Genomic DNA, 54,867 nt, shown 5'->3' on the forward strand with positions numbered 1-54,867 from the left:
GCGTCAACTTTCAGGAGACGGCTGGTGCCCGCTGCGGCGGCACGCCGGTTTTCGCCATTTAGGCCGGCGGCGTGTAAGTTGCCGACATCCGGGCCGCCTCGGTGCCTTTCGATCCACGTTTGTAGATCAGGCCGACAACCAGACCGATGTATCCAACCTGAAGAATGACCAGCGCAAGAATGGCCCAGCCGAGCGCCTTCCAGACCGAGCCGGTTTCTATTTCGGCCCAGATTGCCGTGATGAACGACGTTGCGAGCATGCCTACTAGAAACTGAGGAAAATACATGGCTGCAGCACTCTCGTCTTGGCGATTCAGGCGGCTTTCAAACTCAGTTGTTAAAGAGCCCGCCGCTCCATTGCTGGAGCGGCGGGGCCCCCCGAATTTGCCCCCCGGCTGCCGGGGTAATTAACGACCCCGGGCATTGCTGACAGTGCAATTGCGATGCCAGAAATGATGACCCATTACGGGACACTCGGGACAAAGGCGCAAGACCGGATTGCCGATAAACATTACCTGTGGCTAATATGTCACCTTGGCCGGAAGGGACCCAGGTGGAGAGGGTTTTGGCAGGTTTGCTGGCCGCGATGCTGGTGGCGTCGGCAGGTCGGTGCTGGTCCAAGGGCACCGACAAACAGATTTCCGAAACCGCCCTGAGAACGCTCAGCGCCCAGATGTATTCCGGCATTCTGAGCCATGAATGCCTGTATGGACGACGCTATCCGCAAAGCCGAATCGAGAACGGCTTCAAAAGGCACTTCGAGGAGATGAAGCTGCAGTTGATCGCCGATGGGTACACCATCGTGCCAGGCGCGGAAGGGCGCAACTCACAGTGGCCCCTTTCGGAGATGGCATTTGACGCCAAACGCCGGCTCGGCCTCCCGCGTCAATTCGGTTGCCTTGAAGCGTATTGGCTCGACGACAATCCCGACTGGTGAGGCAGCTAGGCCCGCTGTCGACCTCAAGTCCGCGCCAGCAGCGCATCGACCTCCTGCAGCGTCGGCATCGACGGCGCAGTGCCGGGGCGAGTCACCGAAATGCCGGCGACGGCGCAGGCGAAGTTCACCGCCTGCAGCGGCTCGACGCCTTTCGCCAGGGCCGCCGCGAGGCCGCCATTGAAGGCGTCGCCGGCGCCGGTCGTTTCCACAACCGGCCCGGCATTGACGGCGCCGACATGGTCGGAACGATCCTTTGTGTGCAGCAGCGCGCCCTTCTCGCCAAGCGTGACGATGACCGCGCCGACACCTTTCTCGAGCAGGCTGTCGGCGGCGCGGCGGGCGTCGTCGATGGACGACACCTTGATGCCGGTCAGTTCCTCGGCCTCGGTCTCGTTGGGCGTGACATAGTCGCAAAGCGTATAGATGCGGTCGGGCAGCCTGGCGGCCGGGGCCGGGTTGAGGATGGTCGTCACCCCTGCCCCGCGCGCGATCTCAAGCGCCCTCAGCGCGGCCTCGATCGGCTGCTCGAGCTGGGTGACGAAGACGCCGGCCGAGCGGATGAGGCCGGCATGGGCATCGATGTCGGCGGGCGAGATCAGCATCGCCGCGCCCGGACTGACGATGATGGCGTTGTTGCCGGTCGTCTCCTCGACGAAGATATAGGCAGCGCCGGTGTAGCTCTCCGGCGTGTCGATGACCGCCGCCTTCACGCCGGCCGCCTGCCAGGTGTGCCTGGCCATGTCGGCGAAGGCGTCGACGCCGAGCCGGGTCAGGAAGGTGGTGTCGGCGCCCAGCTTGCCGGCGGCGACCGCCTGGTTAGAACCCTTGCCGCCCGGGCCCAGCTTGAACGAGTTGCCGAGGATGGTCTCGCCCATGCGCGGCTGGCGGTCTGCGCGGTAGGCTGTGTCGGCGACGAAGACACCCAGGATGACGACAGGCTTGCCGGCGGCCATCGCCCTACTCCGCATCCGGCGGAATGACGCCCTTGCGGAAGGCGAAGCAGCCATAGAAGCGGCGCTCGCCGGTCTGGATGACGCAATAGGCCTTCTTGGCGCGCTCGTAGAAGGCGTAGCGCTCGATCGAGATCATCGGCCAGGCCTTGCCCTCGGCCTTGTCGATCTCCTTCTGCACCTCCTTCTGCACCGGCGGGATCTCGTCAGGATTGCCGACGATCTCCATGCGGGCGGCCGCGTCGTCGACGAAGCTGTCCAGCGGATAGAGCGACAGCACCGCCTTCACCACCTCCGCCGCCGGCGCGTCGATGCGCAGCAGATAGCCTAGCTCCGTCTGGCGGGCGACCGAATCGGCCGGGAAATTGGTGTCGCAGATGATCAGGTCGTCGCCGTGGCCCATCGCCCGCAGTGCCTGGAGCACGTCGGCATTGAGCAGCGGATTGATCCCTTTGAGCATGGCAGTCCTCGCGAAAAATCTGTTGGAGATCAGAGCCGGTTGCCGGTCTCTGCGTCGAAAAGGTGAAGCTGGTCGAGCCGTGGCCGAAGATGCAGCGTGTCGCCCGGTTTGAAGTCGTGGCGCTCGCGGAACAGCGCCACCATCTCGCTTTCGCCGAAGCGCACGAAGACCAGGGTCTCGGAACCGGTCGGCTCGACCACGGAAATCCTGGCGGCGACGCCGTCGGGATGGATTTCGAGATGTTCGGGCCGTACGCCGTAGACGACGTTCTGCCCATCCTTGGCGGTGCTGCCGGGGGCAAGCGGAAACGCCGTGCCGGATATGTCGACGATCGGCTTGTCGCCCTTGCGCACGACGCCCTTCAGAAGGTTCATCGCCGGCGAGCCGATGAAGCCGGCGACGAAGAGGTTGGCCGGACGGTCGAACAGCTCCAGCGGCGCGCCGACCTGCTCGATTCGGCCGTCGCGCATCACCACGATCTTGTCGGCCATGGTCATGGCCTCGATCTGGTCGTGCGTGACGTAGATGGTCGTTGTCTTCAGCCGCTGATGCAGTTCCTTGATCTCGGTGCGCATCTGCACGCGCAGCTTGGCGTCGAGATTCGACAGCGGCTCGTCGAACAGGAACACCTGCGGGTTGCGCACGATGGCGCGGCCCATGGCGACGCGCTGGCGCTGGCCGCCCGAGAGCTGGCGCGGATAGCGCTTGAGATAGGGCGCGAGGTCGAGGATGTCGGCGGCGCGCTTGACCCGCTCGGCGACGATCGCCGGATCGGTCTTGCGCAGCTTCAGCGCGAAGGCCATGTTCTGCTCCACCGTCTTGTGCGGGTAGAGCGCGTAGTTCTGGAACACCATGGCGATGTCGCGCTTCGCCGGCGGCAGATTGTTGACGACGCGCTCGCCGATCGCGATCGTGCCGCCGGAGACCGTTTCCAGCCCGGCCACCATCCGCAAGAGCGTGGACTTGCCACAGCCGGAAGGACCGACCAGCACGACGAACTGGCCGTCGGCGATATCGACGCTGACATCGTGCAGGACCTTGACGGGTCCGAACGCCTTGGCCACATTGGTGATCGCGACTTGAGCCATCATCTCCCCTATCGTTTTCGGTGAAGCTAGCCATTGCCAACGGCAAGGGCAAGTCAGTATATTATAGATAAAAAGCCATTCCTGTTGACAAGGTAATCGATTACGCGAATAGTGGCGAGCGCAAAATCCGATGATCGGTGCTTTGCCGGAAATCGGATCTCCACGCGACGCAGGGTGGGGTCCCACGTCCCCATATGGTATAGGAGAAACGCAGACGTTTCGGCGTCCGATAGGTTGGCACGTCAAATTCACGGCTTTTGTTCTGGGAGGAATGTAGATGAGAGTCGGTCTTTACGAAAAACTGGTCCGCGCGGGTGCCACCCGGCGTGACATTCTCAAGGGCGCGGCCAGCATGGCCGCGATCGCCGCGGCTTCAGGCGCCGGCCTCGGCGCGCTAACCCGGCCGGCCGCCGCGGCCGACGATCTGCGCGCGAAGATCCTGCAGATTCCCGGCGTCGGCAAGGGTCAGCCGACCGATGCCGATTTCCAGAAGGTCGGCGAGCTCTGCCTCGAAGCGACCAAGGCCAATGTCAAGGAAGGCGAGTTCGCCGGCGTCGAACTCACCTTCATGGGCCTCAACAACCAGAACCTGCACAATGTTCTGTTCCGCGGCTTCCTGAAGCCGTGGGAGGCTTATACGGGCGCCAAGATCAGCTGGATCGACCTGGCGCAGGCCGACTACAACGCCCGCCTGCAGCAATCGATCGCCACCGGCACCGTCGACTTCGACATCATCGAGATGGGCGCGCCCTTCGAAGGCGATGTCTGCGGCAAGGGCCTGACCTCCGAAATGCCCGACTGGGTCAAGAAGCAGATCGATTTCGACGACCTAGTCAACTACCTGAAGCCGCCGGTCGGCACCTGGAACGGCAAGCAGTACCGCGTCACCATCGACGGCGACGCGCACAACTTCAACTACCGCACCGACGTGTTCGCCGATGCCGATCTCGCCAAGGCGTGGAAGGAAAGCGGCGCGACGACAGAATGGGGCGTGCCGAAGACTTGGCAGGAAGTGCAGGCCGTCACCAAGTTCCTCAAGGGCAAGCAGTTCAAGGGCCAGGACGTCTATGGCTATCTCGATGCGCCCAAGCCCTGGGGCGGCTTCGGCTTCTACTTCCTCGGCAGCCGCGCCAGCGCCTATGCCAAGCATCCCGACGACAAGGCCTGGCTGTTCGATGCCGACACGATGAAGCCGCGCATCAACAATCCGGCGTGGGTGCGGGCGATCCAGGACGTCATCGACGCCCTGCCCTCGGAGCCACCAGACCAGATCAACGCCGATCCGAACACCACCGGCTTCCAGCAGTTCCTGGCCGGCACCGGCTCGATGATCCCGTGGTGGGGCGACATCGGCTCCAACGTCAAGACGAACGACTCGTCGGTCATCGGCGACGTCACCGGCTTCTCGATCCTGCCCGGCTCGGACGACGTCTACAATTCGAAGACCGGCCAGTGGGACAAGCTTGCCAGCGGGCCGAACTACTCGCCGAACTGCGCCTATCTCGGCTGGGGCGTCTATGTCATGGCCCGCGTCGACAGCGACGAGAAGAAACAGAAGGCGGCCTGGTCGGCGGCGGCCCATCTCGGCGGCAAGGACCTGTCGCTCTGGTGCGCGGCCTATCCGTCGGGCTTCCAGCCGTACCGCAACAGCCATTTCAACATTCCGGAATGGGTGGCGGCGGGCTACGACGAGGCGTTCATCAGTTCCTACCTCAAGTCCGAGGGTGACAGCTACAACCATCCGAACGCGGCGATCGAGCCACGCATCCCCGGCATCTTCCAGTACTACAGCGCCGCCGAGGACATCCTGGCCAACACCTTCGCCGGCAAGATGAAGGCACAGGAAGGCGCCGATGCCATCGCCGCCGCCTGGGAGAAGCTCACCGACCAGATCGGCCGCGAAAACCAGATCAAGCTCTACAAAGCCTCGCTCGGCGTGTAGCCTGATCGTATGATGAACCGGGGTCCGGCGACGCGTAGCCGCCGGACCTCGTTTTGACCGGCCAGCCGGTCGCTAGCTTTTGTATCGACGGACGGGACGCGTGGCTGACCAGACCTTGCCCACCAATGCATGGCCGGCTAACGGCGTTCCAGCCGATCTGATCCCACCCGGCCGCAAGCGGCTCGGTTTCGCTTTGATGGCCGCGGCGACGCTCGGCCTGCTCGCCGTCATCGCGCTGCAGATCCTCTACAAGACGGAAGTCACCACGCTCGGCTTCGATACCTGGCGGCCGATCGTCTATGCCTATGTGCTGTGGGGCGTGGCGCTGGGCGTCGGTCAGGTGCTGACGCGCGGCGAGGACGGTCAGCGCGCGCTGTTCCTGCTTCCCGCGCTATTGTTCACCATCGCCATGGTGGTGTTCCCGACGTTGTTCGGCTTCTACATCGCGCTGACGGACTGGAACCTCAGCTCCTTCTCCGGCCGCAAATTCAACGGGCTCGACAATTTCTGGCAGATGCTGGCCGACCCATACTACCGCAACGCGCTGTTCAACATGGTGCTCTATGTGCTCGCGGTGTTCGTCGAATACATCATCGCCTTCGGCCTGGCGCTGCTCCTCAACGCGCAGATCCGCGCGCGCAAATTCTTCCGGGTCGTCTTCCTGATGCCCTTGATGCTGTCGCCGGTCGCGGTGTCATGGATGATCGGCAAGTCGCTGATGGAGTATCGCTTCGGTCCGGCCGCGACGCTGGCGCGACATCTCGGCTGGGACAATCCAGCCTTCTTCTCCAACCCGATCACCGCGCGCATCTCGATCATGGTGCTGGACGCCTGGACCTTCATCCCGTTCATGATGATCATGCTGCTGGCCGGCCTGCAGGCGATGTCGCGCGAGGTGCTGGAGGCGGCCCGCGTCGACGGCGCCACCACCTGGCAGACGTTCTGGCAGGTCACCTTCCCGCTGATGCTGCCGGTGTCGGTGACGGCGGTGATCCTGCGTATCATCTTCAAGCTGAAGCTGGCCGACATCATCATCACCGTGACGTCAGGCGGCCCCGGCGGCGCCACGGATTCGGTGTCGAGCTTCATCTACCGCGAGTACCGCGACCGCTCGAATGTCGGCTACGGCACGATGCTGGCCATGGCCTATCTCGTCATCATCATCGTGTTCGTGACCTGGCTGCTGAAATTCGCCAGCCGTTTCGTGCGCAACGTCAACTGAGCGGCCGGCAACATGAGCGTCCAGACCACCGACTATTCCGTCTCCGAAATCAGCTCGCCGGCGAGCTTCCTGACCAGCCGCGTCTTCATCTATGGCGCGCTGGTGTTCTGGTCCTTCATCTGCCTTTTCCCGATCTACTGGACGATCACGACGTCATTCAAATCGGCGGTCGACGTCACCCAGGGCCATCTGATCCCGTTCGTCGACTTCCAGCCTGACTGGAAGGGCTGGCGCTCGCTCGGCCTGTCGCCGGACTCGATCACGCAGACCTCGACTGTGCGGGACGAGTTCTTCAAGCGCTTCATGAATTCGGTCATCGCCTCGGTCGGCGCATCCGGCCTCGCCATCATCATCGGCAGCCTCGCCGCCTACGGCCTGACCCGCTACCGCTACCACTTCGCCTGGTTCAAGAACGAGGACATCTCCTTCTTCTTCCTGTCGCAGCTGATCCTGCCGCCGGTGGTGCTGGCGCTGCCCTTCCTGGTGCTCTACCGCGAGGTCGGCCTGCTCGACACGCGCGTCGGGCTGATCCTGCTCTACACGCTGATGGTGCTGCCGATCGTCATCTGGATCATGCGCGACCAGTTCAACTCGATCCCGGTCGAGCTCGAGGAAGCTGCGCTCGTCGACGGGCTGTCGATCTGGGGAGCCTTCTTCCGCATCGTCATGCCGATCGCGCTGCCCGGCATGGTCGCCGCCTTCATCCTGGCGATGGTGCTGTGCTGGAACGAGTATTTCTTCGCCGCGCTTTTGACCTCGACCGACGCCAAGACCATTCCCGTCATGGTGGCGAGCCAGACCGGATCGCAAGGCATCAACTGGTGGTCGATGGCCGCACTCGCCACCGCCGCCATCACGCCGCTTGCCGTCATCGGCATCCTTCTGGAGCGCTACCTGATCATGGGCATGACGGCCGGCGCGGTGAAGTAGCGCTTCAGCTCGCCGCTTTCCCCAGGAAGACGGAGCTTATCCGGTCGCGAAACATCTCGGCGGTTGCCGCCGTGCCGAAATCGCGCGTCTCAAAACGCTCGCCTTTCAGCGTCGTCAGGACCACCGAGAAGGTCGGGCCGCCGCTGTCCCATTCGATCCTGCGCAGACGGAAATCGGCAATGTCGCCCGGGCCGAGACGATAGCGGCGCAGGAAGAACGGATTGCGCGTCACGATATCGATGCGGCCCGTGCCAACGATCCAGCGCACCGCCGGACTGAAGAGCGCGGCGAGCGCAAGCGGGATGCCGACCGCATAGGCGCCGAGGATGATGAACAGGAAAAAGGGGCTGGCAAAGTTCGGTGGCCAGACACCGCGATAGAGCTCCCATGTCGGGACGATGATGCAGAAGAGGCCGGCAAGGCCGATGAACAGGCGCTTGGCGACGTGCATCGGAACGTCGTGCCGCAACCGTCCATCGCTACCGATCTCGTCCATTCCGGCCCCCTTAGCCCGGCGATCATGGCGGCGGATGGTGAAAATAGGCGTAACGATTGAGAAGTCGCGTTTCTGTCGGGCGTGGCCAGGCGCTGCTCGCCGCGTCAGGCCGACAGAGGAGGGCGCGCAGATGCTCAAGGATCATGGCGACGCCCTTCCTGCCCAGCTCTGCCGAAGCTTCCGGCGCGCTCGCCGTGTACCAGCTTGTATTGTCGGCGAAGCGGCCGGCGTCGACCGCTTCGGGGCACAGCGCCAGCATCAGCGAGGTTTCGCCGATGCCGGCATGGTCGAACGGGTACTGGCCGTTCATGGCGGCCGACATCAGCGGATGCACCTGAACCCAATTGAAGAAGTTCTCGCCCTTGGCATGGCCTGCATAGTAGTCGGCCATCGCCTCGGAACCCCACCAGCCCTCGCCGCGCTGCTTTTCCAGGAAGCGGAAGATCGCCTGCCGGCCGGCGGCCTTGAAAGCGAGGTCGGTCGGCATGCCGGCGGTGAAATTCTCGGTCTGGTGGTGGATGATGGCGTGGATGTTGCGAAAGCCGATGCGCAGCAGGCTGAAGAACAGCTCCTCGGCGAACGGCGCCAGCTGATTGCCGCCGACCTGCACCGAGCCGCTGCCTTCAGGCGGCGCCACCGCGTAGCTCGCGGCGCCATAGTAGAAGGCCGGCAGGATGACGATGTCGGCCTCCTTCTCGAACAATTCCAGTGTCTTGACGACGGCCAGCGTGTCCATCCCGACGGCCATGTGCTCGCCATGATATTCGAGCACGCCGAGCGGCAGCACGACCGGCCAGTTTTCGGCGATCGCCTTGCGGATCTGGTGCGGCAGCATCAATTCGTAACGCATCGCCCCTACTCCATATTGGTGTGGCGGGCGCGCATCGCCTCCGGCGAGGCGCCGGTCAGGGCCTTGAGCTTCAGCACCATCACTTCGAACAGCAGGAACAGCGCGCCCTCGAACAGCGACCCCATCGGCAAGACGGAGGTCTTTGCCGCGCCCTGGTCGCTGGCCATGGTCTGCGCCGGGATCAGCAAGGAGAAATCGGCGAGCCTGGCCGCGCTGCTTCCGCTTTCAGCGGTGACGAGCAGCACCTTTGCGCCCGCATCCCGCGCGACCTGCATCAGGGTCAGCACCGTCGTGGTCTCGCCCGGCCCGGAGCTTACCAGGAAGACGTCGCCCTTGCCCAGCGGCGGCGTGGTCATGTCGCCGACCACCGACACCGGCAGGCCGAGATGGTAGAGCCGCATGGCGAAACCCTTGACCTGCAGCGCCTCGCGGCCGCAGCCATAGACGGCGATCCTGCCGGCCCCGACGAGCACTTCGCAGGCGGCGTCGATGCTGGCCCCGTCCACCTTGGCCAGCACGCCGCAGAGTTCCTCCAGCGCGATCGCGAACAGATCCGTACCGGCCTTGGTCATGATGGCTTCACCAGTCTGCCCAGGGGTTGAAAAGGTGGAAGCTTCTGGTCACGCCTTCCCGGGAAAGGCTTGTTTTTGTTCATGCTATCACCGCGAAAATGCCTGTCCAACGGCCGTCGGCGCTTTTGCTGTGCCACGGGCGTGATAGTGTCATGTCAGACAAATCAGCTCCAGGAAAACTCCACGACATGAAGACACGGCATTTCGACCGCATCGGCAATGGCGGCATCGACTTCACCGAACTCGGCTTCGGCACGGCGCCGCTCGGCAACCTCTATCGCGCCGTCTCCGACGAGGACGCCCATGCCACGCTGGAAGCGGCTTGGAACATCGGCTGCCGCTACTTCGACACAGCGCCGCTTTACGGTCTCGGCCTCTCGGAAACCCGGCTCAACCCGTTCCTGCGCGGCAAGAAGCGCGACGACTATGTGCTGTCGAGCAAGGTCGGGCGCCTGATGCGCGCCTGTCCGCCGGCTGAGCGCACCGGCATCGGCAAGTTCTTCGACACGCCGTCGCGCCGGGAGGTCTACGACTACAGCTATGACGGCGTCATGCGCTCCTTCGAGGCCTCGCTGGAGCGCCTCGGCGTCGACCGCATCGACATCCTGTTCGTCCACGACGTCGACATCTTCACCCACGGCAGCAAGGAGGCCTCCGACCGGCGCATCGAGGAGTTCATGACCTCCGGCTATTACGGCCTGCTTTCGCTGCGCGACCAGGGCGCGATCAGGGCCTTCGGCGGCGGCATCAATGAATGGCAGGTGTGTCAGACATTGGCCGAGCGCGGCGATTTCGACCTTTTCCTGCTGGCAGGACGCTACACGCTGCTGGAGCAGGAGGCTTTGCAGTCCTTCCTGCCGCTCTGCCAGAAACGCGGCATCGGCATCGTGCTCGGCGGCCCCTACAATTCCGGCATCCTGGCCACGGGGCCGAAGCCGGGAGCCTTCTACAACTATTCCGAGGCGCCGAAGGACGTGCTCGATCGCGTGGCGCGCATCGAGGCGGTTTGCAAACGCCACGGCGTGCGCCTCATCGAGGCGGCGTTGCAGTTCCCGCTGCAGCATCCGTCTGTCGTGTCGGTGATCCCCGGCGGCCAGCGGCCGGGCGAGGTCGAAAGCAACCGCGCGCTGCTCGACGTCAAGCTGCCCGAAGCTCTCTGGAGCGATCTGAAGCAGGAAGGACTGCTGCGCGCGGACGCGCCGACGGGCTGATCTGCCCTGCTGGCGATGGGCAAAAGAAAAGCCGGGCAAGCCCGGCTTTTCTGATCTTTAAAGAAAAAGGTCTTAGTTGACCGCGTCCTTGAGGCCCTTGCCGGCCGAGAATTTCGGCACGGTGCGCGCCGGAATCTTCACCTCGGCGCCGGTCTGCGGGTTGCGGCCGGTCGAAGCAGCGCGTTTTGACACGGTGAAATTTCCGAAGCCGACAAGCCGGACATCGCCGCCCTTCTTCAGTTCGCCAGTGATCACGGAAAACACCGCATCGACGGCTGACTGCGCGTCACCCTTCGAAATGCTCGCGGCATCGGCGACAGCGGACACCAGTTCGTTCTTGTTCATCAAAATTCCCTTCCATGAGAAAACCGGAACTTTCGACTCATCCGGCAGGAAACGGACTTTAGAAAGAAGCGTTCCTGCAACCAAGTCGAAAAAGCGGAAAAAATCCGAAAAAAGCCCGGAATTCCGGGGTTTTTCACATTAAAAAGCCGGGCGCGAGGCCCGGCTTTCGTTTTGTGCGCTGCAACTTTAGCCAAATCTAATGCGCAAGCGACTTTCCGGCATCGTCGCCGCTGTCGGCCGCGGCCGGGGCGTTGACCGGCTCGACCCACTCGATCGCCTCCGGCATCCGCACCAGCGCGTGGCGCAGCACCTCGCCGACCCGCGAGACCGGAATGATCTCCATGCCGTTCTTCACGTTGTCCGGGATCTCCGCCAGGTCCTTGGCGTTGTCTTCCGGGATCAGCACCTTCTTGATGCCGCCGCGCAGCGCGGCCAGCAGCTTCTCCTTGAGACCGCCGATCGGCAGCACCCTGCCGCGCAGCGTGATCTCGCCGGTCATCGCCACATCGGCCTTGATCGGAATACCGGTCAGCACCGAAATGATGGCGGTCGCCATTGCCACGCCGGCCGACGGGCCGTCCTTCGGGGTTGCCCCCTCCGGCACGTGGACGTGGATGTCACGCTTGTCGAACAGCGGCGGCTCGATGCCGAAATCGAGAGCGCGCGAGCGGACATAGGAGGCCGCCGCCGAGATCGATTCCTTCATCACGTCGCGCAGGTTGCCGGTCACGGTCATGCGGCCCTTGCCGGGCATCATGACGCCTTCGACCGTCAGCAGTTCGCCGCCGACTTCCGTCCAGGCAAGCCCGGTGACGACACCGACCTGATCGTCAGCCTCGACCTGGCCGAAGCGGTAGCGCGGCACACCGAGATAGTCGGCGAGATTGTCGGCGGTGATGGTGACCGACTTCTTCTTCGTCTTCAGGATCTCGGTCACCGCCTTGCGCCCGAGCTTCATCAGCTCGCGCTCCAGGCTGCGCACGCCCGCCTCGCGGGTGTAGGTCTGGATGATGCCGCGGATCGCGTCCTCGCCGACGGAGAACTCCTTCGGCTGCAGCGCGTGGTCGCGGATCACCTTCGGCATCAGGTGCCGCTTGGCGATCTCGATCTTCTCGTCCTCGGTGTAGCCGGCGATACGGATGATCTCCATGCGGTCCATCAAGGGCGCAGGGATATTCAGCGTGTTCGCCGTCGTCACGAACATCACGCTCGACAGGTCGTATTCGACCTCGAGGTAATGGTCCATGAACGTCGAGTTCTGCTCGGGATCGAGCACCTCGAGCAGGGCCGATGACGGGTCGCCGCGGAAGTCCTGGCCCATCTTGTCGATCTCGTCGAGCAGGAAGAGCGGATTGGACTTCTTGGCCTTCTTCATCGACTGGATGACCTTGCCGGGCATCGAGCCGATATAGGTGCGCCGGTGGCCGCGGATCTCGGCCTCGTCGCGCACGCCGCCAAGCGCCATGCGGATGAACTCGCGGCCGGTCGCCTTGGCGATCGACTTGCCGAGCGAAGTCTTGCCGACGCCGGGAGGACCGACGAGGCACAGGATCGGCCCCTTGATCTTCTTCTGGCGGCTCTGCACAGCGAGATACTCGACGATGCGGTCCTTGACCTTGTCGAGGCCGAAATGGTCGGTGTCGAGCACGTTCTGGGCGAAGGCCAGGTCGTGCCTGACCTTGGAGTTCTTGCCCCACGGGATCGACAGGATCCAGTCCAGATAGTTGCGCACGACGGTCGATTCAGCCGACATCGGCGACATCGTCCTGAGCTTCTTCAACTCGGCTTCCGCCTTCTCGCGGGCCTCCTTGGAGAGCTTGGTCTTCTTGATGCGCGCCTCGATCTCGGCGGCCTCGTCGCGGCCGTCCTCGCCTTCGCCGAGCTCCTTCTGGATCGCCTTCATCTGCTCGTTGAGGTAGTACTCGCGCTGCGTCTTCTCCATCTGGCGCTTGACGCGCGAGCGGATGCGCTTCTCCACCTGGAGCACGGAGATTTCGGCTTCCATGAAGCCCATCGCCTTTTCCAGCCGTTCCTTGACGGAAAGCGTGGCCAGCATCTCCTGCTTCTCGGGGATTTTGATGGCAAGGTGCGAGGCAACCGTGTCGGCGAGCTTGGAATAGTCGTCGATCTGGCTGGCTGCGCCCACCACTTCGGGCGAGATCTTCTTGTTCAGCTTGACGTAGTTCTCGAAGTCGGTGACGACCGAGCGGGCCAGAGCCTCGATCTCGACCTCTTCCTCCTCCGGCTCGACCAGCGCCGAAGCACGGGCCTCGTGGAAATCGGGACGGTCGGTGAACGAGACGATCTTGGCGCGCGAGGCGCCTTCGACCAGCACCTTCACGGTGCCGTCGGGAAGCTTCAGCAATTGCAGCACATTGGCGAGCGTGCCGATGTCGAAGATCGCATCGGGCTCGGGATCGTCGTCGGCTGCGTTCATCTGGGTCGCAAGCAGGATCTGCTTTTCCTGACCCATCACCTCTTCCAGCGCCTTGATCGACTTTTCGCGCCCGACAAAGAGCGGAACGATCATGTGCGGAAACACAACGATGTCGCGCAGCGGGAGGACCGCGAAGACGCCGTCGCCGGGAGCCCTGGATGTTTTGGCCATTGTCCAACCTTTCATGTCGCGGCCGCCAGTCGGCCAACCGCGAATCTCATATTAACGACCGAGGATCGTTCCGCCTACCACCGTTTGTGACGGGAGTTTTACAGCACAGAATTCGGCACCTCGGCCTTCTGCTGTTAGTTGGATGTGTAAGCGGCAAAGATCAAGGGCAAACACGGTCCGTTCATCCTACTCCATCGGCCAGGCGGCACACCGTTTCACAGCAAAACGGCGCCCGTCGGGCGCCGTTCCACAAAAACTATGGGCCAGGTGCCATCTCAGGCGCTGACGTTGCCCTTCTTTTCCTTCTGCTCGGAATAGATGTAGAGCGGCCGGGCGTTGCCGGAGACCACCTCTTCCGAAATTACCACCTCGCGCACGCCTTCCAGCGCCGGCAGTTCGAACATGGTGTCGAGCAGGATCGCTTCCATGATCGAACGCAGGCCGCGCGCGCCGGTCTTGCGCTCGATGGCGCGCTTGGCGATCGCCGACAGCGCGTTCTCGTGGAAGGTCAGATCGACATTCTCCATCTCGAACAGCCGCTGGTACTGCTTGACCAGCGCGTTCTTCGGCTCGGTCAGGATCTGGATCAGCGCCGGCTCGTCGAGGTCTTCCAACGTCGCCAGCACCGGCAGACGGCCGACGAATTCGGGGATCAGGCCGAACTTCAACAGATCCTCGGGCTCGACCTGGCGGAAGATGTCACCGGTGCGGCGATCCTCGGGCGAAGCGACCGTGGCGCCGAAGCCGATCGAGGTCTTGCGGCCGCGATCCGAGATGATCTTGTCCAGCCCGGCGAAGGCGCCGCCGCAGATGAACAGGATGTTGGCGGTGTCGACCTGCAGGAACTCCTGCTGCGGGTGCTTCCTGCCGCCCTGCGGCGGCACCGAGGCGACCGTGCCTTCCATGATCTTCAGGAGCGCCTGCTGCACGCCCTCGCCCGACACGTCGCGGGTGATCGAGGGGTTGTCGGACTTGCGCGAAATCTTGTCGATCTCGTCGATGTAGACGATGCCGCGCTGGGCGCGCTCGACATTGTAGTCGGCCGACTGCAACAGCTTGAGGATGATGTTCTCGACGTCCTCGCCGACATAACCGGCCTCGGTCAACGTCGTGGCGTCGGCCATGGTGAAGGGCACGTCGATGATGCGGGCCAGCGTCTGCGCCAGCAGCGTCTTGCCGCAACCGGTCGGGCCGATGAGCAGGATGTTCGACTTGGCCAGCTCGACGTCGTTGTTCTTGCCGGCGTGCGCGAGGCGCTTGTAGTGGTTGTGGACGGCCACCGACAGCACGCGCTTGGCGTAGGGCTGGCCGATGACATAGTCGTCGAGGACCTTGAGGATCTCCTGCGGGGTCGGCACGCCCTCGCGCGACTTCACCATCGAGGTCTTGTTCTCCTCGCGGATGATGTCCATGCAGAGCTCGACGCATTCATCGCAGATGAAGACCGTCGGGCCGGCAATCAGCTTGCGCACCTCGTGCTGGCTTTTGCCGCAAAACGAGCAGTAGAGGGTGTTCTTTGAATCACCGCCGTTGTTGCCGACCTTGCTCATTTTCCTGTCCTTTCACCGCCCGCCCGCCGATGGTCTGGCCAAGGGCGTCTCATCAATCTATCGCGAGAATGCGCCACCGCCAGTGTCCCAGCTCACACAGCGTATTCCGTACGAAACACAAATCAGAAGACGCGGCAACGATTCGCAGCAACCCCACACAAAGCTAAGCCGTCGAAAATCAACATAGCCTTAACGTAGGCAATCCCACCCGTCGAGGGAACAGCCAATTGTGGCCGAAATGCCGCAAGCCGCGCCAAAAGCGCGTTTTCCCGCCACCCGCTGCCAATCGGCGCCTAGGCGGCGACGACTTCGGCGGCCTCGCGGGACGAAATGACCTTGTCGATCAGACCAAAGTCCTTGGCCTCGTCGGCGGTCATGAAATGGTCGCGGTCGAGCGTCTTTTCGATCTCGTCATAGCTCTTGCCGGTGTGCTTGACATAGACCTCGTTGAGGCGGCGCTTCAGCTTGATGATGTCCTGCGCATGACGTTCGATGTCCGAGGCCTGACCCTGGAAGCCGCCGGACGGCTGGTGGACCATGATGCGGGCGTTCGGCGTGGCGAAGCGCATGTCCTTGTGGCCGGCGCAAAGCAGCAACGAGCCCATCGAGGCGGCCTGACCGATGCAGAGCGTCGACACCGCCGGCTTGATGAACTGCATGGTGTCGTAGATCGCCATTCCCGACGTGACGACGCCGCCCGGGGAATTGATGTAGAGGTTGATTTCCTTCTTCGGGTTCTCGGCCTCGAGGAACAAAAGCTGTGCACAAACCAGCGTCGCCATGCCGTCCTCGACCGGACCGGTGATGAAGATGATGCGCTCTTTCAGCAGGCGCGAGAAAATGTCGTAGGCCCGCTCGCCGCGATTGGTCTGTTCGACCACCATCGGAACGAGGTTCATGTAGGTTTCGACGGGGTTCTTCATGGACTATCCCTTTTTGAAGATGGGATTCCGGCGCCGGGGAGTATGAGCAATCGGGCAGAATCGGTTCTGGATCGTTAGGATGTAAATAGGATGCCGGCTCACCCTAACGCAAGGCCGCCCCTCCTAGCCATCTGGTTAAGCCGAATCAAGCGCTACCAACCGACGAAAGGCGCGGGCGAAGCGTCTTTCGACCCAGTGTCTCCCGGGGCTCTTTGAAACGGTAGCACTTTCTTAACCGCGCCCCTTAACGAAAAGCTGCAAAACCGCTTTCGGGGAACGGAGCTTCCGGTACAACTTCCGCGTTGAACTGGCGTTCTTTTCTATGGGGCAATGTCATGATCTGCAAAAGCCCTGCACCCCTGGCCGTGGCGGGCCTCGCCATCCTTGCCACGATATCGGAAACGGCCGCCGGCGGCCGCGCGCTCGAATGCTACGAGCCGATCCGCAGGCCGGCGCTCTACGATACCGTCTACGAGGACGTGATGGTCAGCCCCGGCGGCCAGTTCGTCGACTACGATGCGCCGATCTACGGCACGCGCGCGAGCGTCGAGCAGATCGCGCCAGCCCGCGTCACTTACGAGGTGGTGCCGGCCATCACTCGCACCGTCTACCACACGGTCAAGGTGGACGACGGCGGCTATGCCTGGGAATGGCGCATCATCCACGGCCGCAATGTGCTGTGCAAGGTGTGGCGCAAGGCCCGCTATGCGCGGGTCGCCGAAACTGCGGTGGTCGAGCCCGAGCGTCTCAGGCGCGTGGTGCTCGCGGCGGAATATGAAAGTGTCGCCCGGGAGGTGCTGGTGCGGCCGGAACGGCGGCGCATCACCGAGATTGCGCCCTCGTACCAGAAGGTGGCGCGCCGGGTGCTGGTCAGGGAAGGCTCAACGCAATGGCGGCGCGTGCATATCGCGCGGCATTGCCGGGATTAGGCCACCTCCGCCCGCAGCCACGTCTTGAGACCCGCGATATCGCCGTCGCCAACGGCCTTGGCGACACGCCGGCCGACAGCCGCGCCGAATTTGTAGCCGTGGCCCGAGCAGGCAGAGACCACCAGGCACTTGTCGCTCTCATACGCCAGGAACTTCTCGTCGGCGGTGAAGGTGTAGGCGCAGGTGACGACCTCGGTCACCCTGTATTCAGCGATGCGGGCGATCGGCGGCGAGAACAGGTTGCGGATCACCTCACCCTCGCCCGGCACCGGCGCCCGGTTCCAATCCGCGTCGCTGGTCGGCACCTTGTGCAGGCCCGAACCGAATTTCATGCCGGCGCCGCGCGTCAGCGGGATCATGTAGCCGTCGGTGACGCCGCCGACATCGAGGATGACGGGCGCCGTTTCCCAGGCCACCCTAAGATCGGCTGGCGGTTCGACATAGGCAAGCGCGGTGCGATAGGTCTTCAATTCACCGCCGAGCTCCGGGAACAGCTTCAGCACCCACGCGCCGGCAGTGACCACGATGCGGTCGGCCTGCATCGTCTCGCCGCCGGCGAGCGTGATCCGACCGGCCTCGGCATCGACCTCGACCACCTTGCTGTGTTCGTAGACATTGGCGCCGTTGGCGCGCAGCCATGCAGCGAGGCCCGACGCGATCCTGCGGCAATGCAGGGCGCCACCCTCCGTCGAAAAATAGGCATAGCGGAACGTGTCGGGCTCGAGGAACGGCCAGCGCTCGACCGCGGCGGCCGGGTCGAGCAACTCGAAGGGAAAGTTCCCCTCCTCCAGGCCTTCGCGGTATTCCTCGGCCTCGTCGCCGGGCTCGCGCGAGATGCAGAGGAAACCCCTGGCATCGAGATGGTTCTCGCCGAGATCGGCCCACATCTCGTCCCAGGCGTCATACGCCTCCGTGATCAGCCTGCCATAGCCGGTGCCGGCGCGGTAGGCGCGACGGATGATGCGGTGATGGTCGCCCGACGCGGCCAGCGGGTTGGGGATCGGCCCCTGCTCGACGATCGAAACAGTGTGCCCGGCTTTGACCAGCGACCACGCCGTCGAAAGCCCGGCAATGCCGGCGCCGACCACGATCACATTCATCGAAACCATCCTTCCGCAGCCATCTTGCTGGCTCAATTCATTGGGTTGCCGGGCGCCAAGATACGGTCTGGCACAGGGCTGGCAAGGCGCGCTAATGATCCAGCATGACCGATTTGATGCCGCCACCCGCCTACCTTGCCTTCGATCCCGCCGGCCGTCGCCTGCGGCTCGACCCGCACGAGCCGGCCTTCTTCCTGAACCCGTACGAGGCCTATGCCTTCCTGCATGGCGCCGCGAACGTCTTCTTCTGGGAGGACTACGGCTTCTGGTGCTTTGGCGGCTTCGACGACGTCAACCGGCTCTTGCGCGACCGCCGCTTCGGCCGCCAGAATCCGGCCGGCATTCCCGACAGCCGTGGCGTCGGCCAGGACCGTTCGCATCTCGCCGCCTTCGACGGCATCGAGGCCAATTCGATGCTGGAATTGGAGCCGCCGGTGCACACCAGGCTGCGGACCCTGGTCAACCGCGCATTCGTCTCGCGCCAGGTCGAACGGCTGCGGCCGCGCGTCGAAGCGCTGGCCAACGAGCTGATCGACCGCTTCGAGCCCAACGGCGTCGACCTCTTGCCCGCCTTCGCCTCGCCGCTGCCGATCACCATCATCGCCGAAATGCTCGGCGTGCCGGTGGCGATGGCGCCGCAGCTGCTCGACTGGTCGCACCAGATCGTCGCCATGTACATGCATGGCCGCACGCGCGAGACCGAGGAGACCGCGAACCGCGCCGCGCGCGACTTTTCCGATTTCCTGCGCGGCTACGTCACCGAGCGGCGCAAGCAGCCGGGCGACGACCTGCTGTCGCTGCTGATCGCGGCGCAAGAAGATGGCCAGAGACTGTCCGAGGACGAGCTGGTGTCTTCAGCCATTCTGCTGCTCAATGCCGGCCACGAAGCGACCGTGCACCAGACCGGCAACGCGGTGCGCTCGATCCTGGCCCAGGGCGGCGACCCCAGCCGTTTCTTCACCACGCCGGAGGCGACCGCTGCGACGGTCGAGGAATGCCTGCGCTTCGACGCGCCGCTGCATATGTTCCTGCGCTATGCCTACGAGGAAATCGAGGTCCAGCCCGGCATCGTGCTCAAGCGCGGCGACAAGATCGCGCTGCTGCTCGGCATGGCCAACCGCGACCCCTCCGCCTTCGCCGCGCCGCAAGCATTCAATCCAGGCCGCGCCGACCAGAAGAACGTCTCCTTCGGCGCCGGCATCCATTTCTGCATCGGCGCGCCGCTGGCCAGGCTCGAGCTGCAGGTCTCGCTGAAGACCCTGTTCGAGCGCCGGCCAAAGCTCCGCCTCGCCGAAGAGCCGCGCTTCCGCGACAGCTATCATTTCCATGGGCTGGAACGGCTCGCGGTGGCCTTCTGACAGGCGACGAACGGATATCGGGACAATGAGATTCGCCTTCCTGCAGGAACCGCCCTTCTGCTTCACCGACGCATCGGGCGCCTTGCGCGGTTGCGACGCGGTGCTGGCGGAGAAGGTTTGCGAGACATTGGGGCTGGACGGGTTTTCGGCCATCGAGGCGGAGTTCGCCGAACTGTTGCCGGGACTGGTCGAGGACCGGTGGGACATGACCACGGGGCTGTTCATCTCGGACGAGCGCAAGAAGCTGGTCGATTTCACCCGGCCGATCTGGATGCTGGCGGACGGCCTTTTGGTCGCCAAGGGCAATCCGCGCGGTTTCGCAGGCTATCGCTCGGTCGCCATGGATCAGACCGGCATGATCGGTGTCATATCAGGCCAGATCCAGCACCCGACGGCGCTGCGCAACGGCATCCCGGCCGAGCGGATCAGGACCTTCGGCACCCAGGCAGAAGCCGCCGAGGCCGTCGCCGCCGGAGTAGTGCATGCCTATGCCAGCGTCGCCATGGCGCATCGCGGCTACCTGGCCAGACGGCCCAACGCGTCGCTTGCCGTCATCGATGTTCCGGCCGAGGAAAGGCAGCCGGCGGCCGGCGCCTTCGCGCTCGCCAAAGGCAATGCGTCCCTGCGCCAGCGCATCGATACCTGCCTAGACGAGTTGCTCGGCGGCTCCTGGCACCGGCATATGATGCGCGAGTACGGATTTTCCGACAGCGATGTCGACCGCCTGCTCTGATCCGGCGGCTGGCAGAGGTCAGAGCTTGATCACATATTCCTTGCGGTCATTTCAAGCATTCCGGTTGCCCCCTGAGGCTGCATCTTAGAGGACCTGCGCGTATTCCCGGCGAAGTAGCCAGGCCGGCGCCGCCTACAGGATTCTTGGCGCTTTATATGTTCCCCAAGATGCTAAGTACGAACAGGATCGTGGAGGCCAACATGACGATGGTCGCTGCCGGAAAGAATACTACCGCCAGCCAAAATCTCTTTGGGTGCATTTCTCGCAAGTAAACCCTACCACGCGCCGGGTAGATTCCTGCCCTAACGGCCGGCAATACAACATATATACAAAAATTTAAAAGCCACACGTTCGCGAGCACACAGGCAATGACGATCACTATTTTGTATATATCGATATCTGAGTGCATGGTAATCCCCAATAGGCGCTAGTTCTCCCTGCTACTGTTCTTGGAGATCATTAAAGCTTGATCACATATTCCTTGCGGGTCGTCTCGAGCACTTCCCAGGTCCCCTTGAAACCTGGCCGCAGCACGAAGCTGTCGCCGGCCCTGACGGTGCGCGCCTCGCCGCCGTCCTCGGAGATCACCGAGACGCCGGACAGGACGTGGCAGAACTCCCACTCGTCATAGACGATGCGCCACTTGCCAGGCGTCGATTCCCAGATGCCGGCATAAAGGCCGCCGTCCCGCTCCTCGACATTCCAGGTGCGGAACTTCGGATCGCCCGAAATCAGCCGGTCCGGAGCCGGCGCGCCGGCCTCCGGCTCGGCGCTTGCGACATCGACGGAGAGAAAGTTCGGCGCCGCCATCAGACCTTGTCCAGCGCCTGTTCGAGGTCGGCGACGATGTCGTTGACGTCCTCGATGCCGACCGAAAGGCGGACCGTGTCCGGCCCGGCGCCGGCCTTGATCTTCTGCTCGTCGGAAAGCTGGCGGTGCGTGGTCGAGGCCGGATGGATGACCAGCGACTTGGTATCGCCGACATTGGCGAGATGCGAGAACAGCTCCAGCGCCTCGACGAATTTGACGCCCGCCGCGTAACCGCCCTTGAGACCGAAGGTGAACACCGCGCCGGCGCCCTGCGGCGAATATTTCTTCTGCAGGGCGTTGTTCTTGTCGCCGGGCAGGCTGGGATAGCTCACCCACGCGACCTTGGGATGGTTCGATAGCCAGCCGGCGACGCTCGCCGCGTTGTCGCAATGGCGCTGCATCCTGAGCGGCAGCGTCTCCAGTCCGGTCAGGATCAGGAAGGCGTTGAAGGGCGAGATCGCCGGGCCGATGTCGCGCAGGCCGAGGACGCGCGCGGCAATCGCAAAGGCGAAATTGCCGAAGGTCTCGTGCAGCACGATGCCGCCATATTCGGGGCGCGGTTCCGACAGCATCGGGTATTTGCCAGACTTCGACCAGTCGAAGGTGCCGCCGTCGACGATGGCGCCGCCGATCGAATTGCCGTGACCGCCGATGAACTTGGTCAGCGAATGGACGACGATGTCGGCGCCGTGCTCGATCGGCCGCACCAGGTAGGGCGAGGCCAGCGTGTTGTCGACGATCAGCGGCAGGCCGTGCTTGCGGGCGATGTCGCCGATCTTCTCGATGTCGACGAAGATGCCGCGCGGATTGGCAAGGCTCTCGATGAAGATCGCCTTGGTCCTGTCGTCGATCTGGCTTTCGAAGGTCGAGACATCGTTGGTGTCGGCCCAGCGAACCTCCCAGCCATAATTCTTGAAGGCGTGGCCGAACTGGTTGATCGAGCCGCCGTAAAGCCTTGTCGCGGCGACGAAATTGTCGCCCGGCTGCATCAGATTGTGAAACACCAGTATCTGCGCGGCGTGGCCGGATGCGACCGCCAGCGCCGCCGTGCCGCCCTCGAGCGCCGCGACGCGCTCCTCGAGCACGGCCTGCGTCGGGTTCATGATGCGGGTATAGATGTTGCCGAAGGCCTTCAAGCCGAACAGCGAGGCGGCATGGTCGGCGTCATCGAAAACATAGGAGGTGGTCTGATAGATCGGGGTCGCCCGGGCGCCCGTCGCCGGATCGGGCTTGGCGCCGGCGTGAATGGCAAGCGTGTTGAAACCGGGCGTGCGCGTCATCGAAAACTCCCTCAGAACCTGCTCAAGAAATCGCGGGGCATTCTTGGCGAAGGCCGGCCATGAATGCAAAGAAGAATATACCTTTCGGCGTGCGATCTGCGACGAACGCCCAAGAAAATCCAATTCTTCCCGGAATAAATTTGCGCCGCGGCAGCCGGGCTATTTTTGCCTTACGCCGAAGCTCTGGAAGCCTTGCCGCATCAGCGGCTTCTTCGACGACAGCACACCGGAATTGACGCCGGTCCAGCCGATCTCGCCCGACAGCTTGCCGTATTCGATCTTCGGGCAGCGGTTCATCACCACCTTCATGCCGGCAGCCTCGGCGCGGGCGGCCGCCTCGTCATTGCGCACGCCAAGCTGCATCCAGACCACTTTCGGCAAGGGATCGAGCCGCAGAATCTGATCGAGGATACCCGGCACCGCGACTGAGCCACGAAAGATGTCGACCATGTCGACCGGCTGCGGCACGTCGGCGAGGCTTGCGTAGACGGTACGGCCGAGAATCTCCTTGCCGGCATGACCAGGATTGATCGGAAACACCGAGAACCCCTTGGCCAGCAGGTACTTCAGCACGAAAAAACTCGGCCGAACGTCGTTGGGCGACGCGCCGACCATGGCGACGGTCTTCACCGAGTTGAGGATGCCGGCGATATAGGTGTTGTCGTAGCTGTCGTGGTTCATGCCTCGTCCTCATACAGCGCTTCGGCGAGAAAACCATCCGGATCGCCGCAGAAATCGCGCATCATGCGAAAGTGGTCGGTGTCGCGAAAATCGACCAGGTCGAGCCCGAAGCGACTGATGCGGAACAGGCGCGCGCCGGGACAGGCCATCAGCAGCGGCGAGTGCGTCGCCATGATCACCTGCGCGGTGCCGGACAGGTCCATTCGCCTCAGCAGCTTGAGCAGTTCGATCTGGCGTGTCGGCGACAGCGCGCTTTCCGGCTCGTCCAGGATGTAGATGCCTTGCCGACGACAGCGCTCCTCGAAGAAGCGGATGAAACCTTCGCCGTGCGACCACGAGAGAAAATCGGGCGGCGCACCGCCAGAGTCCAGCGCCGCCTGATCGAGGTAACGAGCGACGGAGTAGAAGGACTCTGCCCGGAAGAACCAGCCGGCTGTGACCTTCGGCAGCCAGTGGCCGCGCAAGGCGTTGGCCAATGCTGTCCCGCTCTTGTCGATGGCAGCCGAATGATCGACCGGCCTGTAACCCTTGCCGCCGCCGGCCTCGTCATAGCCGGCCAGCGCGCCGATGGCTTCGAGCAGCGTCGATTTGCCGGTGCCGTTCTCGCCGACGATGATGGTGATCGGCGTGGTGAATTCGAACTCGAACGCGCGGCTGGCGAAGATCGGCAGGTTCCAGGGATATTGTTCCCAGTCCTCGACGCGCGCCGGCTCGAGCAGGATGCGCTTGAGATAAGGCGACTTCAGCCGCGTCAGTTGCTTGCGAGGCGCCACGGGCAGCGTCAGCCCGGCAGCGAGATCGAGCCGTCTTCCGCGATCGGAAAGGCCGGATTGTGCGCGACTTCCCAGACATGGCCGTCGGCATCGGCGAAATAGCCGTACCAGCCGCCCCAGAAGGCGCGGCCGGCCGGCTTGACGATCTTGCCGCCGGCCTTCTCGGCCATGGCGAGGACTTGGTCGACTTCGGCGTCGGAGCGGGTGTTGTAGGCGAGATAGACGGCCGACGGCGCTTTTGCTAAGCTGACGCCGGAATCCTCCTCGGCACTTTCGCGCGGGAACAGGCCGAGAATGGCTCCACCCATCTGGAAGAAGGCGACGCCCTCGGTGATCCCTTGATGGCGGGTCAGGCCCATGCCCTCGTAGAAGCGCGTCGCGCGATCGAGATCGTCGGTGGCGACGGTGATGATGGAGATACGCGGTTCCATTCGGATCTTCCTCTTTCCGGGCGCCCTACTCGTCCTTCCATTCCGGCTTGCGCTTGCCGACGAAAGCTCCGATGCCTTCCTCCGCGTCGCGCGCCAACATGTTCTCGACCATCACCCGGCCGGTGTACACATAGGCGTCGGCCAGTCCCATCTCGGCCTGAGCGTAGAACGCCTCCTTGCCGGTCTTGACCACCAAAGATGATTTCGAAGCAATGGTTTGCGCGTATTTGCTGACAACCTGATTCAGGTATTCGCGCGGCACGATGCGGTTGATGAGGCCGAATTCCCTGGCGGTGGCCGCGTCGATCGTCTCGCCGGTCAGCAGCATTTCCATGGCCTGCTTGCGCGAGACATTGCGCGACAGCGCCACCATCGGCGTCGAGCAGAACAGGCCGATGTTGACGCCCGGCGTGCAGAAGGTCGCCTCGTGCGAGGCAATCGCAAGATCGCAGCTCGCGACCAATTGCAGCCCGGCGGCGGTGGCGAGGCCGTCGACCTCGGCGATGACCGGCCTGGGGTGGCGCACGATCGCCTGCATCAACTCGGCGCAAGCGGCAAATGTCTTCTCGAAGAAGGCCCGGCCGCGATCGGCATCGCTGCGATGGGCGCTCAGTTCCTTGAGATCGTGGCCGGCGCAGAACACCTTACCGGACGCCGCGAGAATGATGACGCGCACGGATTTGTCGGATTTCGCGCGATCGAGTTCGGCCATCAGCGCCGCCATCACCGCCAGCGACAAGGCATTGGCCGGCGGGCTGGCGAGCGTCAGGCGAAGAATGCCTTTGTCCAGGCTGGCGACAACAGGCCCCTCGGCGATTGCCGGCTTGATGGCGACGACTTCAGCCATGTTTTCAAACCTCTCCGCCCAATCCTTCTCGGCCTGCTGTGGCGCGCTTCACAGACCATGGAACAAAAGAACTAGCACGCTGCCGATTGAAGAAAAGCCGCTAGCCGTGTTTTCTCGGCCGCAACATTTGGTCCAGGCGCCCCCGCCTTGGGTGCCCTGCCCGTCCCGCACATAGGAAATCGCCGATGCCCGCTCAAAGCAATCTGAAGCCGGTGTTGACCGCCGCTGACGTCAACCGGCTGATGGAAAGCGTCTATCCGCAGCTCAACGACCAGTTTTCCTTCTATCAGGCGCTGGAGGTGTTTCCCGGCGGCTGCATCGTGCGGCTCAATGCCGACGAGCGGCATCTGCGTCCGGGCGGCACGGTGTCCGGTCCTTCCCTGTTCACGTTGGCCGACATCGGCGGCTATGTCTGCGTGCTATCGCATGCCGGGCCGGATGCGCTGTCGGTCACCACCAACCTCAACATCAACTTCGTGCGCAAGGCCGAGGCCGGTCCGATCGACGGCCATTGCCGCATCCTGAAGCTGGGAAAAAGCCTGATGGTGTTCGACATCGACATCGTCGCCGGGCCGGACGGACACACGGTAGCGCATGCCACGGGCACCTATTCGATCCCACCGAAACGCCCGAATGATGTGGTAAAATAATACCTTTTACCCAATTCATTGTTTTTGCTATATTTTCCACGCAAGGAGAGATTTCGGTCGCCTTGACGCGCTGATTACCCTCGCCTATAAGCCCTCGCGAAGCAGCGGCCCGCAACGGCCGCCGCTTTGTTATTGGCGACGGGCAAACGCGCCCCAGCTAATTCAAGCAACAAGAAACGCCTTTCCCTGTCCTTCGCGGGTAGGGAGGGTCCAACCGAGAGCAAGAACCATGGCTACCTTTTCGCAGAAGCCTGCGGATGTGGTGAAGAAGTGGGTGCTGATCGACGCCGAAGGTCTCGTCGTCGGCCGCCTCGCCACTGTCATCGCCAACCATCTGCGCGGCAAGCACAAGCCCACCTTCACCCCGCATGTCGACGACGGCGACAACGTCATCGTCATCAATGCCGACAAGGTGGTGTTCACCGGCAAGAAGTACACCGACAAGGTCTACTACTGGCACACCGGCCATCCCGGCGGCATCAAGGAGCGCACCGCGCGCCAGCTGCTCGAGGGCCGTTTCCCCGAGCGCGTCGTCGAGAAGGCCGTCGAGCGCATGATCCCGCGCGGCCCGCTTGGCCGTCGCCAGATGAAGAATCTCCGCGTCTATGCAGGCGCTGAACATCCGCATGTCGCCCAGCAGCCCGTCACGCTCGACGTGGCCAAGCTGAACTCCAAGAACAAGAGGGCTTCGTAATGGCTGAGCTTTCCTCGCTCGCAGAACTCGGGACTGCCGCTGCCGTCGCGCAGCCGGCCGCTCCCGTCCACGTCCAGAAGCTCGACAAGTCGGGCCGCGCCTATGCCACCGGCAAGCGCAAGAACGCCATCGCGCGCGTCTGGGTGAAGCCGGGCTCCGGCAAGATCGTCGTCAACGACAAGGAATTCGCGAGCTACTTCGCGCGTCCGGTGCTGCAGATGATCCTCAACCAGCCGATCATCGCCGCCAACCGGGCCGGCCAATACGACATCGTCGCCACCGTCATCGGCGGCGGCCTGTCCGGCCAGGCGGGCGCCGTTCGTCACGGCATCTCCAAGGCGCTGACCTACTACGAGCCGGCGCTGCGCGCCGTGCTCAAGAAGGGCGGCTTCCTGACCCGCGACAGCCGCGTCGTCGAGCGCAAGAAGTACGGCAAGGCGAAGGCCCGCCGCTCCTTCCAGTTCTCGAAGCGCTAAGCGCTACGAAATTTGGACAATCGAAAGGCCGCCTCCGGGCGGCCTTTTTGTTTTTGGGATGCTCAGCGACCGCGGCCGGCCGGCGTCTTTATGTAGTCGATGAATGCGCGCAGCGGCGCGGGCACCAGCCGTCGGCCGGGATAGTACAGGAAGGGTCCCGGGAAGCTCTGCCACCACGGCTCCAGCACAGGCTCCAGCGCGCCGCTCTCGAAATGCGGGCGCACCCAGTCCTCGAACAGCCAGAGAATGCCGACACCAGCGATCGCCGCATCGACAGCGAGATCGACGCCTCCACCGATGCTGACGACCAATGGCCCCGTGGGATCGACCCGCACCACCTCGCCGTCCCGCTCGAACTCCCAGGGCGTCATGACCCCGCTCGGGAACCGGCCGCGCACACAGGCATGGCCAAGCAGGTCGCGCGGGTGCTGCGGCCGGCCGTGCCGGTCAAGGTAGGACGGCGCAGCGGAGGTCGTGAAGCGCTGCACGCGGGGTCCGATCGGCACCGCGATCATGTCCTGCTCCAGCCGCTCGTCATAGCGGATTCCGGCGTCGCAGCCGGCCACCAGAAGATCGATGAAGTTCTCCTCGGCGATCACCTCCAGGCGAATGGCGGGATAGGCCGCGAGAAATCCCGGAACGATTTTGGGCAGCACCAGCCGCGAGGCGCTTATCGGCACGTCGAGACGCAACGTTCCGGCGGGCCGGTCGCGAAAGCCGTTCACCACATCGAGCGCAGCTTCTACCTCGCCCAATGCGGGGCCGAGTCGCGCCAGCAGGCTGGCACCAGCCTCGGTCAAAGCGACGCTGCGCGTGGTGCGGTTGAAGAGCCTCACACCGAGCTGGGTTTCCAGACGGCGGATCGCTTCGCTGAGCGCGGAGGCGCTGCCCGCCGTCGCGCGGGCTCCTTCGCGAAAACCGCCGGCGCGCGCCACCGCCATAAACGCCTGGAGATCGTTGAGATCCGCCGCCATTGTTCGTCATCCCGTACAACCTGTCCAGATTATAAGCGATTATCGAAACAACCGACAGCGCCTATCTGCCTCGTCGACAGCAAGGAGACACAGCATGTCCAGCATCCAAAAGTCCGGCACATTCACCCTCGGCAGCCACACCGTGAAACGCCTTGGCTACGGCGCCATGCAGCTTGCCGGCCCGCATGTGTTTGGTCCGCCCGGGGATCGCGATGCCGCACTGGCGGTGCTGCGCGAGGCGGTGTCATCGGGCGTGGACCATATCGACACATGCGACTATTACGGCCCGCACGTCACCAACCAGATTATTCGCGAGGCGCTGTCGCCTTACCCCAAGGACCTCGTCCTCGTCACCAAGATCGGCGCGCGGCGCGGCAGCGATGCGTCCTGGCTGCCGGCCAATTCGCCTACCGAACTTGAGCAGGCCGTGCATGACAACCTCAGGAATCTCGGACTTGAGGTGCTGGACGTCGTCAATCTGCGCATAATGTTCGGGATGGGGCCGACTGAGGGCTCGATCGAAGCGCAGCTGACAGCGCTTGCCGAGTTGCAGCGCAAGGGACTGGTGCGCCATATCGGCCTGAGCAACGTCACTCCCGCGCAGATCGAAGAGGGCCGCCGGATCTGCAAGATCGTCTGCGTGCAGAACCAGTACAATCTGGCGCACCGCGACGACGACGCGCTGATCGACCAACTGGCGCGGGAAGGCACCGCCTATGTGCCATTCTTCCCGCTCGGCGGCTTCAGCCCGCTGCAGTCTTCGACTTTGTCGAGGGTGGCGGAACGGCTCGGCGCGACGCCGATGCAGGTGGCGCTCGCCTGGCTGCTGCGACGCTCGCCGAACATTCTGCTGATCCCCGGCACGTCGTCGGTCGAGCATCTGCGGGAGAATCTTGCGGCGGCGGAGCTGGAGCTTTCGGCAGCGGTGCTGCAGGAGTTGGAAGGGGTAGCGAAGGCGGCCTAGGTCGGCGCTGTCACCCCGCCCGCGCCTGCGGCGCGACCTCCCCATCAAGGGGAGGTAGGGCGCCGCGCCATAACCTCAAAAGTTCGCTTAGCACTCATCGATTTCGCGGACGTCCAGCGACGGCGAGTTCGCACGGCTCTCTACCTCCCCTCGATGGGGAGGTCGGCGCAGCGCCGGGTGGGGTGAAGCGCCGACGCCTAGTTGATGCTCGCCGTATGCGCCGGCTCGGCCGGCCGCGCCTCATCTGCATAAGGCACGCGAAAACCGTTGGCGGCGAGCCAGCCGATCGCGGCCTTCGGTTCGTCGGTCTGGATGATGGTGGCGCCGCGTTCGGCCCAGAAGCCCCAGGTCTCGGCGGGAAGGCTTGCAGCCACCGCCAGCTCGTCGCCGCGGCCGCCCGAGAGGTAGCCGCCCGGCTTGTTGACGATGGCGTAGGTGTCGGCCCAGAGGTGCCAGCCGCCGCGCACGGCAGAAGCCCGCATGCGGTTGGTGAACAGCGGTCCGCCCGTCTCCGTCAACGTCTCGGCGCCGGCCCGCCAGTTGATCAGCTCGATCGCTCCCGGGGAAAAGACGCGGCCAACCTCCTCGGCGAAGGCGGCATCGCGCACAGCGTCGTCGGCGATGATCGGCATGAACTGGAAGCCGCCGCCGATAGCGTCGATCGCCGCCTTGACGGTGTCGATCCGCTGCTGGTTCCAGAGGTTCTCCTTGACGATGACCTGATCGGCCATGCCGAGATCGCGGGCAACCGCGATCATGCCGGGCAAGGCCTGAACGTCGAGCTTGTTGTCGAGGTTGATCAGGATCCGGTCCCTGGTCGCCATCAGCATTTCGCGCAGCGTCGAGACCGGCTCGCTGGTGATGGCGCCGGTGCCTTCCAGGACAAGCCTGCATCTCTTCAGTTCGGCGACAGTATGGTCGACCACCTCGCCCTTGCAGTTGGTGGTGCGGTCGAGCCAGCTGTCATGCATGACGACGAACTCGCCGTCCTTGGAGCGCCTGATGTCGACCTCGACGATCTCGGCGCCGAGCGCGATCGAGGCCTCGACCGCGGCGAGCGAATTCTCGGGGTAAAGCGTCTTGCCGGCCTGCATGCCGCCGGCGCGGTGCGCCGCCACCATCACATGGTCGCGCCACTGGTTGGCATGCTCGAAGCGGTCGAGGATCTGCCTGGCGCGCGTTTCGCCGGCCAAGGCGTGGCCGATCGAGACCGCGAGTGCCGCGGAAAGCAGAAGGCCTTGCCAGATGGTACGCATCAAGAATCGCTCCGTTCCGGATGGAACCCCGGTTAGGCGATGCGCATGACACGCCGGTGAACGAAGCCGGCTATGGGCTTGAACGGATTGGCTTCTCAGATCCGCTTGGCCAGCCGCCGGAACCAGGCCAGGGCCGGCATTTCGACGAAGCGCCAGGTGAACCAGGAGACAGCGATGGTGGCGACGAGCATGGTGAGAATAGCGGCAAAGCCGAGCCATGGCAGATCAGCGCCGAAGCCGGTCGCATGGTCGCCGCGCAGCACGATGTCGCCAAGCAGGTGAAGCCCGAACTTGCGCTCCACCAGCCCGCCAACATTGATCATGCGCGCCTGCACGAAGATGTGGACCATGTAGATGGAATAGGAGAGAGCGCCCAGCATCAGCATCGGCCGGGTGCGCAGGACGGCGCTGATCCAGCCGCCCTCATGCGCAAAGAGGTAGAGCGCCAGCGCAAACACCAGGGGAGCGGCGATGCCGGCATCGTTGTCTCCGGCCAGCGCGACGAAAACACCGATCACCGCGATCATCACCATCTCGGCCGCCGTCCAGGCGAGCCGCGCCCTGCCGTCGCCGGCAAGCGCCTGTCGCGCCTCTGCAATGGAATCGTGTTGAAACCATGCCAGCAGCGCGCCGAGCGAGAAGCCGTAGAGGCAGCGGATGAAGCCGAAGTCGAAGGACACGTCCATATGCGTGTGAGAGAAGGCAAGCAGGAAAAGCGGTGCGGTGACGGCAGCGGCCACAAGCCAGATCCAGCTGCGCCGGCCCGCCGTGAAGACAACGGCGGCAAACAGCAGATAGGCGAAGAATTCGGCCGAGATGCTCCAGCTCGGCGCGTTCCAACTCAGATGGTCCTCGACGCCCATGCCTTGCAGCAGGAAGAGATTGGCGACGAGGCTGTTCAGGTCGAAGCCGCCGGTGAAGGGCTCGGCACCCGTGCCGTGCAATTGCGGCAGCATGAGCCGCAGCTCCTCGAGGGCGGCGAAGGCGGCGAGCATCACCAGATGCAGCGGGTAGATGCGGCCGAAGCGGACAGGTGCGAAGCGGGCGAGCTCGACCGGCTCGCTGAGCCGGTTGCCATAGGAGCTGGCGATGACGAAGCCGGACAACACGAAGAAGAAATCGACGAACAGGTAGGAGCCGCCGACAAAGGCGCTTTGCGAGATCGTCGAGTTGGTCGGGAAATGGAACAGCGCCACCAGCAGCGCGCAGATGCCGCGCCAGGAATCGAGCACCAGGAACCGCTCGCCAGCCACGGTGCCGGTCCGGGTCGCCGCCGGCATATGCGCGGGGTTGAGAAAGGCGGTCTGCGTCATGATGATACAATCCTGTGTTGTCGTGGCACTCGCCGAGCGCCATTCCCGTTTCCCCACTCTGTGACTGGCATGTTGCGTGCCGGTTCTGTAGTTGTGGCAACCCGTTGAAAACCGAGGACCCGTAATGGCGAACCAGAACATCGACCATGCCTTCACCGCCCGCTCCAAGACGGGCGCGTCCTTCGAGCCGACCTATGCCGGCGCGCTGTCGTTCATGCGGCGCAGATACACGAAGGACGTGAGGGGCGCGGACGCGGTGGTGTGGGGCATTCCCTTCGATGCCGCCGTCACCAACCGGCCGGGCGCACGCTTCGGGCCGCAGGCGATCCGCCGCGCCTCGGCGATCCTCGACAACGACCCGCAGTACCCGTTCTCGCGCGACCTGTTCGAGCACCTCGCGGTTGTCGACTACGGCGACTGCCTGCTCGACAGCGGCAACCATCAGAAGACACCCGGCACGATCGAGCGCGAGGCGGCCAAGATCCTGAAATCAGGCGCCTTCCTGTTGTCGCTCGGCGGCGACCATTTCGTCACCTGGCCGCTGCTCAAGGCGCATGCCGCCATCCACGGACCGCTGGCGATGGTGCAGTTCGACGCCCATCAGGACACCTGGCCGGACGACGGCAAACGCATTGACCACGGCTCTTTCGTCGGACGCGCGGTGAAAGAAGGCATCATCGATCCCGATCGCTCGATCCAGATCGGCATCCGCACGCACGCCCCCGATACGTTCGGCATCAAGATCCTCTACGGTCACGAGGTCGAGGAGATGCGAGCGTCCGACATCGCCTATGCCATCGTCGACCGTACCGGCGGCAGGAAGACCTATCTCACCTTCGACATCGACTGCCTGGACCCGGCCTTTGCACCGGGCACGGGCACGCCGGTCGCCGGCGGCCCGTCCTCGGCGAAGATCCTGTCGACGCTGCGCCAACTCGGCCAGATCGACATTGTCGGCGCCGACGTGGTCGAGGTTGCGCCCGCTTACGATCATGCCGATATAACGGCGATCGCGGGCTCCATGGTGGCGATGCATTATCTGGGCCTGGTCGCCGAGCGAAAAGCCCGGCTCGAGGACCTAAACAACGGCAATACTGTTGCAGTCAATCACGCTCAGGGCATATAGCGCTGAAATCGCAGGGACTTTTCAAGGCAATGAAACCGAGAATCTTCATCGACGGCGAACACGGCACCACCGGCCTGCAGATCAGGGCGCTGCTGGCCGAGCGGGGCGACCTGGAGATCATTTCGATCCCCACCGAGCGCCGCAAGGAAACTGCGGCGCGAGCAGAGTTCCTCAATGCCTCCGATGTCGCGATCCTCTGCCTGCCGGACGCCGCCGCCAAGGAAAGCGTCTCGCTGATCGAGAACGACACCACCCGGGTAATCGACGCGTCGACCGCGCATCGCGTTGCCGCCGGCTGGGAATATGGTTTCGCCGAAATGGACAAGGACCAGGCAAAGAGGATCGCCGCGGCGAAGCGCGTCGCCAATCCCGGCTGCTGGCCGCAGGGGCCAATCGCGACGCTCAGGCCGCTGGTGTCGGCCGGATTGCTGCCCGCAGATTTCCCGATCACCGTCAACGGCATTTCCGGCTATTCAGGCGGCGGCCGGCCGATGATCGAGGACTATGTCGGCAAGGGCGAGGACGCGCCCGAATTCCTGCCCTACGGGCTGACCCTGCAGCACAAGCACGTGCCCGAGCTCAGGACCTATGCGAAGCTCTCGCATGACCCGATCATGCAACCGGCGGTCGGCAATTTCGCGCAAGGCATGATCACCGTGGTGCCGCTGCAACTCGGCTCGCTCGACCGCGTGCCGACTGGCGCCGAAATGCATGCAGCGCTGGCCGATCATTTCGCCTCGATCGAGGGCGGCGTGGTCGAGGTCGCGCCCTACACGCATCTGGAGCGTATCCCCGACGTCGATCCGGAAATCTACAACGGCACCAACAAGATGAAGGTCTACGTCTTTGCCAATGACGAGCGGGCGCAAGCGCTGCTTCTCGCCGTCTACGACAATCTCGGCAAGGGCGCGTCGGGCGCCGCCGTGCAGAACATGGACCTGATGCTCGGCCTCACCCCGTAAGCGAGCATGCCGGAATTTCCGAAGCGCTGGAAAGTCAGCGCGCCCGAACTCATTGCCGAAACCTTCTCCAGCCGCATCCCTTACGGAAACCACACCGGCGGTAGGGATAGACGTATCCCAGCCGCAACCAACGAGACGCCAACACCGACAAGGAGCACGTACCTGCGTTTCATAGGCGGCCGCGTCGGTAGCGGATAGGCGCCCTTGGTGCCGCGCCAATGCGCGGCGGCAAAGCCGAGCAGGATCAGCGCGAAACCCTGATGGGTCAGCGCCATGTGCAGCGGCACCTGCATCAACAGCGTGCCGATGCCGATCGAAGCCTGCACCAGGACGATCAGGAACAGCAGCGTCGCGCGGCGCGCATGGGTGGTTCCCGGCAGACGCCGGCGCGTCGCGATCATGTGCCAGAGCGCGACCGCAAAGACCATGTAGGCGCCGATGCGGTGGACGAACTGCACCGTCTTCGGGTTCTCGAAGAAGTTGCGCCAGGCGGGCTCGAGCAGAAGCAGATCGCCTGGAACGAGCCTGCCGTCCATCATCGGCCAGGTGTTGTAGCTCAAACCGGCGTCCAACCCGGCGACCAACCCGCCGAGATAGATCTGCACCAGCGCCAGCAGCACGATGACGCCGGCAAGCCGCTGCGTCGAGCGATCGGCGGCGGGCTCGGAATTCGGCGCCAGCCCCCGCGCCACTACCATAGTCGCGGTGAAGATCAGCGCCGCCAGCGTGAGATGCGTGGCCAACCGGTATTGGCTGACCGAGACGCGGTCGACCAGGCCGGACGCGACCATCCACCAGCCGATGGCGCCCTGCAGGCCGCCGAGCAGCAGGATGCCGACGAGCTTCGGCCCAAGGCCGCGCTCAATACGGCGCGTCGCCCAGAAGAGCAGCAGCGGCAGGGCAAAGACGAGGCCGACGCTGCGCGCCAGGATGCGGTGCACCCACTCCCACCAAAAGATCGACTTGAACGCCGCGATGCTCATGCCCTTGTTGAGCTCGGCATATTGCGGGATCTGCTGGTAGCGCTGGAACTCCTCCTGCCACTCGGCGTCGTTCAGCGGCGGGATGACACCGTGGATCGGCTGCCATTCGGTGATCGACAAGCCGGATTCGGTAAGCCTGGTGGCGCCGCCGACCAGCACCAGGGCGAACAGCACGAGAAGCACGAAATATAGCCAGCCGCGCACCTGCGCCCGGTTGCGCAGGTCGCGATCGCGGGCGGCATAGGGTGCGGCAGCAGTGATGGCGGCCATGGTTGTGTTCCGGCAATTGAGGTCGCGGGATTGGTGGACCAAGGCCGCCCCGGTGGCAAGGCCGGGCAGCGCGGCACGCCGTCGCGCCGCCAATGACGGGTTGCGTGCACCCTGCGATCGGCCTAAGCGATAGCCGTCAAAGAGATCGCGACATGCCCATTCGCCTCAAAAAGCTGATCGGAACCGTGCTGCTCGTTGCGCTGGTCGTCATCTACGCGCTGGTGGCGTCGATCGTGGCGGTTGCCCAACTGTCGGAATCGAGTCCGCTGGTGCATCTCCTGTTCTTCCTGTTGAGCGGCCTGCTGTGGGTGCTGCCGGCGATGGGCATCATCAAGTGGCTGATCATCGAACCGCGGCCCAAAGGCTGAAGTCCGGCGCCTGCGAAGGCGCAAACGGGCGCGCGCCGATCGCTACTTTCCACAAGTGTTGATGCTCCGGACCGGCCATCCGCGACGGTGACATGAAGTTGACCGCGGCGGTGGCACCGGCGCATGAAGTCCAGCATTCCTTGCGACTCCCAGGACCAGGATCATCGCGCCGCTCCACCTTCCCGCTTGACGTACACATATCTCAATGGTTATACGTCAATCAATAGCCACCGGGTTATCGATCCCATGACGAATGCCCACGACGCACTGTTCAGGACACTTGCCGATCCGACCCGGCGCGCCATCTTCGAACGACTGTGCCAGCAAGGAGAGCAGACCGTGGGCGCCCTTACTGCCCAGTCCGGGGTTTCGCAGCCCGCCGTGTCGAAGCATCTCGGCGTCCTGAGGCAGGCAGGGCTGGTGCGCGACCGCCATGAAGGACGGCAGACCCACTATAGCGCGCAGCTCGGCGCGCTTGCTCCCCTGATGGATTGGACACGCCAGATGGCCGGCTTCTGGGAGAGCCGGTTCGACGACCTCGAGAATCTGCTCAAAAGAATGGACCAATGACCAATATTGCGACCGAAACCCGCTCCGTCGTCGTCGAGCGGGAGATACCTTATCCGCCGGAAAAGATCTGGCGCGCGCTGACGCAACCGCATCTGATCGAGGAGTGGCTGATGAAGAACAACTTCAAGCCGGTCGTGGACCATCGTTTCAGTGTCAGCGCGGACTGGGGCGGCGTCGACTGCCAGGTCCAGACAGTCGAGCCCAACAAGACGCTGTCCTACAGCTGGGATACCAAGGATCTCGAGAGCGTGGTCACCTGGACGCTCACCCCTACGAGCACGGGAACCCATTTACGCATGGAGCAGACGGGCTTCCGGCCGGATCAGCAACCCTACTACCGGGGCGCAACCGTCGGCTGGCCGAGGTACCTTGCAGCGCTGGAGCAGGTGCTGGCGCGGATGGACTGAAGTCTGCCGGCAGTTCAAGTCAAGCCCACGTTCACCACGCGCTATGCCGCGCACGATGCCAATGGAGGAAACAGAATGAAGATCAAGCTGACCAAAGTGTATGTGGACGACCAGGAAAAGGCCCTTGCCTTCTACACCGACGTTCTCGGCTTCACCAAGAAGGCCGATTTCAGCAACGGGCCGTTTCGCTGGCTGACCGTCGCCTCGTCCGACGAGCCGGAGGGCACCGAGCTGCAGCTGGCGCTGAACGACAATCCCGCGGCCAAGTCCTACCAGCAGGCCATGTTCAAGCAGGGCCAGCCCGCCGTCATGTTCTTCACCGACGACATCGAGGGCGACCACGAGCGCCTCAAGGCGCGAGGCGCCGCCTTCGCCATGGCGCCGACCGCGGTCACCGGCTCGACCATTGCGCAACTGAACGACAGCTGCGGCAACCTGGTCCAGATCACCCAGCTGGCGCGCTGGTAGCGCGGGCTTTTCCGCTCATTTCTCAGAGGAGGTCGTATTGAACCTTAGCCAGTGGATTCGGCAAATTCACCGTTGGCTGTCGATCGTCTTTACGGTGACCGTCATCGCCAACTTCGTCGCCATGGCATTGGGGGAGCCGCCCGCCTGGGTGGTATACTCGCCGCTCTTGCCGCTCTTCCTGCTGCTGTTTTCCGGCCTCTATATGTTCGTGCTGCCCTACACCGGCAAGTCGCGTAGCGAGCAGCGCGTGGGCGGATAGGGGCGGATGGCGAAGACGCGCGGACAATCGAACGCCAAGCGGGCCGGCACAGAGCCGGTCCTGCTTTCAGGCGGCAACCCGCAGATCGCCAAGGGCTATGGCGACGCCCCGGTGCAGGCCTATATTGCCGCCATGCCGGGCTGGCAGCGCGATGTCGGCCGCCGTCTCGATGCGCTCATCGCGCGCGCCGTCCCCGGCGTCGAGAAGGCGGTCAAATGGAACTCGCCGCTTTACGGGGTCGAGGGCCAAGGTTGGTTCCTCGGCGTTCATTGCTTCGCGAAATACGTCAAGGTCGCCTTCTTCCGCGGCACGTCGCTCAGCCCGCTGCCTCCAGGCGAGTCCCGGACCAAGGAAACGCGCTACCTCGACATTCGCGAGGACGATCAGGTCGATGAAGCCCAGGTCGCCGAATGGGTGAAGCAGGCCAGCCGATTGCCCGGCGAACGGATGTGACCGGACGATGGGTACGTGGCGCAACAACAACACGAAGGGAGTGACAGCCAACCATGAACAATAGCGCATCGCCGGAAAGCAAGTCTCCTTCGCAGCTGATAGACGCCAGGATCGAGGAGTTGGGCGACTGGAGGGGCCGGATGCTCAGCCAGCTCCGCGGCCTGATCAGGGAGGCCGATCCCGACGTCGTCGAGGAGTGGAAATGGAGAGGCGTTCCCGTTTGGGAGGACGCCGGCATGATCTGCACGGGCGAGACCTACAAGGCCGTGGTCAAGCTGACCTTCGCCAAGGGGGCTGCCCTGGAGGATCCCTCCGGCCTCTTCAACTCCAGCCTGGACGGCAACACCAGGCGCGCCATCGATTTCCACGAGGGCGATGCGATAAACGCCGAGGCTCTGAAGGCACTTGTTCGCGCGGCTGTGAGCCTGAACAAGTCCAAGGCCAGGAAATAGTCCGCGGGATCGACCGGCGGCGGCCAAGGTCTGTTGAGATTCAGGTCAGGCCGAGTCGAAAACGGTGATTTCCGAGAACCGGAGCGGAGCGTGCGCAAGAAAGCGCGGGCATGCGCTGGCCTCACCTGAATATCGACAGACCTAGATCGTCACCACCATTTTGCCGGCATTGGCGAGCGGCGTCGTCACGCCCGACAACATGGTGCGGATATGGGCGACGCTCTGGTAGCGGCCATTGACCGAGATGCGCGGCAGGGCATGCAGGAAGCCGGCATGCTCGGCGCGCAGCACGCCGTGGCGCGTCGTCACCGCCGAGATATAGCCGGCATCGCGGGCAAAGCCCACTTCGCGGCAGCCGACTGCGCTGACATAGCCATAGGGATAGGCAAGATGGCGCGGCTCCTGACCGAGCTTCTCCAGCAATATGCGCCGGACATCGCCGATCTCATGCCGCGCGTCGGCCTCCGAAAGCCGTTTCAGGTTGAGATGGTTGACGGTGTGAGCGCCGATCGTCACCAGCCCGTGCCCGGACATGGCCCGGATCTCGTCCCAGCTCATCAGCGTGCTCGGGCGCTTTGTCGCCAGATCGATGCCGTTCACGCGCGCAAATTCGCGCAGCGTCGCTCGCTGGTCTTCCTCGCGCACCTCCACCGTCAGCCAGCCATGCAGGCGAGCGTTGGCCTGGAGTTTCCTCCCGCGGGTCGAGCAATCGATCGTCACCGCGCCGTCTAGGGTCGGCAGCGTCAGCCGGTCGCGCGCGTTGACGATATCCTCGATCACGTCCCACCAGAGGTCGGCGGCGCCGTCGATCAGGCCGGGCGCGACATAGATGGTGATGGGTGCGCCGTGCTTTTCCAGCACCGGCAACGCTTCGGTCATGTTGTCGCGGTAGGCGTCGTCGGCGGTGATGGTGGCGAACTGGCCGCCCTTGCCGCCGCACGCGACGCGTTCGATCGCCTCGTCCAGCGAGACGAAGGCGTAGCCTTCGGCCTTCATGTCGGCGATGAGGGCATCGAGGAAGCCGGGCGCAATGTTCAGGTGACGGTTGACGCCGTTCGGCTTCTCCGGCGTCGCGGTGACCCGGTGCAGCATCAGAATGGCGCCGATGCCGCCGACAAACGGCTTCGCCAGTGGCGCAAGGCCGGTGTAGCGGGCGAGGTTCAGCGCCAGTTTCCGGATTGCCTCGCCCCCGTCGATCATTCCTTCACCTTTTGCGCCTAGGCTCATCCAAGCACGGAACGCGCCCACGCGTACCCCCTGACTGGGACCAATACGCCTTAAGGATTGAGGTATGGTTGACGCTAGCGCGTCATTTGACGGCAATCGGCTGGCCGCGAGCGAGACGTCGCCACGCACCTCGCCGGTCGGTCAGGCCGGCCTGTCGGTTACCGTCGGCGACGCTGCGGCGCTTGCAACTTATGCGGGATTCTGCGGTTCTGCGCTGTTTGCGCCGGCGCAAAGTGACGGCTGGATCCGCAACTGGGCGCGAGCGGTTCATCCCGACATTGTCGTCGCGGCACTCCATATGGAAGACGAGCCGGTGCTTGCGCTGGCCCTTGAAGTCGTTCGTCGTGGACCATTCCGCGTCGCCCGCTTCATGGGCGGCCGCCATGCCAACGGCAATTTCGCCGCCGTCGCACCGGGCTGGCTGCCAATGGCCAACGCCGCGGCGATGCGTTCGATGCTGGCGGGCATCGCCAGGGCACGGCCCGACATCGACCTGATCTCGCTGGAGCGGCTGCTGCCCGACCTTGACGGCGCCGCCAATCCGCTCGCCGCCCTGCCCCATTTTCCGAGCCCGAATCTATCGCTCGGCGTCGATCTCGACGGCGGCTTCGACGCCTTGCTGGCGCGCGCCAGCGGCAAGCGCAAGCGCAAGAAGCACCGTTCGCAGACGCGCAAATTCGAGGCGGTCGGTGTCTTCCGCCGCATCGAGGCGCGCACGCGCGAGGATGTGGACAGGCTGCTCGATGCCTTCCTCGAAATGAAGGAGGTCCGCTTCCGCAAGATGGGCATCGCCAATGTCTTCGGCGAGCCGGAAGTTCGTGCCTTCTTTCGCGCCTTGTTCAGCGAAGCGCTGGCCGAAACAAAACCATCCTTCGTGCTGCACGGGCTTGAGGTCGCCGGCAAGTTGCGCGCCGTCACCGGATCGAGCCTGTCGGGCAAGCGCCTGATCTGCGAGTTCGGGGCGATCGCCGAGGATGATCTCGCCTTCACCAGCCCCGGCGACTTCCTGTTCTTCGACAACATCCAGGAAGCCTGCGAAACGGGCTTCGCCGTCTATGACTTCTCGGTCGGCGACGAGCCCTATAAGCGGCTCTGGTGCGATGTCGAGACGCAGCATTTCGAGGTGATGGCGCCGTTGACGCTGAAAGGCCGCGCGCTGGCGCTGGCGATGCGGCAGGGCGCACGGATAAAGGCCTTCATCAAGAACAGCCCGCTCATCTGGAAGCTGACCAAGATGCTGCGCCGCAAGGCCGCCGGACAGGCGGCCCCTGCGAGCGAGGACGACAGCTAGCCATATAGAAGCGCTGGGATCGTGGAGCTCTGCGCCGGCGGGCGGCCGGAGCAGATCCCTGTCTTATGCCGCCGTGCGCCGTCCCGGGACCGGCGTTCCCGGCGACTCGTGGCCGAGCGGCGTCACCAAGGTAAGCTCGGGATAGCCGTTCTCGATCAGCTTGACCGCGGCCTGTGTCACCTCGTCGTCCGCCTCCAGCATCGAGAGGAAGACCTCTGTCGCCTCGCCCGCCAGCCGGCTGATGCCTTGCGCGTCGGCCGGGCCGCATTCGACCACGACAAGGTCGTAGGCGGTGGTCAGCGACTGCATGATGATCGGCAGCCGGTCGGCGGCGCGCATGGCGCGGGCAGGATCGGCGGTGCCGACCGGGACCACGTGGCAGTCCGAGTAGAGATCGGCGTGGATGACGTCGCTGAACTGCGCCTCGGAGGCAAGCAGATCGGTGATCCCCGGGAAAAGCGCGCTGTCCAGCATTGGTCGCGAGGCGGCGCCCGAAGCGGTGAGGTCGAGCAGCAGCACGCGCAGGCCGGCGTCCGAGACCTCGCGCGCCACCAGCACGGCCGAAGCGGCGGCCTCGTCGCCTTCCGGCGACACGAATATGGCCCGCGCGGCACCCGAGGCGATCAGCTTCTCCGCCGCCTTCTCGATGTCGATCTCGCCCAGCGCCGAGGGTTTCGGCGCGGCGCTTTCGTCCAGTGCGTCCGCTGCGGTGGCGGCCTCCGGCTGAACCTCTCGATCAGCCAGGCGATCCCTGGCCAGCCCGGCATCGACAAGTGCCGGCTCGACGCGGGCAACCGGCATCTCGACCTGCTCGATTCGCCCGAAGCGGGCGCCGGCGGCCGGGCGCATGGCGCGGCCCGAGAACAATTCCCCAAGAAGCGTCGCGATCGCCATCAGAAGCAGCGAGGCGACGAAGGCGGCGCCGACGATCGGCACGATCTTCGGGAAATACGGCTCCGACGGCGTCACGGCGCGCGAGAAGATGCGCGCATCGACCGGCAGATAGTTACGGTCGCTGCGCGAGGACGCCTCGCGATAGCGGGTCATGTAGGATTCGAGCAGCTGGCGCTGGGCGTTGGCGTCGCGCTGCAGCGCGTCGAGCTCGACCTGCTGCTCGCCGGCGCGCGCCGATGCGGCCTTCAGCGTGTTGACGTCGCCGAGGAGCTGGTTCTCGCGCGCCTGGGCCGTCTGCGCCTGAGTCGCCAGGCCCTTCATGATCTTTTGCGCCTCGTTGCGAATCTGGCCGTCGAGATCGGCAAGCTGCGATTTCAGGGCGCGGATGCGGGGATGATTGTCGAGCAAGGTGGTGGAGAGGTCGGCGATGTTGGCCCGAAGCTCGACCTGCCGCTCGCGCAGGCGCTGGATCAGGTCGGAGTTCAGCACTTCCGGCACCGCGTCCAGCGAACCGCCGCTTTGCAGCGCCTTGCGCACGCTGTCGGCGGTCGCCTCGGCGGCGGCGCGATTGGCGCGCACCCGCGACAGTTCGGTGGACAGTTCGGAAAGCTGCTGGGTGGCCAGCACCGCATTGTTGCCGCCCATCAGCAGATCCGATTGGGCGCGGAAGTCGGCGACCTTGGCCTCGGCATCCTTGACCCGCTTCGACAGGTCGGCGATCTCAGGCGCCAGCCAGTCGGTGGCGGCGGCGTTCGATTCCAGCTTGGCGTTGCCCTGGACGGAAATGTAGGTGTCGGCGATGGCGTTCGGAATGTCGGCGGCGAGCCGAGGATCCTCAGAAGAAAACTCGATGACGATAACGCGAGATTTTTCAACGCTGTACACGTTGAGCTTCTCGCGCATCTTCTTCAGCACGCGCTCTTCCGGCGGGATTTCGTTGGGGTCGCTTTTCAGCCCGACGATGACCAACAGCCGGCTGAGCGCCGACATCTTGGCCGCCTCGTCGAACTCGGGCAGCCGCGACAGGTTGAGCTTGGCGGCCACCTGCTTGAGGATGTCTGTCGAGGCGATGACCTCGACCTGGCTGGCCACGCCCTGCTCATCGAGAATCGGCTTCTCGCTGTCGTTGCTGGTGCCGTCAGGCCGGGTGAAGACCGATTCGCGGGTTTCGATCAGCAGCTTCGTCTCAGCCTTATAGTGCGGCGTGGCGAGCCAGGCGAAAGCGAAGGCCAGACCGGTGACGGCGAGCGCAACGACCAGGATGCGCAGCCAGTTCCTCGCCAGACTGGCGAAGAGCTGCCTGAGATCGACATCGACGTCTGCGGCCGCGGACTGAACGGACATGCATCCTGCTCCGAACTTTGAGTCTAGGATGGACCGTAAACAACTATGGTAACTCAGCCGTTAAGATCAGTACGAACCCCTATTAGAGACGACTGAAGAACATTCAGCAAAGACAGTAGAATAGCTACGCTTTTTGACGACCGCCGCCGCCGCGGACGGCAAACCTTTACCGGCCATTAACCCTAACAGGACGATAACGGATTCCGTTCCCTGGGGTTTGCCGCAACATATGGCGGCCAGCGATGAAGGTTCGTGACCGGCCATGAAAAGCACTGCCTCCCTCTTTCGTGCTCTGCTTGCCGTGTCGATGCTCGCCGGCTGCTCAAGCTACCGGCCGACGCCGGCGGCCTTTCATGAGGTGCTCGACCAGCCCTACCGACTCGGCGCCGGCGACCGCGTCCGCGTCACGGTCTTCGAGCAGGACGGCCTGACCAACACCTACAGTGTCGACCAGTCCGGCTACATGTCCTTGCCGCTGGTCGGCGCCGTGCCGGCGCGCGGCCACACCGCCCAGCAGCTCGAGAAGGAAATCGCCGACAAATTGCGGCAAGGCTATCTGCGCGATCCCGATGTCTCGGTCGAGATCGACCGCTACCGGCCGATCTTCGTCATGGGTGAAGTGGGTGCTGCCGGCCAGTATTCCTATGTGCCGGGCCTGACGGTGCAAAAGGCGATCGCGATCGCCGGCGGCTTCTCGCCGCGCGCCAACCAGGAAAGCGTCGACATCACCCGCGACATCAACGGCAAGGTAATGACCGGACGGGTGGTCACATCCGATCCGCTGCTGCCCGGCGATACCGTCTACGTCCGCGAACGGCTGTTTTGACAACCAACGTGGCGAACCAATTGCGGATCGTCCATTGCTTTCGCTCACCCGTCGGCGGGATATTCCGGCACGTGCGCGACCTGACCGAGGCGCAGATCGCTTCGGGTCACTCAGTCGGCATTGTCTGCGACTCGACCACCGGTGGCGAATTCGAGGAACGGCTGTTCGAGGGCATGACGGACAGCCTGGCGCTCGGCATCCATCGCACGCCGATGCAGCGCCATGTCGGGCCGGGCGACCTCGCCTCGGCCTGGCGCACCTACCGAATCATCAAGGAATTGCGGCCGGACGTGCTGCACGGGCACGGCGCCAAGGGTGGCGCCTATGCCCGGCTGTTCGGCTCATTGTTGCGGGTATCCAGGTCTCGCGTAGCCCGCCTTTATTCGCCGCATGGCGGCTCCCTCCACTATGACGAAACCACGGCCACCGGAAAGCTGTTCTTCGCGCTGGAGCGCTTCATGGCGCGCTTCACCGACTGCCTGCTGTTCGTCTCCGACTACGAGCGCCGCACCTGGCGCAGGAAGGTGGGCGAACCACCCATCCCCAACACGCTGGTCTACAATGGCCTGCGCGCGGTCGAGTTCGAACCGGTGGGGAGCGTGCCCGACGCGGCCGACCTGCTCTATATCGGCATGATGCGCGACCTCAAGGGTCCCGACATTTTCATCGATGCGCTGGCGCTGGCCGGCAACAGGCTTGGCCGACGCTTGAGCGCCGTGATGGTCGGCGATGGCGACGACCTGCCGCGATACCACGAACAGGTGAAACGGCTCGGCCTCGACGGCCATGTCCGCTTCCTGCCGCCGATGCCGGCCAGGGACGCCTTCACGCTGGCGGAGCTGATCGTCGTGCCATCCCGCGCCGAGGCCATGCCCTATATCGTGCTGGAGACGCTGGCCGCCGGCAAGCCGATGATTGCCACCGCTGTCGGCGGCATTCCGGAAATTTTCGGCGAAACCTCCCGCGCCTTGATCCGGCCCGACCCGAACCAGCTCGGCGACAGGCTGAGCGACGCGCTAGCCGATCTCGGCGCCTACCAGCGCCTGATGCCCGGGGCGCCCGACCTCAAGGCACGCTTCGGCGCCGACGTCATGGCGGCGGAGATCGAGAAGGCCTATTTTGCCGCGCTTCGGCGCTAGAGCGTGGTCGGCTTGATCTCAAGTATTTTTCACGCCGATCAGCGCCCTTTTCCTCAACGCTGGGTGGCAACCGCTTCAAAGCCATCGGTTGTCTCAAGGGTTTCTTAGCTCTCTTTTGCTATTCAGCTGAGCGAAGCCCGCGGACAATCCAATGAACGAGATCGACCCCGCACACCGCTTTTCCATGGACGCGGTACGCAAATTCGACGGCCCTGCCCCGAGCGAAGCATCGAGCAGCCTCAACGATGTGGCGCGCCAGGTCGCCTCGCAATACCGGCGCGATACGATGTCGCCGATCATGGTCAGCGGCGTGCTGCGCATGGTCGAGTTCGCGCTGCTGTTCCTGTCGGGTCTCTGCGTCTATGTCTACTATGTCGGCTTCTTCAAATATCTCGCCTGGCAGTACCCGCTGACGATCGCCGCGGCCTCGTTCCTGGCGGTGGTGCTGCTCGACGTCACCGACAGCTACCAGGTCTCGGCCCTGATGCGGCCGATCGCCAATTTTGGCCGCGTGCTCCTGGTCTGGGCCGGCACTTACGCGCTGATGGCGCTGACGGCCTTCATCATGAAGATTTCGGAGGATTACTCGCGCCTCCTGTTCGGCACCTGGTTTGTCGTCGGCTTCGTGCTTATCTTCGGCCTCAGGCTGGTGATGTCCAACCTGATCCGGCGCTGGGCCCGCGACGGACGCATGGAGCGGCGCGCCGTCATCGTCGGTGGCGGTAAGTCGGCCGAGATGCTGATCCGCTCGGTCGAGAGGCAGCCCTACAACGACATCCGCATCTGCGGCATCTTCGACGATCGCGGCGACAAGCGCTCGCCGCCGATCGTCGCCGGCTATCCCAAGCTCGGCAACATTTCCGAGCTGATCGACTTCGCGCGCATTGCCCGCATCGACATGCTGATCGTGTCGCTGCCGCTGACCGCCGAATCGCGCGTGCTGCAGCTGCTGAAGAAGCTGTGGGTGCTGCCAGTCGACATCCGGCTGTCGGCGCATTCGAACGCGCTGCAATTCCGCCCGCGCGCCTATTCCTACATCGGCTCGGTGCCGATGCTCGACATATTCGACAAGCCGATCAACGACTGGGATTCGGTCGCGAAGCGCGCCTTCGACATCCTGTTCTCGATCATCGGCATCATCGTCTTCTCGCCGGTCATGCTGGCGACGGCGATCGCCATCAAGCTCGACAGCAAGGGGCCGGTGCTGTTCAAGCAGAAGCGGCACGGCTTCAACAACGAGGTCATCGAGGTCTACAAGTTCCGTTCGATGTACACCGACCGCTCGGACCCGACCGCCAAGCAGACGGTGACCAAGAACGATCCGCGCGTCACCCGCGTCGGCCGCTTCATCCGCAAGACCTCGATCGACGAGCTGCCGCAGTTCTTCAATTCGCTGTTCGGCTCGCTGTCGCTGATCGGTCCGCGTCCGCATGCGATCGCCGCCCAGTCGCACAACCTTCTCTACAACGAGGTGGTCGACGGCTATTTCGCCCGCCACAAGGTCAAGCCCGGCGTCACCGGCTGGGCGCAGATCAATGGCTGGCGCGGCGAGATGGACACCAATGAGAAGATCCGCATGCGCACCGAATACGACCTCTATTACATCGAGAACTGGTCGCTGCTGTTCGATCTCAGGATCCTGTTCCTGACCCCGGTGCGGCTGCTCAACACGGAAAACGCCTATTGAGCGCGGTGGCCCATGAGCTGCCGGCGGCCGCGGTCAACAAGTTGCCGCCCCAGGCGGTCAACAAGTTGCCGCCCCAGGCGGTCAACCAGTTGCCGCCCCAGGCGGTCAACGCCAAGCTGGCGGCGCTGATTGCATCGGCCGCGGTGTTCTTCGGCGTCCTGCTTTCCGGCTTCGTCATCGACGAACCGGCGCCTTACGACCTCTTCATGGTCTGCCTGATCGCGGTGTGGGCGCTGTTCGGCCTGCGGATCTCGCGGGCGGCGGTGCCGCTTCTGGTGCTGCTGATAGTGATGAACATCGGCGGCATGATCTCGATGACGCAGATGGCGAACCTCGCCAACACGCCGCTCTATCTTGCCGTGTCGATGTTCCTCGCCTTCACCGCGATCTTCTTTGCCGCGGTCACGTCGGTGCAGCCTCGTCTCTACCGGCTGATCTTCACCGCCTATGTGGTGTCGGCGGTGCTGACCGCGCTGCTCGGCATTGCCGGCTATTTCCACGCCTTCCCGGGAGCGGAGGTCTTCACCAAATACGACCGCGCCGCCGGCGCCTTCCAGGACCCGAACGTGTTCGGGCCGTTCCTGGTGCTGCCCGGCGTCTACCTGCTTTATCTGCTCCTGACCGGCCCCGTCGCGCGCATGCCGCTGGTCGCCGCGCCGCTCCTGGTCATCACCGCCGGCATCTTCTTTTCCTTCTCGCGCGGCGCCTGGGGCATGTTCGCGGTTTCGGCCGTGCTGCTGACCGGCGCACTCTTCCTGCAGAGCAACAGCGGCAAGTTCCGGCTGCGCGTGGTCATCATGACGGTCGCCGCCATGGCGCTGCTTGTCATCGCCATGGTCGTCATCCTGCAACTGCCGGGCGTGGCCGAGATGTTCTCCAGCCGCGCCCATCTCGAGCAAAGCTACGACACCGCCCGCCTTGGCCGGTTCGCCCGCTACACGATCGGCTTCCAGATGGCGATGGAGCATCCGTTCGGCATCGGCCCGCTGGTGTTCGGCACCATCTTTGGCGAGGACACGCACGACATCTGGCTGAAGATGCTGATGGACTACGGCTGGCTTGGCTTCATCTGTTTCCTGACGCTGACAGTGTGGACGATCGTGGCCGGCTTCCGCATCCTTCTGCGCGACCGGCCCTGGCAGCCCTATCTCTTGTGCGCCTATGTCGCCTTCATCGGCAATATCGGGCTCGGCACCTTCATCGACATCGATCACTGGCGCCATGTCTACCTGCTGCTCGGCCTGATCTGGGGCGCGATCGCGCTCGAATACCGGCATCAGAAGACTTAGGCCGGAGACAAGCGCGAACGTCATCTCACCCATCCGTCACACTCCAGCCCGGACGGACGTGTGCGCGCAATGGGCCAAGCAGTTTTCAACCAAGGCTGAACGAGAGCTCATTGACGTAGCGTGTCCAGCGCCCTTTTCGCTTCGATGAGGTCGACGACCGGATATCTGGATTCAAGCGCGTCAATTTTAGATCGAAGCCGCACTTCTGCCTCATGGACACGACCTTGTAGCGCGAGAATTGGTGCAAGTTGCGTTATGGCGCGGAGTTCAAAAAGTCGCGCTTTCTGCCGCTTTGAAGTAGCAATCGCTGTTTCGAATAGGCGCGCGGCACCAGCTAGGTCACCTTTGCTCGCGGCGATTTGGCCACGAAGCCGGAGGCATTCTGCCAGGTAGCTTGTCTCGTCCGTGTCGAAAACGAGTGTATCGACATCATCAAGCATTTGCGATGCGTCTTCGATGCGACTGGCCCTCAGGAGAAGACCACAAAGTTCGCATGCTTTCTCAGGGGTATGAAATACGACGCCGTGCCCACGCCAAAGAACCAAACTCTCCCGGACGTCATCGATGCCGGCATCCAGTTCGCCTAAATGCGAGCGGGCATGACCACGCCACCTAATGCCGCTGCCTCGACGCGCCGTGTAGCCATGCAGTTCGCAAATCTCGACGATCTTCGTAGCGTTCTCAAGGAGTTCCTCGTATTGACCAAGTAGCGCGCACAATTGGCACTGCACGAGAAGATGCCACGCGAGGTCGAAAGGCTTGTCGAGCTGGTCAAAATAGCGCATCAGGCGCTCTTTCTCTTCGACTGCAGCATCAAAGAAACCCAATATGATCAGCGATTCGCTGAAATATGCTTGGGCAGAGACACGTTGATCCGCACCGGCGAACGAAATACGATGACTTGGGTCAACGCGATCAATCAGATCTAAGGCCTTGCGCAAGGCCTCTGCTGCCAGCGGCTCTTCTCCTCGGTTGGAATGAGCGATCCCCTTTGTTGCCCAAAGACCACTCAGATGGGCCGTTGGAAGGAGATCGGCACAGTTTGCGAGCTGCTCTTCGGCCAGGGTCAGGTAATCGTGATTGCGCCCAGTGGCATAAAAAAATGGAGCGAGTGAAAGCGCAACGTCACATTGCAATTCGACCGATGCAGTCTTCGCGGCTGCAAGACGTGCGTCTTCAAGCGTCTTCCCAAGGCGCTCAGAACGATACCCTTCTGCCTGCATCAAGGCATTGGCCATCGCAAGATGGAGACGCGTCACCCGTTCGGCGCCGCCGGAGACGTCGCCAAGTCTCCTGCTGCAATCAATAGCACTGGCAAAGTGCGACACGGCTTCCCGGGTTGCCGCTCTGGCCAGAGCGGCCTCTCCCGCCTTTTGCCAGTGATCGACCGAGCTCGCCCAATCCCCCGCTTCCTGAAGGTGGTGCGCAAGGAGCTCGGGTTGCGCTTCGGTGATTTCGATCCACTGTTCCTCTAACATATCTGCGACCCGCTTATGTAGCTCCTGGCGCTTGGCGCGCAGCAGCGTGCCATACGCTGCGTCCTGAACGAGCGCATGCTTGAAGAGGTAAGTGGCCAGTGGACGAGTCCCGCGGCAGAACACCAGACCGGCGCCGACGAGTTGATCCAGTGCGCCATTTAGCTCAGCGGCATTTCGCTGTGCTACCGCTGCCAGCAATTCGTAGGAGAACTCCCGACCGAGAACCGCGCCAATTTGTGCGACCTCCTTAACGGCTGAGCCGAGGCGATCGAGCCGCGCCATCAACGAGGCATGCAGCGTGGCGGGAACGTTCAACACCGTCGCACCAGCTCTTGAGAGCACTGTCCTGGCGTTCCCGCCCTCCAATACTGCCTTGGTCAGCTCCTCGACGAACAGCGGCACCCCATCCGTGCGCTCGATGATCTCTGCGACAAGGTCGCTGGGCAGCTCTCCGGTGCCTACGACCCGCTGGACCAGCGCAGCACCTTCACGACGGTCGAGTCGATTGAGGACAAGAACCGTGACGTGCGCCTGCCCGGTCCACGGTGGTTGAAACTCGGGGCGAAAGGTGAGGAGAAGCAGCACTGGCAAGCGCGGCACTCGCTCGATGACCAAGTCGAGCAGCTCGCGCGAGCTGGGGTCGATCCAGTGGACATCCTCGAAGAGCATCAGCAGCGGACCTTGTCGCGCCAAGCCTTGGAGGTGCCGAAGCAGCGCCTCGAAGGTCTTTTCCTTCTTACGTTGGGGTGTCAGCTGGACAGGCGGAAAGCGACCTTCGGTCGGCAACGACAGCAGCTCGGCCAGCAGCGCCACGTCCTCCGACGAGGCCGGGGCAAGCAGGGCCGCAAGCTTATCCAGCTTCCCCGACATGTCGTCGCGCTCGAACCCAGCTGCGCGTCCGAGCTGCGCAATGATCGGATGGAGCGCGCTGTCTTGGTGGTGCGCTGAGCAGAAATAGCGCAAGTAGGTGTGCGGCTCATTCTGGATCCGCTCCTGCAAGGTGACAGTGAGGCGCGATTTTCCTATGCCCGGCTCACCTGAGAGCAGTACCACGCGACCTTCGCCACTTTTGGCGCGATGCCAGTGACGCTCCAGCAGGTCGACCTCCTCCTGACGTCCGACCAGCGGCGTGGGGGTTGCCCCGTGCAGCGCCTCGAAGCGGCTTTCGACAGCGCTCTCACGAGTCACTTGATAGGCGTGGATCGGCTCCGGAAAGCCTTTCACCTCGACGGAGCCAAGATCGTGATATTCGAAAAGATCGCCAACCAGCTGTCGCGATTGCGGCCCGATCACGACCGTGTCGGGTTCGGCGAGAGCCTGCAGGCGGGCAGCGAGGTTCGGCGTCTCGCCCACCACGCCGCGCTCCTGCCCTTCGCCGGCGGAGATCAGATCGCCAACGACGACCTGCCCCGTGCCGACGCCGATACGAACCCGCAATGGCTCGGGCTCTTGGAGTCGCCTAACAGCATCGACGAGAGCAAGACCAGCGCGCACAGACTGTTCCGCGTCGTTCTCGTGCGCTTGCGGGTAGCCGAAATAAACCAACACCCCGTCGCCCATATACTTGGCGACAAAGCCGCCAAAGTGAGCGACCGTATTGGCGACACAGCGGTGATACGCTCCGATGATCTCGCGCAGGTCCTCCGGATCCAGACGCGACGCGAGCGCCGTCGATCCAACGAGATCCACGAACATGACGGTCAGCTGTCGACGCTCCGCGCCTAGGTCCTGGCGGTTTTGAGCCACGATGTCATCGGTGCTCGGGTCGGGATGGCTTGATGCCATCCCCAGCCCCACTACCGCCTTACGAAATCGCTTGCGATGACCAAGGAGCATACCGAGCTTCTCGAGGTCGGCATCGGTCAGCTCCGGCAGAACTTCCGCGTCGATGGCGTTATCGCGAAATGCCTGCTCGTATTGCTGGAGCCCGAGGCCTCGCAACCAGACGGCAACGTCCACACCAGCTCTCCCAACGAATGGGGTCCCTCAGCAATGTTAACTCAGATGCCGGGGAATGAAGAGATGCATGAGAACACACCGAGAACATCCGGTGTGCTTTTCGGTGTGCTTTTTGGTCACGACAGGCACACCGGGACCTTGTTTGTTCTAGTTCCCTCGATTTTGTTCGGACAAGGCACTTGCGCCAGACCCCTTGAGAATATAGGGCTTTGCGCGGTCCGGAGTGTAGCGCAGCCCGGTAGCGCACTTGACTGGGGGTCAAGGGGTCGTCGGTTCGAATCCGGCCACTCCGACCATTTTTCCTTGAAAGCCCTGGTTTGTCGAAGGCGCCCTGTGGCGCCTTTTCGCTATTCAGAGCAAAAGCCGCTGGAATCGCCCGGTCGCGATCAGGGCGCTGCCGACCGACGTTGGTCGGGCCTGGGCGGAAGCCGGTGGAACAAGACATGCGCCAGGCGCGGCCGCGCCTTGATCTTCCACTTCGGCACGAGTCGCCAGTGAGTCCTGCTCAGCGGCGAACAAGTATCCCGCGCGCTTCCTCGCCTGTCGAAATGCACCGCCAGCGCCTGGTCCACGGCGCACAGAACGGCGTAGCGCTCAATCTGCTCATCGGATAGCTCGCAATCCGGGACCTTGTCCCGCACCGACTGAACCACCGAATAGGTCGAAATGATGCGTCCAGGAGCAGCGCAGTCGATGCATCGCCGGACGGCGTCGATGACGTCGTCAGGAACAAGAAAGTTGAATTGGCGCGAACTGGTTGTGGTGGCAGTTACGATCCGCTCTAGCATATCGCCTTCTGAAAGCCCCGCAGCACGCTAGCGCCGGGACAGATCCATCAGCAAGGACTAATAATAGGGCCTGGCTGAGTTATGCACCGAATTCTTTGCCGCCTCAGTCACCAGCGAATCGAGGCCGCGCCGCGTAAGGATATGGGTGAACCCTACTAAAAAGCCCGCCAGGGCAAACCGTGGCGGGCTCGTTGGGTCAACCCAGCTCGACTATTGCATGGGCCGATTTTCAGACGCTGGCATGTCGATGAAAGCGCCTTCCGGCATCTGCAGCGCGACGGCGATTCGCCGGAGCTTCGAGGGGTCGGCATCCCTGCCGCTTTCAATATCGGCAATCTCGTGGGTGGACAGGCCGCATGTCAGGGACAGCTCTTCGAGGCTGTATCCCCTGGTTTCACGGGCGGCCTTGAGGGCGCTGTAGCCGGGTGTTGCAATCAAATCGGACAGAACTTCGCGTCTGGCAGTGGCGGGCATTGGCAACTCCTTGGGTTGAAACCGTCTGATCAAATCATGGGGTTGCCTGAGACGAGCGAGACAATGACCGCTCGCGGGCGATTTGCCAAGCGCCAAAACTGGCGTCACGCCATCGTGAAACTGCGCCGGAATGATCTCGCGGAATCGAACCAGCCAAATGGGCGCCGCCGCCTTTTCACCTCGGCACACCGGAGCAGCGCCCGGCCGAACCGGGGCGGGGAAGACCTCAGACACAATCCAGAAACAAAATTCTACAGTCGGGAAAAATTGCCGAAAGAATCCAGGAGGATAGTCCCCAATCGCGGCGCTCGAGCCATCGATATGGTCCGATGTCTCCAGAAACGGCCCGCGCAAAAGGAAACGATGTCATGAAGAAGTCCCTCCTCTCCGCTCTCGGGCTGGCTGTGGCCCTGGCTGTCTCGATGCCGATCCTCGGCGCGACCAGCGCCGATGCTGCTCCGATGCATCACAAGCATCACCGTCACCATCATCACCGCAAGCACCATCGCAAGCATCACCATCATCATCACCATCATCACCACCACAAGAAGCTGGTGGCGAAGAAGGCCTAAGCAAACCGGCTTATCCGACAGGAAGGCCGGTTTTTGGTTGTTGCCCGTAACCGGCCTTCCTGCCCTGCTCTGATGGCATCGTGCCATCAGCGTTCGCGGCACAGGCAGTTCGCGCCGCTGCGCTCAGACCTGGTTGCATCCCAAGGGGTGCCTGATGTTGGCCAATGCCAGGTTGCCGGTAATGCACCGCCTGGTCCTGGCTGTCGCGCGGCTGCTGCTCACGCTTCGCCATCCTGCCCTGATCGTCCGCTTCGCCACGAAGCTCGGCTATCTGCCCAATCCCGCCGCGCCCGGCACCTATCACGAGCTGATGCTCTGGCGGAAAACCGTCGATCGCAATCCGCTGTTCGTGACGCTGACGGATAAGCTCGCGGCGAAGGATTATGTCCGCGGCATCTGCCCTGAATTGGCTCAAGCCAAAACGCTCTGGTCCGGGCGCGACCCCGCCGACATCCCACCCGGGCTGTTGACAGGCAATGCGGTGGTCAAGGCAAACCATGGCTGCGCGATGAACGTCTTCGTTTCCGGCGGCCGGCCGAACCGTGCCGCCGTCATCGCCACGGCAAGGCGCTGGCTCAAGAAACGCTATGGGCGCCGAAACGGCGAATGGGCGTATTGGCCGATCGTGCCGACGGTCTTTATCGAGGAGCGGCTCGAGCTAAGCGGCGGAGCGATCGCCACCGACATCAAAGTCCATGTCTGCGCCGGCACCGTCTGCCATGTCTGGGTGGAAGACAAGCGGGCCCGCCTCTCGCACCTGTTCGACTGCGATGGCAAGCCGCTGCCCGGGCGCGACCCCGACTATCCGCGCGAGGACCAGGCGCTGCCGGTCAGCGACCGTCTTGTCGACTATGTGCGCCGGGCGGCGGCGATCGCGCCGCGCATCGCCGGCGATCTCGACCCATCAGGATCGACTTCCTTGTCACCGGCCAGTGTCTCTATGCCGGTGAGCCCACCGTCTACTCCGCCGCCGGCTACGGCACGTGGACCAATCCGGAAATCATGGGGACGATCGAGCGAAACTGGCGGCTCGACCGATCGGACTATCTGCGCAGACGGCATCGCGGCATTGCAGGTCTCTATGCCCGCGCGCTCAAGGCCCGGTCTCGGGCCGACGCACGCAATTGTCGGCCGGCGACGAGCCCTCGCCAGGCCTGACCAAGCGGCACCAAGCTCGCGCTCCTGGCCTCCGCCTCGGCAAAAATTTCGAACCGACGCGTGAACCTTTCCCCTCCGGGCCGCACCAAGCCTGCATGGACGCCACGAAGGCGCTCCCCAACCAGAAGGACGCCGCAACGGCGATCCTCGATCAAAGAGAAGGAAATGCTCAAATGACCAACTTCACCAACTTCAAGCGCATCTCGCTCGCCGCGGCCATCGCTGTCTCGGCCCTCGGTTCGGTTTCCGTCCCGAGCTCGGCCTTCGCCGGCACGCACCCCACCGGCGACGGCGGCGCGGTGTGCAAGGGCGCGGGCTCCTGTCTGGTGCTCGAGATCGACTGCAAGGGCACCTATACCGACGCCACCGACAAGAACGGCACCGTCTACGGCAAGTGCAGCCAGGTCATGAAGGTCGACCCGACGAAGCGGCTCAAGCTCGCCAACTGATCGACCTGCGATCAAGGAAATGGCGGCCGTCCGCGCGACGGCCGCCATTTTCTTTCACCTTTCGGGGGCGCGCTAACGCCGCGCGAGGAACAGGCTGGCAACCAGTCCAAGCACGAGCAGCCCGACGGCGGCAGCTGTCGCCGGATGCTCCCGTGCCGTCCTTTCGATCGCTTTGCCCCTGCCGCCGATCGCCGGCAGCGCATCGGCGAGGCGCCCGGCCAGCTGGGAATAGTAATCCGAAGCGGCGTCGCGACCGTCCTCATAGTAGGCGCCACCTTGCTTCGAGATGGCCTTCCTCATAGCAGCCAGTTCCCTGGAGAGGGTTGCGACCTGCTTTTCGAGATCGGAGACGGTCGAAAGCGTTGCCATGATGCGTTTTCCTTCCATGTGCAGAAGGAGGCGTAACGCATGGGCGCACAAGCAGTTCCGGTCAGCCGACTGTCAGCGAGCGGCGCCTAACGCACCTGGTCGAGCAGGCGCTTGCACTCCAGCAGATCGAACAACGCTTCCTGCAGCAGGGCGCGGTTGTCGCGCGACAGTTTCGAGGAGTCCGGCTGGACCGGTCCCTCATCGTCGCTCTTGCCGAGGCCGAAGAAGCGTCGGCTGGGTTTCACCCTGGGCT

The 54,867-nt window shown here is 63.6% G+C and carries 58 protein-coding genes and 1 tRNA gene (1 of these 59 only partly in view); 30 read left to right on the plus strand and 29 right to left on the minus strand.

Annotation, left to right across the window (positions count from 1 at the left end):
• Positions 1–58 precede the first annotated feature (58 nt).
• Positions 59–286 carry a hypothetical protein gene (locus EN738_RS01155; protein WP_127282109.1) on the minus strand — a complete coding sequence of 76 codons (228 nt, stop codon included), beginning with the start codon at positions 284–286 and terminating at the stop codon, positions 59–61.
• A 278-nt stretch (positions 287–564) separates the two neighbouring features.
• On the opposite strand from EN738_RS01155, the gene EN738_RS01160 reads away from it, so the two are divergent.
• On the plus strand, positions 565–936 hold the full coding sequence (locus EN738_RS01160) for a hypothetical protein (protein ID WP_127282110.1): 372 nt from the start codon (positions 565–567) through the stop codon (positions 934–936).
• A 23-nt stretch (positions 937–959) separates the two neighbouring features.
• Here EN738_RS01160 and rbsK read toward each other — a convergent pair whose 3' ends face one another.
• Genes rbsK through ugpC form a run of 3 tightly spaced genes read right to left on the minus strand, consistent with a single transcriptional unit; the run spans position 960 to position 3,434 of the window.
• On the minus strand, positions 960–1,889 hold the full coding sequence (rbsK, locus tag EN738_RS01165; RefSeq protein ID WP_127282111.1) for a ribokinase: 930 nt from the start codon (positions 1,887–1,889) through the stop codon (positions 960–962).
• A 4-nt stretch (positions 1,890–1,893) separates the two neighbouring features.
• Positions 1,894–2,346, minus strand: coding sequence for an RbsD/FucU family protein (locus EN738_RS01170; protein WP_126054886.1), 453 nt, complete (start codon positions 2,344–2,346; stop codon positions 1,894–1,896).
• 29 nt (positions 2,347–2,375) lie between these two features.
• Positions 2,376–3,434 (minus strand): sn-glycerol-3-phosphate ABC transporter ATP-binding protein UgpC, encoded by a 1,059-nt coding sequence (gene ugpC / locus EN738_RS01175; RefSeq protein ID WP_127282157.1) that lies wholly within the window; start codon positions 3,432–3,434, stop codon positions 2,376–2,378.
• A 277-nt stretch (positions 3,435–3,711) separates the two neighbouring features.
• Here ugpC and EN738_RS01180 point away from each other — a divergent pair, with 277 nt between their 5' ends.
• From EN738_RS01180 to EN738_RS01190, 3 genes are all read left to right on the plus strand, one after another.
• The gene (locus tag EN738_RS01180) at positions 3,712–5,376 is read left to right on the plus strand and encodes a sugar ABC transporter substrate-binding protein (RefSeq protein ID WP_127282112.1); all 1,665 of its coding nucleotides are present in this window, start codon (positions 3,712–3,714) and stop codon (positions 5,374–5,376) included.
• A 100-nt stretch (positions 5,377–5,476) separates the two neighbouring features.
• Positions 5,477–6,598: a sugar ABC transporter permease gene (locus EN738_RS01185; RefSeq protein WP_127282113.1), complete on the plus strand. Its 1,122-nt coding sequence runs from the start codon at positions 5,477–5,479 to the stop codon at positions 6,596–6,598.
• A gap of 12 nt (positions 6,599–6,610) precedes the next feature.
• Entirely contained in the window at positions 6,611–7,528 is a 918-nt protein-coding gene (locus EN738_RS01190; protein ID WP_126054889.1) for a carbohydrate ABC transporter permease, read from the plus strand.
• A gap of 4 nt (positions 7,529–7,532) precedes the next feature.
• Here the strand turns inward: EN738_RS01190 and EN738_RS01195 are convergent, their stop codons facing one another.
• From EN738_RS01195 to hxlB, 3 genes are read right to left on the minus strand one after another with little or no spacing between them, the layout of a single operon-like run.
• Positions 7,533–8,024 (minus strand): hypothetical protein, encoded by a 492-nt coding sequence (locus EN738_RS01195; RefSeq protein ID WP_127282114.1) that lies wholly within the window; start codon positions 8,022–8,024, stop codon positions 7,533–7,535.
• A gap of 22 nt (positions 8,025–8,046) precedes the next feature.
• Positions 8,047–8,874, minus strand: coding sequence for a creatininase family protein (locus EN738_RS01200; protein ID WP_245494291.1), 828 nt, complete (start codon positions 8,872–8,874; stop codon positions 8,047–8,049).
• Between the two features lie 5 nt (positions 8,875–8,879).
• Positions 8,880–9,446, minus strand: coding sequence for a 6-phospho-3-hexuloisomerase (gene hxlB, locus EN738_RS01205; protein WP_127282115.1), 567 nt, complete (start codon positions 9,444–9,446; stop codon positions 8,880–8,882).
• 188 nt (positions 9,447–9,634) lie between these two features.
• Here hxlB and EN738_RS01210 point away from each other — a divergent pair, with 188 nt between their 5' ends.
• Positions 9,635–10,657 carry an aldo/keto reductase gene (locus EN738_RS01210; RefSeq protein WP_127282116.1) on the plus strand — a complete coding sequence of 341 codons (1,023 nt, stop codon included), beginning with the start codon at positions 9,635–9,637 and terminating at the stop codon, positions 10,655–10,657.
• 72 nt (positions 10,658–10,729) lie between these two features.
• Here the strand turns inward: EN738_RS01210 and EN738_RS01215 are convergent, their stop codons facing one another.
• From EN738_RS01215 to EN738_RS01230, 4 genes are all read right to left on the minus strand, one after another.
• A complete protein-coding gene (locus EN738_RS01215) occupies positions 10,730–11,002 on the minus strand; it encodes an HU family DNA-binding protein (protein ID WP_006201846.1) in 273 nt (90 codons plus the stop codon).
• A gap of 196 nt (positions 11,003–11,198) precedes the next feature.
• Positions 11,199–13,610 (minus strand): endopeptidase La, encoded by a 2,412-nt coding sequence (gene lon, locus EN738_RS01220; protein ID WP_127282117.1) that lies wholly within the window; start codon positions 13,608–13,610, stop codon positions 11,199–11,201.
• Positions 13,611–13,885: 275 nt separating this feature from the next.
• Positions 13,886–15,160 (minus strand): ATP-dependent Clp protease ATP-binding subunit ClpX, encoded by a 1,275-nt coding sequence (clpX, locus tag EN738_RS01225; RefSeq protein WP_127282118.1) that lies wholly within the window; start codon positions 15,158–15,160, stop codon positions 13,886–13,888.
• A gap of 293 nt (positions 15,161–15,453) precedes the next feature.
• Entirely contained in the window at positions 15,454–16,083 is a 630-nt protein-coding gene (locus tag EN738_RS01230) for an ATP-dependent Clp protease proteolytic subunit (protein WP_127282119.1), read from the minus strand.
• Between the two features lie 335 nt (positions 16,084–16,418).
• Here EN738_RS01230 and EN738_RS01235 point away from each other — a divergent pair, with 335 nt between their 5' ends.
• Positions 16,419–17,012: a hypothetical protein gene (locus tag EN738_RS01235; RefSeq protein ID WP_127282120.1), complete on the plus strand. Its 594-nt coding sequence runs from the start codon at positions 16,419–16,421 to the stop codon at positions 17,010–17,012.
• Here the strand turns inward: EN738_RS01235 and EN738_RS01240 are convergent.
• Positions 17,009–18,112: an FAD-dependent oxidoreductase gene (locus tag EN738_RS01240; protein WP_127282121.1), complete on the minus strand. Its 1,104-nt coding sequence runs from the start codon at positions 18,110–18,112 to the stop codon at positions 17,009–17,011. The genes EN738_RS01235 and EN738_RS01240 overlap by 4 nt on opposite strands.
• A gap of 104 nt (positions 18,113–18,216) precedes the next feature.
• On the opposite strand from EN738_RS01240, the gene EN738_RS01245 reads away from it, so the two are divergent.
• Together EN738_RS01245 and EN738_RS01250 are read left to right on the plus strand one after the other, a co-directional pair.
• Complete coding sequence (locus EN738_RS01245; protein ID WP_127282122.1) at positions 18,217–19,470, plus strand: cytochrome P450; 1,254 nt, start codon at positions 18,217–18,219, stop codon at positions 19,468–19,470.
• Between the two features lie 25 nt (positions 19,471–19,495).
• A complete protein-coding gene (locus EN738_RS01250; protein ID WP_127282123.1) occupies positions 19,496–20,203 on the plus strand; it encodes a transporter substrate-binding domain-containing protein in 708 nt (235 codons plus the stop codon).
• Positions 20,204–20,662: 459 nt separating this feature from the next.
• Here EN738_RS01250 and EN738_RS01255 read toward each other — a convergent pair whose 3' ends face one another.
• The 6 genes from EN738_RS01255 to EN738_RS01280 form a co-directional block, all read right to left on the minus strand.
• Complete coding sequence (locus tag EN738_RS01255) at positions 20,663–21,013, minus strand: cupin domain-containing protein (protein WP_127282124.1); 351 nt, start codon at positions 21,011–21,013, stop codon at positions 20,663–20,665.
• Complete coding sequence (locus EN738_RS01260) at positions 21,013–22,293, minus strand: O-acetylhomoserine aminocarboxypropyltransferase (RefSeq protein ID WP_127282125.1); 1,281 nt, start codon at positions 22,291–22,293, stop codon at positions 21,013–21,015. Before EN738_RS01260 ends, EN738_RS01255 begins: the two co-directional genes overlap by 1 nt.
• A 159-nt stretch (positions 22,294–22,452) precedes the next feature.
• Positions 22,453–22,974, minus strand: coding sequence for a CoA-binding protein (locus EN738_RS01265; RefSeq protein WP_127282126.1), 522 nt, complete (start codon positions 22,972–22,974; stop codon positions 22,453–22,455).
• The gene (locus tag EN738_RS01270) at positions 22,971–23,747 is read right to left on the minus strand and encodes an AAA family ATPase (protein ID WP_127282127.1); all 777 of its coding nucleotides are present in this window, start codon (positions 23,745–23,747) and stop codon (positions 22,971–22,973) included. The genes EN738_RS01265 and EN738_RS01270 overlap by 4 nt, the downstream gene beginning before the upstream one ends.
• 8 nt (positions 23,748–23,755) lie before the next feature.
• The gene (locus tag EN738_RS01275; protein ID WP_127282128.1) at positions 23,756–24,178 is read right to left on the minus strand and encodes a VOC family protein; all 423 of its coding nucleotides are present in this window, start codon (positions 24,176–24,178) and stop codon (positions 23,756–23,758) included.
• A 25-nt stretch (positions 24,179–24,203) separates the two neighbouring features.
• Positions 24,204–25,025 (minus strand): enoyl-CoA hydratase, encoded by an 822-nt coding sequence (locus EN738_RS01280; RefSeq protein ID WP_127282129.1) that lies wholly within the window; start codon positions 25,023–25,025, stop codon positions 24,204–24,206.
• Between the two features lie 185 nt (positions 25,026–25,210).
• On the opposite strand from EN738_RS01280, the gene EN738_RS01285 reads away from it, so the two are divergent.
• The 3 genes from EN738_RS01285 (at position 25,211) to rpsI (ending at position 26,845) form a co-directional block, all read left to right on the plus strand.
• Positions 25,211–25,675, plus strand: coding sequence for a PaaI family thioesterase (locus EN738_RS01285; RefSeq protein ID WP_127282130.1), 465 nt, complete (start codon positions 25,211–25,213; stop codon positions 25,673–25,675).
• A 229-nt stretch (positions 25,676–25,904) separates the two neighbouring features.
• A complete protein-coding gene (gene rplM, locus EN738_RS01290) occupies positions 25,905–26,369 on the plus strand; it encodes a 50S ribosomal protein L13 (protein WP_126054907.1) in 465 nt (154 codons plus the stop codon).
• Positions 26,369–26,845 (plus strand): 30S ribosomal protein S9, encoded by a 477-nt coding sequence (rpsI, locus tag EN738_RS01295; protein WP_126054908.1) that lies wholly within the window; start codon positions 26,369–26,371, stop codon positions 26,843–26,845. Before rplM ends, rpsI begins: the two co-directional genes overlap by 1 nt.
• Positions 26,846–26,907: 62 nt before the next feature.
• On the opposite strand, the gene EN738_RS01300 is transcribed toward rpsI, so the two are convergent.
• On the minus strand, positions 26,908–27,819 hold the full coding sequence (locus EN738_RS01300; protein WP_127282131.1) for a LysR family transcriptional regulator: 912 nt from the start codon (positions 27,817–27,819) through the stop codon (positions 26,908–26,910).
• 94 nt (positions 27,820–27,913) lie between these two features.
• Here EN738_RS01300 and EN738_RS01305 point away from each other — a divergent pair, with 94 nt between their 5' ends.
• A complete protein-coding gene (locus EN738_RS01305; RefSeq protein ID WP_127282132.1) occupies positions 27,914–28,783 on the plus strand; it encodes an aldo/keto reductase family oxidoreductase in 870 nt (289 codons plus the stop codon).
• Between the two features lie 197 nt (positions 28,784–28,980).
• Here the strand turns inward: EN738_RS01305 and EN738_RS01310 are convergent, their stop codons facing one another.
• Both EN738_RS01310 and EN738_RS01315 read right to left on the minus strand, forming a co-directional pair.
• On the minus strand, positions 28,981–30,039 hold the full coding sequence (locus EN738_RS01310) for a glycerophosphodiester phosphodiesterase family protein (RefSeq protein WP_127282133.1): 1,059 nt from the start codon (positions 30,037–30,039) through the stop codon (positions 28,981–28,983).
• Between the two features lie 95 nt (positions 30,040–30,134).
• Positions 30,135–31,352 (minus strand): acyltransferase, encoded by a 1,218-nt coding sequence (locus tag EN738_RS01315; RefSeq protein WP_127282134.1) that lies wholly within the window; start codon positions 31,350–31,352, stop codon positions 30,135–30,137.
• A 124-nt stretch (positions 31,353–31,476) separates the two neighbouring features.
• On the opposite strand from EN738_RS01315, the gene speB reads away from it, so the two are divergent.
• Both speB and argC read left to right on the plus strand, forming a co-directional pair.
• Positions 31,477–32,478: an agmatinase gene (gene speB / locus EN738_RS01320; RefSeq protein WP_127282135.1), complete on the plus strand. Its 1,002-nt coding sequence runs from the start codon at positions 31,477–31,479 to the stop codon at positions 32,476–32,478.
• Between the two features lie 29 nt (positions 32,479–32,507).
• Positions 32,508–33,440, plus strand: coding sequence for an N-acetyl-gamma-glutamyl-phosphate reductase (argC, locus tag EN738_RS01325; protein ID WP_127282136.1), 933 nt, complete (start codon positions 32,508–32,510; stop codon positions 33,438–33,440).
• An 80-nt stretch (positions 33,441–33,520) separates the two neighbouring features.
• Here argC and EN738_RS01335 read toward each other — a convergent pair whose 3' ends face one another.
• Positions 33,521–34,693 (minus strand): COX15/CtaA family protein, encoded by a 1,173-nt coding sequence (locus tag EN738_RS01335; RefSeq protein ID WP_245494298.1) that lies wholly within the window; start codon positions 34,691–34,693, stop codon positions 33,521–33,523.
• A 152-nt stretch (positions 34,694–34,845) separates the two neighbouring features.
• On the opposite strand from EN738_RS01335, the gene EN738_RS01340 reads away from it, so the two are divergent.
• The 7 genes from EN738_RS01340 (at position 34,846) to EN738_RS01370 (ending at position 37,670) form a co-directional block, all read left to right on the plus strand.
• The gene (locus tag EN738_RS01340; RefSeq protein ID WP_126054916.1) at positions 34,846–35,061 is read left to right on the plus strand and encodes a DUF2842 domain-containing protein; all 216 of its coding nucleotides are present in this window, start codon (positions 34,846–34,848) and stop codon (positions 35,059–35,061) included.
• Between the two features lie 246 nt (positions 35,062–35,307).
• Positions 35,308–35,631 (plus strand): metalloregulator ArsR/SmtB family transcription factor, encoded by a 324-nt coding sequence (locus EN738_RS01345; RefSeq protein ID WP_127282158.1) that lies wholly within the window; start codon positions 35,308–35,310, stop codon positions 35,629–35,631.
• On the plus strand, positions 35,628–36,038 hold the full coding sequence (locus EN738_RS01350; protein WP_127282138.1) for an SRPBCC domain-containing protein: 411 nt from the start codon (positions 35,628–35,630) through the stop codon (positions 36,036–36,038). The genes EN738_RS01345 and EN738_RS01350 overlap by 4 nt, the downstream gene beginning before the upstream one ends.
• A 75-nt stretch (positions 36,039–36,113) precedes the next feature.
• Positions 36,114–36,506 carry a VOC family protein gene (locus tag EN738_RS01355; protein WP_127282139.1) on the plus strand — a complete coding sequence of 131 codons (393 nt, stop codon included), beginning with the start codon at positions 36,114–36,116 and terminating at the stop codon, positions 36,504–36,506.
• Between the two features lie 37 nt (positions 36,507–36,543).
• On the plus strand, positions 36,544–36,765 hold the full coding sequence (locus EN738_RS01360; RefSeq protein WP_127282140.1) for a hypothetical protein: 222 nt from the start codon (positions 36,544–36,546) through the stop codon (positions 36,763–36,765).
• Between the two features lie 6 nt (positions 36,766–36,771).
• Positions 36,772–37,218, plus strand: coding sequence for a DUF1801 domain-containing protein (locus tag EN738_RS01365; RefSeq protein ID WP_127282141.1), 447 nt, complete (start codon positions 36,772–36,774; stop codon positions 37,216–37,218).
• Between the two features lie 53 nt (positions 37,219–37,271).
• Entirely contained in the window at positions 37,272–37,670 is a 399-nt protein-coding gene (locus EN738_RS01370) for a DUF1801 domain-containing protein (protein ID WP_127282142.1), read from the plus strand.
• A 141-nt stretch (positions 37,671–37,811) separates the two neighbouring features.
• Here EN738_RS01370 and EN738_RS01375 read toward each other — a convergent pair whose 3' ends face one another.
• On the minus strand, positions 37,812–38,870 hold the full coding sequence (locus EN738_RS01375) for a polysaccharide deacetylase family protein (RefSeq protein ID WP_127282143.1): 1,059 nt from the start codon (positions 38,868–38,870) through the stop codon (positions 37,812–37,814).
• Positions 38,871–38,961: 91 nt separating this feature from the next.
• On the opposite strand from EN738_RS01375, the gene EN738_RS01380 reads away from it, so the two are divergent.
• Complete coding sequence (locus tag EN738_RS01380) at positions 38,962–40,188, plus strand: GNAT family N-acetyltransferase (protein ID WP_127282144.1); 1,227 nt, start codon at positions 38,962–38,964, stop codon at positions 40,186–40,188.
• A 63-nt stretch (positions 40,189–40,251) separates the two neighbouring features.
• Here the strand turns inward: EN738_RS01380 and EN738_RS01385 are convergent, their stop codons facing one another.
• Positions 40,252–42,426 carry an exopolysaccharide transport family protein gene (locus EN738_RS01385; protein ID WP_127282145.1) on the minus strand — a complete coding sequence of 725 codons (2,175 nt, stop codon included), beginning with the start codon at positions 42,424–42,426 and terminating at the stop codon, positions 40,252–40,254.
• Between the two features lie 262 nt (positions 42,427–42,688).
• On the opposite strand from EN738_RS01385, the gene EN738_RS01390 reads away from it, so the two are divergent.
• The 4 genes from EN738_RS01390 to EN738_RS01405 all read left to right on the plus strand — a co-directional run bounded on the left by EN738_RS01390 (position 42,689) and on the right by EN738_RS01405 (position 47,367).
• Positions 42,689–43,252: a polysaccharide biosynthesis/export family protein gene (locus EN738_RS01390; RefSeq protein ID WP_127282146.1), complete on the plus strand. Its 564-nt coding sequence runs from the start codon at positions 42,689–42,691 to the stop codon at positions 43,250–43,252.
• A gap of 8 nt (positions 43,253–43,260) precedes the next feature.
• Positions 43,261–44,391: a glycosyltransferase family 4 protein gene (locus tag EN738_RS01395; RefSeq protein ID WP_127282147.1), complete on the plus strand. Its 1,131-nt coding sequence runs from the start codon at positions 43,261–43,263 to the stop codon at positions 44,389–44,391.
• Positions 44,392–44,542: 151 nt separating this feature from the next.
• Positions 44,543–46,078, plus strand: a complete 1,536-nt coding sequence (locus EN738_RS01400; RefSeq protein ID WP_127282148.1) for an undecaprenyl-phosphate glucose phosphotransferase — start codon at positions 44,543–44,545, stop codon at positions 46,076–46,078.
• An 89-nt stretch (positions 46,079–46,167) separates the two neighbouring features.
• Complete coding sequence (locus tag EN738_RS01405; protein ID WP_127282159.1) at positions 46,168–47,367, plus strand: O-antigen ligase family protein; 1,200 nt, start codon at positions 46,168–46,170, stop codon at positions 47,365–47,367.
• Positions 47,368–47,474: 107 nt separating this feature from the next.
• On the opposite strand, the gene EN738_RS01410 is transcribed toward EN738_RS01405, so the two are convergent.
• On the minus strand, positions 47,475–50,804 hold the full coding sequence (locus tag EN738_RS01410) for an AAA family ATPase (RefSeq protein WP_127282149.1): 3,330 nt from the start codon (positions 50,802–50,804) through the stop codon (positions 47,475–47,477).
• A gap of 219 nt (positions 50,805–51,023) precedes the next feature.
• Between EN738_RS01410 and EN738_RS01415 the strand changes: the two genes are divergently transcribed.
• Positions 51,024–51,100: transfer RNA gene (locus EN738_RS01415), tRNA-Pro, on the plus strand.
• Between the two features lie 90 nt (positions 51,101–51,190).
• Here the strand turns inward: EN738_RS01415 and EN738_RS01420 are convergent.
• Positions 51,191–51,592, minus strand: coding sequence for a hypothetical protein (locus EN738_RS01420; protein WP_127282150.1), 402 nt, complete (start codon positions 51,590–51,592; stop codon positions 51,191–51,193).
• A gap of 210 nt (positions 51,593–51,802) precedes the next feature.
• Entirely contained in the window at positions 51,803–52,066 is a 264-nt protein-coding gene (locus tag EN738_RS01425; protein ID WP_127282151.1) for a helix-turn-helix transcriptional regulator, read from the minus strand.
• Positions 52,067–52,434: 368 nt separating this feature from the next.
• Between EN738_RS01425 and EN738_RS01430 the strand changes: the two genes are divergently transcribed.
• The 3 genes from EN738_RS01430 to EN738_RS01440 all read left to right on the plus strand — a co-directional run bounded on the left by EN738_RS01430 (position 52,435) and on the right by EN738_RS01440 (position 54,245).
• The gene (locus tag EN738_RS01430) at positions 52,435–52,638 is read left to right on the plus strand and encodes a hypothetical protein (protein WP_127282152.1); all 204 of its coding nucleotides are present in this window, start codon (positions 52,435–52,437) and stop codon (positions 52,636–52,638) included.
• A 181-nt stretch (positions 52,639–52,819) separates the two neighbouring features.
• A complete protein-coding gene (locus EN738_RS01435) occupies positions 52,820–53,860 on the plus strand; it encodes an ATP-grasp fold amidoligase family protein (RefSeq protein ID WP_189605694.1) in 1,041 nt (346 codons plus the stop codon).
• 109 nt (positions 53,861–53,969) lie between these two features.
• On the plus strand, positions 53,970–54,245 hold the full coding sequence (locus EN738_RS01440; protein ID WP_127282154.1) for a hypothetical protein: 276 nt from the start codon (positions 53,970–53,972) through the stop codon (positions 54,243–54,245).
• A gap of 72 nt (positions 54,246–54,317) precedes the next feature.
• On the opposite strand, the gene EN738_RS01445 is transcribed toward EN738_RS01440, so the two are convergent.
• Together EN738_RS01445 and EN738_RS01450 are read right to left on the minus strand one after the other, a co-directional pair.
• Positions 54,318–54,614, minus strand: coding sequence for a hypothetical protein (locus EN738_RS01445; protein WP_127282155.1), 297 nt, complete (start codon positions 54,612–54,614; stop codon positions 54,318–54,320).
• Between the two features lie 86 nt (positions 54,615–54,700).
• Positions 54,701–54,867 carry the 3' portion of a MerR family transcriptional regulator gene (locus EN738_RS01450; protein WP_126054931.1) on the minus strand. It continues 376 nt past the right edge of the window, so only the last 167 of its 543 coding nucleotides appear in the window; its start codon lies beyond the right edge, outside the window — the gene reads right to left on this strand; it ends in the stop codon at positions 54,701–54,703.

The sequence above is a fragment of the Mesorhizobium sp. M4B.F.Ca.ET.017.02.2.1 genome (genome assembly GCF_003998955.1).
Taxonomy (GTDB): domain Bacteria; phylum Pseudomonadota; class Alphaproteobacteria; order Rhizobiales; family Rhizobiaceae; genus Mesorhizobium; species Mesorhizobium abyssinicae.

Bases quoted from the DNA above. Each gene is read 5' to 3' on its own strand.
- EN738_RS01215 (WP_006201846.1), bottom strand. From the start codon at position 11,002: ATGAACAAGAACGAACTGGTGTCCGCTGTCGCCGATGCCGCGAGCATT.
- EN738_RS01355 (WP_127282139.1), top strand. From the start codon at position 36,114: ATGAAGATCAAGCTGACCAAAGTGTATGTGGACGACCAGGAAAAGGCC.
- EN738_RS01250 (WP_127282123.1), top strand. From the start codon at position 19,496: ATGAGATTCGCCTTCCTGCAGGAACCGCCCTTCTGCTTCACCGACGCA.
- EN738_RS01255 (WP_127282124.1), bottom strand. From the start codon at position 21,013: ATGGCGGCGCCGAACTTTCTCTCCGTCGATGTCGCAAGCGCCGAGCCG.
- EN738_RS01365 (WP_127282141.1), top strand. From the start codon at position 36,772: ATGGCGAAGACGCGCGGACAATCGAACGCCAAGCGGGCCGGCACAGAG.
- EN738_RS01265 (WP_127282126.1), bottom strand. From the start codon at position 22,974: ATGAACCACGACAGCTACGACAACACCTATATCGCCGGCATCCTCAAC.
- EN738_RS01435 (WP_189605694.1), top strand. From the start codon at position 52,820: ATGCACCGCCTGGTCCTGGCTGTCGCGCGGCTGCTGCTCACGCTTCGC.
- clpX (WP_127282118.1), bottom strand. From the start codon at position 15,160: ATGAGCAAGGTCGGCAACAACGGCGGTGATTCAAAGAACACCCTCTAC.
- EN738_RS01425 (WP_127282151.1), bottom strand. From the start codon at position 52,066: ATGCCCGCCACTGCCAGACGCGAAGTTCTGTCCGATTTGATTGCAACA.
- EN738_RS01370 (WP_127282142.1), top strand. From the start codon at position 37,272: ATGAACAATAGCGCATCGCCGGAAAGCAAGTCTCCTTCGCAGCTGATA.
- EN738_RS01305 (WP_127282132.1), top strand. From the start codon at position 27,914: ATGTCCAGCATCCAAAAGTCCGGCACATTCACCCTCGGCAGCCACACC.
- EN738_RS01260 (WP_127282125.1), bottom strand. From the start codon at position 22,293: ATGACGCGCACGCCCGGTTTCAACACGCTTGCCATTCACGCCGGCGCC.
- EN738_RS01420 (WP_127282150.1), bottom strand. From the start codon at position 51,592: ATGCTAGAGCGGATCGTAACTGCCACCACAACCAGTTCGCGCCAATTC.
- EN738_RS01240 (WP_127282121.1), bottom strand. From the start codon at position 18,112: ATGAATGTGATCGTGGTCGGCGCCGGCATTGCCGGGCTTTCGACGGCG.
- EN738_RS01350 (WP_127282138.1), top strand. From the start codon at position 35,628: ATGACCAATATTGCGACCGAAACCCGCTCCGTCGTCGTCGAGCGGGAG.
- EN738_RS01170 (WP_126054886.1), bottom strand. From the start codon at position 2,346: ATGCTCAAAGGGATCAATCCGCTGCTCAATGCCGACGTGCTCCAGGCA.
- argC (WP_127282136.1), top strand. From the start codon at position 32,508: ATGAAACCGAGAATCTTCATCGACGGCGAACACGGCACCACCGGCCTG.
- EN738_RS01280 (WP_127282129.1), bottom strand. From the start codon at position 25,025: ATGGCTGAAGTCGTCGCCATCAAGCCGGCAATCGCCGAGGGGCCTGTT.
- EN738_RS01300 (WP_127282131.1), bottom strand. From the start codon at position 27,819: ATGGCGGCGGATCTCAACGATCTCCAGGCGTTTATGGCGGTGGCGCGC.
- rbsK (WP_127282111.1), bottom strand. From the start codon at position 1,889: ATGGCCGCCGGCAAGCCTGTCGTCATCCTGGGTGTCTTCGTCGCCGAC.
- EN738_RS01345 (WP_127282158.1), top strand. From the start codon at position 35,308: ATGACGAATGCCCACGACGCACTGTTCAGGACACTTGCCGATCCGACC.
- EN738_RS01310 (WP_127282133.1), bottom strand. From the start codon at position 30,039: ATGCGTACCATCTGGCAAGGCCTTCTGCTTTCCGCGGCACTCGCGGTC.
- EN738_RS01285 (WP_127282130.1), top strand. From the start codon at position 25,211: ATGCCCGCTCAAAGCAATCTGAAGCCGGTGTTGACCGCCGCTGACGTC.
- EN738_RS01390 (WP_127282146.1), top strand. From the start codon at position 42,689: ATGAAAAGCACTGCCTCCCTCTTTCGTGCTCTGCTTGCCGTGTCGATG.
- EN738_RS01210 (WP_127282116.1), top strand. From the start codon at position 9,635: ATGAAGACACGGCATTTCGACCGCATCGGCAATGGCGGCATCGACTTC.
- speB (WP_127282135.1), top strand. From the start codon at position 31,477: ATGGCGAACCAGAACATCGACCATGCCTTCACCGCCCGCTCCAAGACG.
- EN738_RS01180 (WP_127282112.1), top strand. From the start codon at position 3,712: ATGAGAGTCGGTCTTTACGAAAAACTGGTCCGCGCGGGTGCCACCCGG.
- EN738_RS01315 (WP_127282134.1), bottom strand. From the start codon at position 31,352: ATGACGCAGACCGCCTTTCTCAACCCCGCGCATATGCCGGCGGCGACC.
- EN738_RS01235 (WP_127282120.1), top strand. From the start codon at position 16,419: ATGATCTGCAAAAGCCCTGCACCCCTGGCCGTGGCGGGCCTCGCCATC.
- EN738_RS01385 (WP_127282145.1), bottom strand. From the start codon at position 42,426: ATGTCCGTTCAGTCCGCGGCCGCAGACGTCGATGTCGATCTCAGGCAG.
- rpsI (WP_126054908.1), top strand. From the start codon at position 26,369: ATGGCTGAGCTTTCCTCGCTCGCAGAACTCGGGACTGCCGCTGCCGTC.
- EN738_RS01430 (WP_127282152.1), top strand. From the start codon at position 52,435: ATGAAGAAGTCCCTCCTCTCCGCTCTCGGGCTGGCTGTGGCCCTGGCT.
- EN738_RS01445 (WP_127282155.1), bottom strand. From the start codon at position 54,614: ATGGCAACGCTTTCGACCGTCTCCGATCTCGAAAAGCAGGTCGCAACC.
- EN738_RS01200 (WP_245494291.1), bottom strand. From the start codon at position 8,874: ATGCGTTACGAATTGATGCTGCCGCACCAGATCCGCAAGGCGATCGCC.
- ugpC (WP_127282157.1), bottom strand. From the start codon at position 3,434: ATGGCTCAAGTCGCGATCACCAATGTGGCCAAGGCGTTCGGACCCGTC.
- EN738_RS01190 (WP_126054889.1), top strand. From the start codon at position 6,611: ATGAGCGTCCAGACCACCGACTATTCCGTCTCCGAAATCAGCTCGCCG.
- EN738_RS01340 (WP_126054916.1), top strand. From the start codon at position 34,846: ATGCCCATTCGCCTCAAAAAGCTGATCGGAACCGTGCTGCTCGTTGCG.
- EN738_RS01400 (WP_127282148.1), top strand. From the start codon at position 44,543: ATGAACGAGATCGACCCCGCACACCGCTTTTCCATGGACGCGGTACGC.
- EN738_RS01335 (WP_245494298.1), bottom strand. From the start codon at position 34,693: ATGGCCGCCATCACTGCTGCCGCACCCTATGCCGCCCGCGATCGCGAC.
- EN738_RS01195 (WP_127282114.1), bottom strand. From the start codon at position 8,024: ATGGACGAGATCGGTAGCGATGGACGGTTGCGGCACGACGTTCCGATG.
- EN738_RS01230 (WP_127282119.1), bottom strand. From the start codon at position 16,083: ATGAAGAACCCCGTCGAAACCTACATGAACCTCGTTCCGATGGTGGTC.
- hxlB (WP_127282115.1), bottom strand. From the start codon at position 9,446: ATGACCAAGGCCGGTACGGATCTGTTCGCGATCGCGCTGGAGGAACTC.
- EN738_RS01440 (WP_127282154.1), top strand. From the start codon at position 53,970: ATGACCAACTTCACCAACTTCAAGCGCATCTCGCTCGCCGCGGCCATC.
- EN738_RS01275 (WP_127282128.1), bottom strand. From the start codon at position 24,178: ATGGAACCGCGTATCTCCATCATCACCGTCGCCACCGACGATCTCGAT.
- EN738_RS01380 (WP_127282144.1), top strand. From the start codon at position 38,962: ATGGTTGACGCTAGCGCGTCATTTGACGGCAATCGGCTGGCCGCGAGC.
- EN738_RS01375 (WP_127282143.1), bottom strand. From the start codon at position 38,870: ATGATCGACGGGGGCGAGGCAATCCGGAAACTGGCGCTGAACCTCGCC.
- EN738_RS01155 (WP_127282109.1), bottom strand. From the start codon at position 286: ATGTATTTTCCTCAGTTTCTAGTAGGCATGCTCGCAACGTCGTTCATC.
- rplM (WP_126054907.1), top strand. From the start codon at position 25,905: ATGGCTACCTTTTCGCAGAAGCCTGCGGATGTGGTGAAGAAGTGGGTG.
- EN738_RS01245 (WP_127282122.1), top strand. From the start codon at position 18,217: ATGACCGATTTGATGCCGCCACCCGCCTACCTTGCCTTCGATCCCGCC.
- lon (WP_127282117.1), bottom strand. From the start codon at position 13,610: ATGGCCAAAACATCCAGGGCTCCCGGCGACGGCGTCTTCGCGGTCCTC.